53 protein-coding genes and 1 pseudogene (1 of these 54 only partly in view) are annotated in these 56016 nt (G+C 71.5%); 24 read left to right on the forward strand and 30 right to left on the reverse strand.

From position 1 onward, the window contains the following. Positions 1-997: 997 nt before the first annotated feature. The gene (locus ACIA8K_RS25845) at positions 998-1615 is read right to left on the reverse strand and encodes an NAD(P)-dependent oxidoreductase (protein ID WP_396063544.1); all 618 of its coding nucleotides are present in this window, start codon (positions 1613-1615) and stop codon (positions 998-1000) included. Positions 1616-1617: 2 nt separating this feature from the next. Then, the gene (locus ACIA8K_RS25850) at positions 1618-2397 is read right to left on the reverse strand and encodes an inositol monophosphatase family protein (protein ID WP_396063546.1); all 780 of its coding nucleotides are present in this window, start codon (positions 2395-2397) and stop codon (positions 1618-1620) included. 67 nt (positions 2398-2464) lie between these two features. On the opposite strand from ACIA8K_RS25850, the gene ACIA8K_RS25855 reads away from it, so the two are divergent. Further along, positions 2465-3394, forward strand: coding sequence for a LysR family transcriptional regulator (locus ACIA8K_RS25855; protein ID WP_396063548.1), 930 nt, complete (start codon positions 2465-2467; stop codon positions 3392-3394). Between the two features lie 211 nt (positions 3395-3605). Continuing rightward, entirely contained in the window at positions 3606-5507 is a 1902-nt protein-coding gene (gene fusA, locus ACIA8K_RS25860; RefSeq protein ID WP_396063550.1) for an elongation factor G, read from the forward strand. Positions 5508-5511: 4 nt separating this feature from the next. Here fusA and ACIA8K_RS25865 read toward each other — a convergent pair whose 3' ends face one another. Beyond that, positions 5512-6171: a TetR/AcrR family transcriptional regulator gene (locus tag ACIA8K_RS25865; RefSeq protein ID WP_396063552.1), complete on the reverse strand. Its 660-nt coding sequence runs from the start codon at positions 6169-6171 to the stop codon at positions 5512-5514. Positions 6172-6326: 155 nt separating this feature from the next. On the opposite strand from ACIA8K_RS25865, the gene ACIA8K_RS25870 reads away from it, so the two are divergent. Further along, complete coding sequence (locus ACIA8K_RS25870; RefSeq protein WP_396063554.1) at positions 6327-7031, forward strand: DUF2306 domain-containing protein; 705 nt, start codon at positions 6327-6329, stop codon at positions 7029-7031. A 10-nt stretch (positions 7032-7041) separates the two neighbouring features. Next, complete coding sequence (locus ACIA8K_RS25875; RefSeq protein WP_396063556.1) at positions 7042-7989, forward strand: FAD-dependent oxidoreductase; 948 nt, start codon at positions 7042-7044, stop codon at positions 7987-7989. Here ACIA8K_RS25875 and ACIA8K_RS25880 read toward each other — a convergent pair. From ACIA8K_RS25880 to ACIA8K_RS25895, 4 genes are all read right to left on the reverse strand, one after another. Then, positions 7957-10221, reverse strand: coding sequence for a cytochrome c oxidase assembly protein (locus tag ACIA8K_RS25880; protein WP_396063558.1), 2265 nt, complete (start codon positions 10219-10221; stop codon positions 7957-7959). The two genes, ACIA8K_RS25875 and ACIA8K_RS25880, sit on opposite strands and share 33 nt — an antisense overlap. 408 nt (positions 10222-10629) lie before the next feature. Continuing rightward, entirely contained in the window at positions 10630-11592 is a 963-nt protein-coding gene (locus ACIA8K_RS25885) for a cation diffusion facilitator family transporter (RefSeq protein WP_396063560.1), read from the reverse strand. Then, positions 11589-12299 (reverse strand): substrate-binding periplasmic protein, encoded by a 711-nt coding sequence (locus tag ACIA8K_RS25890; protein ID WP_396063562.1) that lies wholly within the window; start codon positions 12297-12299, stop codon positions 11589-11591. The genes ACIA8K_RS25885 and ACIA8K_RS25890 overlap by 4 nt, the downstream gene beginning before the upstream one ends. 65 nt (positions 12300-12364) lie before the next feature. Beyond that, complete coding sequence (locus ACIA8K_RS25895; protein WP_396063564.1) at positions 12365-13570, reverse strand: hypothetical protein; 1206 nt, start codon at positions 13568-13570, stop codon at positions 12365-12367. A gap of 286 nt (positions 13571-13856) precedes the next feature. Between ACIA8K_RS25895 and ACIA8K_RS25900 the strand changes: the two genes are divergently transcribed. After that, complete coding sequence (locus tag ACIA8K_RS25900) at positions 13857-14423, forward strand: hypothetical protein (RefSeq protein ID WP_396063566.1); 567 nt, start codon at positions 13857-13859, stop codon at positions 14421-14423. A gap of 372 nt (positions 14424-14795) precedes the next feature. Next, positions 14796-15656 (forward strand): GyrI-like domain-containing protein, encoded by an 861-nt coding sequence (locus tag ACIA8K_RS25905; RefSeq protein ID WP_396063568.1) that lies wholly within the window; start codon positions 14796-14798, stop codon positions 15654-15656. 38 nt (positions 15657-15694) lie between these two features. On the opposite strand, the gene ACIA8K_RS25910 is transcribed toward ACIA8K_RS25905, so the two are convergent. After that, entirely contained in the window at positions 15695-16201 is a 507-nt protein-coding gene (locus tag ACIA8K_RS25910; protein ID WP_396063570.1) for a YbhB/YbcL family Raf kinase inhibitor-like protein, read from the reverse strand. Between the two features lie 88 nt (positions 16202-16289). Here ACIA8K_RS25910 and ACIA8K_RS25915 point away from each other — a divergent pair, with 88 nt between their 5' ends. Beyond that, positions 16290-16961, forward strand: coding sequence for a GntR family transcriptional regulator (locus tag ACIA8K_RS25915; protein ID WP_396063572.1), 672 nt, complete (start codon positions 16290-16292; stop codon positions 16959-16961). A 19-nt stretch (positions 16962-16980) separates the two neighbouring features. Next, the gene (locus ACIA8K_RS25920; protein ID WP_396063574.1) at positions 16981-17457 is read left to right on the forward strand and encodes an SRPBCC domain-containing protein; all 477 of its coding nucleotides are present in this window, start codon (positions 16981-16983) and stop codon (positions 17455-17457) included. A 9-nt stretch (positions 17458-17466) separates the two neighbouring features. On the opposite strand, the gene ACIA8K_RS25925 is transcribed toward ACIA8K_RS25920, so the two are convergent. From ACIA8K_RS25925 to def, 5 genes are read right to left on the reverse strand one after another with little or no spacing between them, the layout of a single operon-like run. Further along, a complete protein-coding gene (locus ACIA8K_RS25925; RefSeq protein WP_396063576.1) occupies positions 17467-17859 on the reverse strand; it encodes a hypothetical protein in 393 nt (130 codons plus the stop codon). 28 nt (positions 17860-17887) lie between these two features. Beyond that, a complete protein-coding gene (locus ACIA8K_RS25930; protein WP_396063578.1) occupies positions 17888-19963 on the reverse strand; it encodes a hypothetical protein in 2076 nt (691 codons plus the stop codon). A 37-nt stretch (positions 19964-20000) separates the two neighbouring features. Then, entirely contained in the window at positions 20001-21218 is a 1218-nt protein-coding gene (locus tag ACIA8K_RS25935; protein WP_396063580.1) for a YqgE/AlgH family protein, read from the reverse strand. After that, a complete protein-coding gene (locus tag ACIA8K_RS25940; RefSeq protein ID WP_396063582.1) occupies positions 21215-21574 on the reverse strand; it encodes a hypothetical protein in 360 nt (119 codons plus the stop codon). The genes ACIA8K_RS25935 and ACIA8K_RS25940 overlap by 4 nt, the downstream gene beginning before the upstream one ends. Positions 21575-21609: 35 nt before the next feature. Then, on the reverse strand, positions 21610-22146 hold the full coding sequence (def, locus tag ACIA8K_RS25945; protein ID WP_396063584.1) for a peptide deformylase: 537 nt from the start codon (positions 22144-22146) through the stop codon (positions 21610-21612). 178 nt (positions 22147-22324) lie between these two features. Between def and ACIA8K_RS25950 the strand changes: the two genes are divergently transcribed. From ACIA8K_RS25950 to ACIA8K_RS25960, 3 genes are all read left to right on the forward strand, one after another. Continuing rightward, the gene (locus ACIA8K_RS25950) at positions 22325-23809 is read left to right on the forward strand and encodes a diguanylate cyclase (protein ID WP_396063586.1); all 1485 of its coding nucleotides are present in this window, start codon (positions 22325-22327) and stop codon (positions 23807-23809) included. 181 nt (positions 23810-23990) lie between these two features. Further along, a complete protein-coding gene (locus ACIA8K_RS25955; RefSeq protein WP_396063588.1) occupies positions 23991-24995 on the forward strand; it encodes a phosphatidylinositol-specific phospholipase C in 1005 nt (334 codons plus the stop codon). A 184-nt stretch (positions 24996-25179) separates the two neighbouring features. Then, positions 25180-25650, forward strand: a complete 471-nt coding sequence (locus ACIA8K_RS25960) for an SRPBCC family protein (protein ID WP_396063590.1) — start codon at positions 25180-25182, stop codon at positions 25648-25650. Positions 25651-26600: 950 nt separating this feature from the next. Here the strand turns inward: ACIA8K_RS25960 and ACIA8K_RS25965 are convergent. From ACIA8K_RS25965 to ACIA8K_RS26000, 8 genes are all read right to left on the reverse strand, one after another. Next, a complete protein-coding gene (locus ACIA8K_RS25965; RefSeq protein WP_396063592.1) occupies positions 26601-29804 on the reverse strand; it encodes a GH92 family glycosyl hydrolase in 3204 nt (1067 codons plus the stop codon). 309 nt (positions 29805-30113) lie between these two features. Continuing rightward, positions 30114-31310 (reverse strand): amidase family protein, encoded by a 1197-nt coding sequence (locus ACIA8K_RS25970; protein ID WP_396063594.1) that lies wholly within the window; start codon positions 31308-31310, stop codon positions 30114-30116. Between the two features lie 69 nt (positions 31311-31379). Beyond that, positions 31380-32627, reverse strand: coding sequence for an Nramp family divalent metal transporter (locus ACIA8K_RS25975; protein ID WP_396063596.1), 1248 nt, complete (start codon positions 32625-32627; stop codon positions 31380-31382). 61 nt (positions 32628-32688) lie between these two features. Beyond that, a complete protein-coding gene (locus ACIA8K_RS25980) occupies positions 32689-33615 on the reverse strand; it encodes a ferritin-like domain-containing protein (protein ID WP_396063598.1) in 927 nt (308 codons plus the stop codon). A 294-nt stretch (positions 33616-33909) separates the two neighbouring features. Then, entirely contained in the window at positions 33910-35532 is a 1623-nt protein-coding gene (locus ACIA8K_RS25985) for a methyl-accepting chemotaxis protein (RefSeq protein WP_396063600.1), read from the reverse strand. 200 nt (positions 35533-35732) lie between these two features. Beyond that, on the reverse strand, positions 35733-36029 hold the full coding sequence (locus ACIA8K_RS25990) for an acyltransferase family protein (RefSeq protein ID WP_396063602.1): 297 nt from the start codon (positions 36027-36029) through the stop codon (positions 35733-35735). 98 nt (positions 36030-36127) lie between these two features. Then, positions 36128-36301, reverse strand: coding sequence for a CsbD family protein (locus ACIA8K_RS25995; protein ID WP_396063604.1), 174 nt, complete (start codon positions 36299-36301; stop codon positions 36128-36130). Positions 36302-36473: 172 nt separating this feature from the next. After that, positions 36474-37145: a hypothetical protein gene (locus tag ACIA8K_RS26000; RefSeq protein WP_396063606.1), complete on the reverse strand. Its 672-nt coding sequence runs from the start codon at positions 37143-37145 to the stop codon at positions 36474-36476. A 184-nt stretch (positions 37146-37329) separates the two neighbouring features. Between ACIA8K_RS26000 and ACIA8K_RS26005 the strand changes: the two genes are divergently transcribed. The 3 genes from ACIA8K_RS26005 (at position 37330) to ACIA8K_RS26015 (ending at position 41590) form a co-directional block, all read left to right on the forward strand. Beyond that, on the forward strand, positions 37330-38181 hold the full coding sequence (locus ACIA8K_RS26005; RefSeq protein WP_396063608.1) for an alpha/beta fold hydrolase: 852 nt from the start codon (positions 37330-37332) through the stop codon (positions 38179-38181). 104 nt (positions 38182-38285) lie between these two features. Then, positions 38286-39872, forward strand: a complete 1587-nt coding sequence (locus tag ACIA8K_RS26010) for an ABC transporter transmembrane domain-containing protein (protein ID WP_396063949.1) — start codon at positions 38286-38288, stop codon at positions 39870-39872. Then, on the forward strand, positions 39869-41590 hold the full coding sequence (locus tag ACIA8K_RS26015; RefSeq protein WP_396063610.1) for an ABC transporter ATP-binding protein: 1722 nt from the start codon (positions 39869-39871) through the stop codon (positions 41588-41590). The genes ACIA8K_RS26010 and ACIA8K_RS26015 overlap by 4 nt, the downstream gene beginning before the upstream one ends. Here the strand turns inward: ACIA8K_RS26015 and ACIA8K_RS26020 are convergent. After that, positions 41565-41876 carry a transcriptional regulator gene (locus ACIA8K_RS26020; RefSeq protein ID WP_396063612.1) on the reverse strand — a complete coding sequence of 104 codons (312 nt, stop codon included), beginning with the start codon at positions 41874-41876 and terminating at the stop codon, positions 41565-41567. The two genes, ACIA8K_RS26015 and ACIA8K_RS26020, sit on opposite strands and share 26 nt — an antisense overlap. Beyond that, positions 41873-42571 carry a hypothetical protein gene (locus tag ACIA8K_RS26025; RefSeq protein WP_396063614.1) on the reverse strand — a complete coding sequence of 233 codons (699 nt, stop codon included), beginning with the start codon at positions 42569-42571 and terminating at the stop codon, positions 41873-41875. The genes ACIA8K_RS26020 and ACIA8K_RS26025 overlap by 4 nt, the downstream gene beginning before the upstream one ends. A gap of 89 nt (positions 42572-42660) precedes the next feature. Between ACIA8K_RS26025 and ACIA8K_RS26030 the strand changes: the two genes are divergently transcribed. Continuing rightward, positions 42661-43101 (forward strand): phosphotransferase, encoded by a 441-nt coding sequence (locus tag ACIA8K_RS26030; RefSeq protein WP_396063616.1) that lies wholly within the window; start codon positions 42661-42663, stop codon positions 43099-43101. A gap of 12 nt (positions 43102-43113) precedes the next feature. Here ACIA8K_RS26030 and ACIA8K_RS26035 read toward each other — a convergent pair whose 3' ends face one another. Next, positions 43114-44001, reverse strand: coding sequence for a hypothetical protein (locus ACIA8K_RS26035; RefSeq protein WP_396063618.1), 888 nt, complete (start codon positions 43999-44001; stop codon positions 43114-43116). 325 nt (positions 44002-44326) lie between these two features. Between ACIA8K_RS26035 and ACIA8K_RS26040 the strand changes: the two are divergent. After that, a pseudogene (locus ACIA8K_RS26040) lies at positions 44327-45256 on the forward strand (glycoside hydrolase family 5 protein); the annotation flags it as partial. Positions 45257-45363: 107 nt separating this feature from the next. On the opposite strand, the gene ACIA8K_RS26045 reads toward ACIA8K_RS26040, so the two are convergent. Next, positions 45364-45816, reverse strand: coding sequence for a MarR family winged helix-turn-helix transcriptional regulator (locus ACIA8K_RS26045; RefSeq protein WP_396063620.1), 453 nt, complete (start codon positions 45814-45816; stop codon positions 45364-45366). 74 nt (positions 45817-45890) lie between these two features. Between ACIA8K_RS26045 and ACIA8K_RS26050 the strand changes: the two genes are divergently transcribed. Beyond that, complete coding sequence (locus ACIA8K_RS26050; protein ID WP_396063622.1) at positions 45891-46916, forward strand: Atu2307/SP_0267 family LLM class monooxygenase; 1026 nt, start codon at positions 45891-45893, stop codon at positions 46914-46916. Then, positions 46916-47581, forward strand: coding sequence for an NADPH-dependent F420 reductase (locus ACIA8K_RS26055; protein WP_396063624.1), 666 nt, complete (start codon positions 46916-46918; stop codon positions 47579-47581). Before ACIA8K_RS26050 ends, ACIA8K_RS26055 begins: the two co-directional genes overlap by 1 nt. Positions 47582-47733: 152 nt before the next feature. On the opposite strand, the gene ACIA8K_RS26060 is transcribed toward ACIA8K_RS26055, so the two are convergent. Both ACIA8K_RS26060 and ACIA8K_RS26065 read right to left on the reverse strand, forming a co-directional pair. Further along, positions 47734-48474, reverse strand: coding sequence for an SIMPL domain-containing protein (locus ACIA8K_RS26060; protein WP_396063626.1), 741 nt, complete (start codon positions 48472-48474; stop codon positions 47734-47736). A 74-nt stretch (positions 48475-48548) separates the two neighbouring features. After that, positions 48549-49319 carry an SDR family NAD(P)-dependent oxidoreductase gene (locus tag ACIA8K_RS26065; protein ID WP_396063628.1) on the reverse strand — a complete coding sequence of 257 codons (771 nt, stop codon included), beginning with the start codon at positions 49317-49319 and terminating at the stop codon, positions 48549-48551. Between the two features lie 125 nt (positions 49320-49444). Here ACIA8K_RS26065 and ACIA8K_RS26070 point away from each other — a divergent pair, with 125 nt between their 5' ends. Beyond that, positions 49445-50263, forward strand: coding sequence for a helix-turn-helix domain-containing protein (locus ACIA8K_RS26070; protein WP_396063630.1), 819 nt, complete (start codon positions 49445-49447; stop codon positions 50261-50263). 66 nt (positions 50264-50329) lie between these two features. On the opposite strand, the gene ACIA8K_RS26075 is transcribed toward ACIA8K_RS26070, so the two are convergent. Continuing rightward, complete coding sequence (locus ACIA8K_RS26075; protein WP_396063632.1) at positions 50330-51415, reverse strand: Gfo/Idh/MocA family protein; 1086 nt, start codon at positions 51413-51415, stop codon at positions 50330-50332. After that, entirely contained in the window at positions 51412-52128 is a 717-nt protein-coding gene (locus ACIA8K_RS26080) for a sugar phosphate isomerase/epimerase family protein (protein ID WP_396063634.1), read from the reverse strand. The genes ACIA8K_RS26075 and ACIA8K_RS26080 overlap by 4 nt, the downstream gene beginning before the upstream one ends. A 351-nt stretch (positions 52129-52479) precedes the next feature. On the opposite strand from ACIA8K_RS26080, the gene ACIA8K_RS26085 reads away from it, so the two are divergent. The 5 genes from ACIA8K_RS26085 (at position 52480) to ACIA8K_RS26105 (ending at position 55916) form a co-directional block, all read left to right on the forward strand. Next, positions 52480-52785 carry a hypothetical protein gene (locus ACIA8K_RS26085; RefSeq protein WP_396063636.1) on the forward strand — a complete coding sequence of 102 codons (306 nt, stop codon included), beginning with the start codon at positions 52480-52482 and terminating at the stop codon, positions 52783-52785. A gap of 89 nt (positions 52786-52874) precedes the next feature. Continuing rightward, complete coding sequence (locus ACIA8K_RS26090) at positions 52875-53468, forward strand: TetR/AcrR family transcriptional regulator (RefSeq protein WP_396063638.1); 594 nt, start codon at positions 52875-52877, stop codon at positions 53466-53468. Positions 53469-53597: 129 nt separating this feature from the next. Further along, a complete protein-coding gene (locus tag ACIA8K_RS26095) occupies positions 53598-55031 on the forward strand; it encodes a hypothetical protein (protein ID WP_396063640.1) in 1434 nt (477 codons plus the stop codon). A 7-nt stretch (positions 55032-55038) separates the two neighbouring features. Then, complete coding sequence (locus ACIA8K_RS26100; RefSeq protein WP_396063642.1) at positions 55039-55740, forward strand: family 43 glycosylhydrolase; 702 nt, start codon at positions 55039-55041, stop codon at positions 55738-55740. Continuing rightward, positions 55737-55916, forward strand: coding sequence for a hypothetical protein (locus ACIA8K_RS26105; protein WP_396063644.1), 180 nt, complete (start codon positions 55737-55739; stop codon positions 55914-55916). Before ACIA8K_RS26100 ends, ACIA8K_RS26105 begins: the two co-directional genes overlap by 4 nt. Before the next feature lie 44 nt (positions 55917-55960). On the opposite strand, the gene ACIA8K_RS26110 is transcribed toward ACIA8K_RS26105, so the two are convergent. Then, on the reverse strand, positions 55961-56016 hold the 3' end of the coding sequence (locus ACIA8K_RS26110) for a TIGR03086 family metal-binding protein (RefSeq protein ID WP_396063646.1). The gene runs 511 nt beyond the window's last position; only the last 56 of its 567 coding nucleotides appear in the window; the start codon falls outside the window, past its right edge; its stop codon occupies positions 55961-55963.

Consider the following 56016-nt stretch of genomic DNA (forward strand, 5'->3'; position numbering starts at 1 on the left):
CACCGACCACACGACAATCACCGAGATCGCCGCCTAACATCATGACCAGCGGAAACGCGATGATCGCCTCTTACACCACGCCGCTGGACGTGACCCCGCCACAGTCCCGACCTGCCGGAACGACTTACGGGACCCGCGGCTTCGGTGCCGGTCTGTGTGACCGCTCAGCGGGATCGCCCCGACCGGCTGCCGCTGAGGCGGTTCCCGCGCCTCGCACGGCCTTCCGCAGCAGCCTCGGCCTACCGGAACCGCTCGCGCGACTTGCGGCTTCGGTGCCGGCCTGTGCGACCGCCGAGCGGGGACCGCCCCGACCGGCCGCCGACGCGACAGCCTGGGCGGCGGCAGTCTTGGTGGGGGCGTTCGGCAGGGTCGGATCACCCAGGGCGGGAGGCCGGCGGCTGCGGGTCTGGGCTTTTACTGACCTTCCGCGGTCAGGGTGAGCGCGCGTCGAAGGCTTCTATATAACGAAATTTCGGGCGCGGAGTGCCCACCTTGAACTTCGACCGTGAAACCTCAGTAGTTTGCGGCGGAAGTGCCGAGGACCGGACGGGAGACCCTCTTGAGGCCAACCGGCGCCCCAGGCCACTCAGCCTGAGCCGATCATCGGGTCTGGACTTGGTCCTTCCCGGAGCGCCCCTGTCCGCCTGCCACCTGACGTCCGGACCGGGTGGGAGACATCCGCGCCGGCCAGAAGCTCGCCACCCGACCCGAACCGCTTCAAAATCAAAAAAAGATGAGTGGCATTGGGCACAGGTTGGCCACGAGGGGCGCCTACCTGCCGGATTTGCTTCGCAAGATCTTGCCCACCGTGACTCGGCCGGCAGGGCTCTGATCATCGTCGCGCTGGAGCGCTGGAGCGCTGGAGTGACCTTTGAGGCGGGGGAGCCGACGCGGCACCACGGCTCGTCAGCACTGCGCTGACCAGGCCTTCGATGATCGGCTCACATCGACTGTGGCTGGCTGTGGGGTGATGTGGCCGGTAGGCATCGGGCGCCGGTCACCGGTCCAGCGGAAGTGCCACACCGCCCGGGTGGGTGCGGTTCTCCGCCTCGTCGAGCATAGCCGCGGCGACTGTCGCGCGGCTGACGCCCGCGGGGAACAACCGCTTCGGGGCCTCGGACAGCGCGAGCGTGCGGCGGTCCGGGCTCAGCGGCCCCGCGGACAGCGGCCCCGCGTGGAACACGGTGCCACCGGCCTCCAGCACCAGCGCGTCCGCGGCGACCTTGTCCGGCAGTTCCTTACCCATGACGAGCTTCAGCAGGGTACGGGTGGTCGCGCCGGCCGCCCGGGCGGACGGGCCGGTGCCGAACGCGCCGAGCCAGATGATCCGCTCCGGCCGGGCTGCGACGGCGGCGCGGGCGCCCGCGGCCAGCACGCCGGCCTCGCGGCCGATGTTGCCGAGACCGGAGATCACCACCCGGCTCCCGGCCAGCGCCGCAGTGATGGAGGCGGGGTCCCGCACGTCCGCCGCGACGCGGGTGAGCAGCGGCGAGTCCGGCACCGTGATCCGGGACGGCGTGCGGGCGACCGCGGTGACCGTGTGGCCGCGGGCGAGCGCCTGGCGGGTCAGTTCGAGCCCGGTCGCGCCGGACGCGGCGAGGATTGTCAGCTCCATGATCAGCGGACCGTGCGCAGGGCGTCGAGCGCGGCAGCGTGCACGCCGGGGGCGGCGGCCACGTACCCGCTGCTGGTGATGTCCCAGGGTTTGCCGTCGAGGTCGGTGACGGTGGCGCCGGACTCGCGGGCGATGAGCACCGGCGCGATGTGCGAGCGCAGGTTGTCGAACTGCCAGTGCACGTCCATCCGGCCCGCCGCGACCTGGGTGAGCTGGTGGCTGACCGGCACGGACACCCGGACGTAGAGCGCCCGCTCCATCATCGCGGCGACCGCGTCGCCGACCCGCCGGGCGTGCGCGGGATCGCGGCTGGGCCGGGCCTGGCCGGTGCCGGTCAGTGCGGCGGAGAGGTCGGTGGTGGTGGCGGCCGAGACCGGCACCCCGTTCAGCCAGGCCCCGGCGCCGGCGATCGCGGTGAACGTCTCGCCGGCGACCGGCGCGTGCACGACCGCGAGCACCGGCTGCCCGTCCCGGACCAGGCTGATCCCGATGTTCCAGTCCGGCATGCCGTGCACCGCGTTGAGGTTGCCGCCCATCGGGTCGATGACCCACCAGTCGCCGCCGGGCATCGGGCCCTCGCCGTGCTCGTCGGTGTTCCAGCCGGAGCCGGGCAGCGCGGCGGTCAGTGCGGGCCGGAGCACGTCGGTGACCGCGTCGTCGTTTGTGCGAAGCGCGGCCCGGAGCGCGTCCATCCCCTGCGGCCGGGTGGTGGGCCGGCGGTCGATCAGGGAGCCGGCGGTGTGTGCGGCTTCGACCACGGTGTTGAGTAGTGCGTTCGTCATGCGTCTTACTCTCGGCCGTACAGCCGGTTAAGTCCAGTGCACTCTTGTTAGGTTAGGATTTACCGCCATGCAACTGGACCTGAACCTGATCACGGTGTTGGACGCGCTGCTCGAGGAGGGGAGCGTGATGGGGGCGGCCGACCGGCTGCGGCTGTCCTCCCCGGCGGTCTCCCGCTCGCTGGGCCGGATCCGGCGGCTTACCGGCGACGACATCCTGGTCCGCACCGGGCGCACGATGACCCCGACGCCGTACGCGATCTCCGTCCGCGGGCGGGTCGCCGAGATCGTCCGCGCGTCCCAGGGCGTGCTGGCGCCGCGCCGGGAGCTTGACCTCGCCGGGCTCGATCGCGTGTTCACGCTGCAGTGCCATGACGCGATCGCCACCGCGCTCGCACCCGCGCTGCTGCGGACGATCGCGGAGCAGGCGCCGGGCGTGGGGCTGCGCTTCCTTGCCGAGTCCGCGGTGGACACCGACGATCTGCGGCACGGGCGCGTCGACCTGGAGATCGGTGCCACGGTGCCGGCGCTTCCGGAGTTCCGGTCCGAGGTGATCGCGCGCGACCGGTTCGCCGTGGTGCTGCGCCGCGGGCATCCGGGTGCGGGCGGGCTCGACCTGGCCGGGTACGCCGCACAGTCGCACGTGCTGGTCTCCCGCCGGGGCCGTCTCTCCGACCCGGTCGACGACCTGCTCGCGGAGCAGGGGCTGCGCCGCCGGGTGGTCGCGTCCGTGGCCAGCAGTGCGAGCGCGATACACGTGATCAGCGGCAGCGACGCGGTGCTCACCGCGCCGGAGCTGGCCTGGCGGCCGTTGATCGACGCGTTCGGGCTGGTCTCCGTGGACCTGCCGCTCACCCTGCCGGAGCCGCGGATGATCTGCGCGTGGCATCAGCGGTACGACTCGGACGCGGCCCACGCCTGGCTTCGCGCCCAGGTCCGGGTGACGCTCGGTAAACCTGTCGACCGGAGTGGCGCGCACGTCGTACCCTCGTCGCAGTAGGTTCCTGATCTTGTCTTGAGGGGGTGGACGCCGTGCGCTATCGCACCGCGGTCACCATCCCCGTGTCTCGCTTCGAGCTGATCCTCGTGTCCCAGGTGCCCGGCCCCGGCTGCGCCACCGGGGCTGGACGTGCCTGCCCGCCTGCCTTCTGAGCAGCGCGGACGGCCTGGCGCCGTCCCAGTTGGATCTTCCCTGAAAGACGAGACTCATCATGCGCGTCCGCAATCTCGGCATCCTCGCCCACGTCGACGCCGGCAAGACCACGCTCACCGAACGGGTGCTGTTCACCACGGGTGTCACCTACAAGCAGGGCGAGGTGCACGACGGTACGACCGTCACCGACAGTGACCCGCAGGAGCGCAGCCGTGGCATCACCATCTTCGCGGCCGCGGTGAGCGCGGAGTGGAACGGCCATCGGCTCAACCTGATCGACACGCCCGGCCACGTCGACTTCTCCGATGAGGTCGAGCGGTCGCTTCGCGTGCTGGACGGCGCGGTGGTGGTCTTCGACGGCGTGGCCGGCGTGGAGCCGCAGACCGAGTCCGTCTGGCGCACGGCCGACCGGTACGGCGTGCCCCGCATCGTGTTCGTCAACAAGCTCGATCGGGCCGGCGCGTCGCTGTCCCGGGTCGTCGAGTCCATCGTGGACCGGCTGGGAGCGACGCCGCTTGTGGTGCAGCTGCCGATCGGGCGCGAGGACGGCTTCGAGGGCGTCGTCGACCTGGTCGGGATGCGGCGGCTGACCTGGTCCTCGGCCGGCCTGCTGATCGAGCCGGCGCTGGACCCGGACTCGCTGCTCGCCCGCAAGGCGCTTGAGGAGGCCGTCGCGGAACGGCATGCGGGCGCGCTTGACGAGCTGGGCGACATGTCGGACACGACGCTGCGCGGTGCACTGCGCGACCTGAGCGTCTCCGGTGACGCGGTCGTGGTGCTGTGCGGCTCCGCCTACCGGGACAAGGGAATCGAACCGCTGCTTGACGCCGTGGTCGACTACCTGCCCGCGCCGGGCGGCTCGGCCACCGGCGACCTGGTCGCGCTGGCGTTCAAGGTGCACTCCGCCCGCACCGGCCGAATCACCTATGTACGGATTTATCAGGGCACGCTCCGGAAGGGGGACGTCGTGTGGGACGCGGGCGCGCAGCGCACCGAACGCGTTGCCAGGATCCTGCGCCTGCACGCGGACCGGCACACCGACCTGGACGTCGCGGTCGCCGGCGACATCGTCGGGCTGGCCGGCCTCAAGGCGGCCCGAGCCGGCACCACACTCTCCACGCGTGCGCACCCGGTGCTGCTCGAAGCGCCGCGCACCGCGGAGCCGCTGGTCTCGGTGGCGGTCGAGGCGCACACCCGCGCGGACGCGCTACGGCTGCCGGTGGCGCTCGCCGCGCTTGTCGACGAGGACCCGTCGCTGACCATGCACACCGACCCGCAGACCGGGCAGACGCTCCTGTCCGGCCTCGGCGAACTGCACCTGGAGGTGGCGGTGGAGACGCTGCGCCGGCACACCGGCCTGGCCGTGCGGACCGGCCGGCCGCAGGTGGCGTACCGGGAGACAGTGGTGCGCGGCGCGCGTGACGTCATCTACCGGCACGTCAAACAGGACGGTGGCTCCGGCCAGTTCGCCCACGTGGTGCTGTCGGTGGCGCCGGCCGACGACGGGTTCACCTTCGAGTCCACCGTGACCGGCGGGCGGGTGCCGGCCGAGTACGTGCGGGCGGTCGAGGCCGGCTGCCGGGACGCTCTTTTGCTTGGGGAGCACCAGGTGACCGGGCTGACGGTCACGCTCAGCGACGGCGCCACGCACGTCAAGGACTCGTCCGAGATGGCATTCCGCACCGCCGGGCGGCTCGGACTCCGGGACGCGCTGGCCGCGTGCGAGCTGGCGCTGCTGGAACCGGTCGCCGAGGTCACGGTGAACGCGCCGGCCGACACGCTCGGCGGCGTGCTCGGCGACCTCGCGGCCCGGCGTGGCCAGGTGACCGGCACGACCGAGCACACGGTCACCGCTGTCGTGCCGCTTGCCGCGCTGTTCGGCTACGCGACGGCGCTGCGCAGCCGGACCAGCGGCCGGGCGACGTTCAGCAGCCGCCCGGCCGGTTACCGCCCGGCCTGACGCTCTAGGGGCGCGGGTCCTGCACGGCAGGGCCCGCGCTCAGTCCCGCGATCAGCACGTCGTGCGCGTCGTTGATGGCCTGTTCCCTGGCCTCCGCGGACATCGGCGCCAGCAGGTCCAGGAGCAGGACCGACAGGCCGTGCGTGGTGGACCAGCAGGCCATCACCGCCCGGCCCCGGTCCTCCGCGCGCAGGCACCCGGTCTCGATCAGCCGGGCGAGCGCGCGCAGCAGGAACGTGTCCGGCTCGTGCCGGTCGTCGGGTTCCTGCGAGGGCACGCCCATCCGGCTCGGCATGCCGCCCATCGCGGTCCGGAACAGGCCCGGCTCGTCAAGCGCGAAGTGCACATAGGCCCGGCCCACCTCGCGCAGGTACGCCTTCGCCGCCTCCCGCGGATCGCCGGGCTCGTCCCCGGCCACGGCGTCGAGGTGCACGCCCATCGCCGCGCCCATCTCGGTCTGCGCCTGGACCGCGACCGCCTGCCGCAGCGCCGCGAGCGTGGCGAAGTGGCCGTAGGCGGAGTTCGGCGCGACGCCCACCGCGCGGGCGACCTCGCGCAGCACGACCGCCTGCGGGCCGCCCTCCCGGGCGAGCGCGATTCCGGCCGTGATCAGGGCGGCACGTAGATCACCGTGGTGGTAGGTGCTGCGACGTCGCTCGGCCATTGACAGATCTTTACATGCGCCCGTCCGGTGTTGACACGTGGAGATCCTTTATCCAATACTCACACTGTCCAGATCCATGGTTGTGAAAGTTGGTCCCCGTGACGTCCACGTCCGCCGTACGCCCGCCCGCACCCCGGCGACAACGCAAAGGCCGCGTGAGCTGGACCGTCGTGACCCTGCTGTCGCTTGCGATCTCCGGCTACTTCGTCAGCCAGTACGCGACCGGGACACTTGAGGAGCTGGCCGCGAAGGAGGTCGGACTCGCGTCGACGTACGCGTACCGGCCGTTCCTGGTCCAGGCGGTCTTCTACATCCACATCGTCTCCGCGGGGCTCGCGCTTGTGCTCGGGCCGTTCCAGTTCCTCAAGGCGGCCCGCCGCCGCTACCCCGCAGTGCACCGCTGGACCGGGCGCACCTACGCGGTCGCGATCGCGTTCGCCGCGCCGTCCGGCCTGGTCATGGCGTTCTACAGCTCGGCCGCGTTCGTCGGGCTGTTCGGCTTCGGCACGCTCTCGGTGCTCTGGGCGTGGACTACCTACCGCGGCTACCGGGCGATCCGCGAGCGGGACATCGCCAGCCACCAGGCGTGGATGATCCGCAGCTTCGCCCTGACGTTCGCCGCACCCACGCTGCGACTGTGGTTCGGCACGCTTATCGGCGTGCAACTGCTGCTGGGCCGGACCGCGGAGATGAGCGTCGACGAGATCACCGCTGTCGCGTACGCCGCCGTGCCGTTCCTGTGCTGGATGCCGAACATCGTGGTCGCCGAGATCATGATCCGGCGGCGCAACCTCCCAGGCCTCCGCTTCTCGCCGTCACCGTCCTCGCGCCGGGCGGCCGCGGCGACAGCTGCCGCTTAAGCTCGACCGTGTGGGACACATAGCGGTGATCGGGGCCGGCGTCATCGGCCTGACGATCGCGTACGAGCTGGCCGAGGCCGGGCACGACGTCACAGTGCTTGCCGAGCGGGACCACACCGGCGCGGTCTCATCAGTCGCGGCCGCGATCTGGTTCCCGCACGCGGTCGACACCGCGCCGCGCGTGCTTGAGTCCGCCGAGCTGACCCGGCAACGGCTCACCGCGCTGGCCCAGGCCGATCCGCGGACCGGCGTGCGGCTGCGCACCGGGACCGTCCTCACCCGGCACGCGGGCCCCGACCTGTCCTGGACCGCCGCGGTGCCCGGCCACCGGCCCGCCACCGCGGCCGAACTCCCGCCGGGCGCGGACGGCGTCACCTGTGAGCTGCCGGTCGTGGTCACCGGGCCGTACCTGACCTGGCTGCGCACCGCGCTGGACGCCAAGGGCGTGCGCTTCCGGGCCGCCGCGCTCACCTCGCCCGCGGACGTGGACCCCGGCTTCGACGCGATCGTCGTCGCGGCCGGGCTCCGGTCCGGCGCGCTGCTCGGCGGCGACGACCAGGTCTTCCCGATCCGCGGCCAGATCGTGCGCCTCGCCAACCCGGGCCTGACCCGCTGGCTGCTCGACGATGACAACCCGGGCGGCCTCACCTACGTGGTCCCGCGCGACGACGACGTGGTCTGCGGCGGCACCGGCGACACCGGCGCCTGGGACGAGACCGCGGACCCGGCCACCGAGGCCGCCATCCTGCGCCGCGCGATCGCGCTGGTCCCGGCGCTCGCCGGTGCGCCTGTCGTCTCACGCGCGGTCGGCCTCCGCCCCGCCCGCACCGCCGTGCGCCTGGAGGCCATCAGCGGGTACGCCGTGCCGGTCATCTGCTGCTACGGGCACGGCGGCGCCGGGTTCACGCTCTCCTGGGGCGAGGCGTCAGCGGTCCGCGCGCTCGTCGACGCGCTGTGACGCCGCCGCCAGAAACTCGTTGTAGCGCGCGTGCGCCTCGTCGCCGGTCCGGTCGACCCGGCGCTGCTCCCGCTCGTCCGCGCTGATCCACTGCCGGACCAGCACGAGCATCACCGCCGCAGCCGGCAGCTCCCCGAACGCCCACGCGATCGCCGCCCCCAGCTGCTGGTCCTCAAGCAGCGGCGCCGCCCACGGCGGATGCACCGCCAGATACCACTCCGGCGCGATCACAGTGGTGCTCTGCAGCAGCGTCAGCCCGAAGAACGCGTGCACCACCATCGACGCGAAGTGGACAAGCACCAGAATCGGCGGCGCGACCCTCCGGCGGCCCGGATCAACCCCGATCAACACCCAGAACAGCAGAAATCCGGCGAGTACGAAGTGGGCAAGCATCGCCAGGTGCCCGAGGTGATAGCGCATCAGCCAGCCGAGGACACCGCCGAAATACAGGCCGTAGAGGCTGACGGTGTAGATCGCGAGCGCGGCCAGCGGGTGAGTGACGAACCGGGCGACCCGGCTGTGCACCACGATCAGCAGCCAATCGCGCGGGCCGCGTACCCGCGGATCGGTGGGCTTCCTCAAGGCACGCAGCGCGAGCGTGACCGGCGCGCCGAGGACGAGCAGAATCGGCACCACCATCGACAGCAGCATGTGCTGGACCATGTGCACGCTGAACATCACGTACGCGTAGCGGCTGATCCCGAGGCTTGTCACGGCCGCGAGCAGCAGCATCCCGGCGATCCAGGAGACGGTGCGGGTGACCGGCCAGTCCGCGCGCAGGCGCCGGACGCCGACCAGGTAGGCGCCGATCCCGGCGACCGCGACAGTGAGGAAGAACAGGTCGGGGAGCGGGTCGCCGAGCAGGGTGGCGGCGCTGAGCGGGCCCGGCATCGGGAAGCCGACGGTCTCGATGATCGGGTCGGCGCTCACCGTGTCGTCGGGGATCGGGGCAGGGCTGCGCGACAGTGCGGCCGCCAGCCCGAACGCGGCCCCGAACAGCACCACCTCACCGGCGGCAAGGCGAAGGAACGGTCGCCGGTCGCCCGTCACGACACGGTCCTTCGTGAGGGCGTGGTCCTTCGTGGCGGTGTGGTCCTTCGTGAGGGCGTGGTCCTTCGCGAGGGCACGGTCCTTCGTGAGGACGCGATCCTCCGCCAGGATGCGGCCGTCCTTTGCCGAGAGTTGGCCGCCCTCTTTGGGGCTGCGGGCGCTCTCCGCCGGGGCGCGGCTGTTCTTTGTCGAGATGCGGTCGCCCTCTTCTGGCTCGCGGTCGCCCTCTTCTCGCCTGCGGTCGCCCGCTTCTGGCCTGCGGCCGTTCCCTTCTGGCCCGCGGCCGTTCTCCGCCGGAACCCGGGTGTTCTCCGTGGCCGCGCGCAGCAGTGGCAGCGTGCGGGTGCGGTGGATCGCACCGACGACGCCGATCGCGAGCAGCGCGAGTACCTTGCCCGCGAGCAGCGCGCCGTAGGCCGTCCGCCAGTCGCCGCCCAGCCGCACCACCCCGTTGATCACCCCGCTGGCCGCGACCGCGCCGAAGCAGACGAGCGCCAGCCGGCTGTAGCGCCCCGCCACGTCCGGAAGCGCCTTTGCCCGGTGCAGCGTGAGCAGCGCGATCAGCCCGCCGGTCCACAACGACGCGGCAAGCACGTGCATCGCCAGGCTTGTCACCGCGATCTGATGGTTCCCCGCCCCGGCCGCGTGCCCGGTGAACGCGGGTGGCAGCACCCCGGCCAGCGCCAGCCCGGCCGCCCACGCCGCGGTCGACCGGGACAACGCCAGGTGGCAGACGACCGCGACCGCCGCCGCAAGCACGGCCTGGATCAGCAGCGCCTGACCCTGCGAGATCGACCACGCGAAGCTCGCCACGGCCGCGAACGGCAGCGCGGACACCGGCCTGCCGAGCACGTCGGAGAGCGTGAAGACGATCAGCGCGAGTGCGGTCGACCCCCACGCCAGCGCGACCAGGCGTGCGCGCCGCAGCATCCGGAACGCGAGGGCGGACACCGAGCGCGCATCGCCCGGCACCAGGAACGCGCCGGTCACCACCAGTCCGACGGTGACTGTGGCGAGCACATCGGAGAGCAGCCGCAGCACCGGCAGGCCCCAGGTCGTGACCGGCCCCGGCTGTGCCAGTCCCACGATCTCCACCGTGTCCACGCCGCCGCCCAGCAGCAACGCCAGAACTAGCGCGGACACGGCCACCCCACCGGCCACGGCCGGCACACTCCTGCTCACGCTCACCGCTGGTAGTCGTCGCAGGTGGTGGCCGAGTTCCCGATGTGGCCTGCCTTACCCGCCGGCCCGGTTGCTCGCTGGCCCGGCCCCCGTCGGTCCGGTCATCCGCTGGCCCGCTGGCCCGCCGCCCGGTTGCCCGCTGGCACGGTCGTCCGCTGGCACGGTCGTCCGCTGGCACGGTCGTCCGCCGGTCCGGTCGTCCGCCGGTCCGGTCGCCCGACGGGCCACGTCTCCCGGCCGGATGACGGTTCGCGCGCTCCGGGTGGAGGGTGCGAACCGTGGGGTGGAGTCGACCCCGGCGGGTCGTGCAAGGAGGAGCGCCAGCGACGACTGGAGCCCGCGGGAGCGTGCGGGCCGCAACCACCCGCAGAGCGGGAAAATGAATTGTGGCCTTGGCTTGTGCGGGCGTCAGCCGGTGCGGGCGATGGTGATGTGGGAGACTGGGGCGACCACGATGTCCTGGATCCGCCAGTCGAATCCGCGTGCGAACGTCTGCAGCTTCTCCAGCCGGGTGACCAGGTCGTCAGTTCCCTGGCGCGGCACGACAAGCAGCTCGCCGGCGAACACGTGCCCGTCCTCGCGGAGGCGCACCCAGGCGTCGGCGATCCACTCGTGGTCGAGGACTGCGGTGCGGAGCGCCTCCGGGAGTGCGTGCGGCCGGGTGCCGTCCACCACGCGGGGGCGCTCGTCCATCAGGTCCGAGACCGCGCTCCGGGTGGTCCGGAAGCCGTCCCGGCAGATGTCCGCGCCGATGATCAGCGCGGCGACCGCGTCGGCCCACCAGAGGCCGGCGCCGATGCCGATGATGCCGAGGATCGCTGCGGCGGCGGTGAGCCAGTCGGCGCGGTTCATCTCCGCGTCCGCGTAGAGGCCCTTGTCGTGCAGGTCGCGGGCGATGCCCTGCTTCAGGTGGCCGAGCAGGATCGCGGGCGCCATCGTGGCCAGCAGGACGGCGATCATGAGCCAGCCGAGCCAGATCTGCACGCCGAACAGCTCGACCAGGCCGATCGGCGGGCGCTCGCCGGCCACCAGGCGGATCAGCGAGTCGTAGACGACGTACGCGCCGAGGCCGAGCAGCGCGACCGCGCCGGCCAGGAACGCGACGCTTACCGAGCGGTGGTAGCCGTACGGGAAGCGCTCGTTCGGCGGGCGGGTGCGGAACCGGGCCGCGATCAGGAACGCGGCCGGCGGCACCAGGCCCAGCATGTCCTCGATCCAGGCCGCCTTCATCGCCTGCGACTGACCGAGCGTGACCGCGAGTGCCGCGATCGCGCAGATGAAGAACGCGACGGTCCACCACTCCAGGCGGACCGCCCGCCGGTGCAGCGCGGCCTTGTCCGGCGGCAGTTCGAACGCGTCGTAGACGTTCACCGGCCGGCCTCCTTGAGCAGTTCGAGCACCTCGGCGTCGGACTGGTCCAGCAGGAAGCCCTCGACCTCGACCTGCCAGCCGTTCTCGCCGGGCGGGGTGGCCCACACGTGCGCCTCGGTCGCGATCTCGTGATCCGACTCCGCGAGACCGAGCGCGGCGAGCTCCCACTCGCCGACCGCGGCCGGCATCCCGGTCGTGCCGGTCACCTCAGCGACCGTGACGACCTCGGCGCCGGTGCCGTCGAGCGCGGCGACGTCCGGCGTGCCACCGCGGACCGCCACCCGTACCCCGTCGAGCTCCTCCGGCACGGCGACGCCGGGCGGTGCGGCCACGACCGTGCGCGTGGTGATGTACGGCGTGGACAGCGACGCCTCCGCGGTCCACGGCGCGGTCGCGTTCAGGCCGCCGATCACCAGGTCAAGCGTGCGGTCCCTGACGGCGGGCATCAGCGTGGACTCGGTGCCGCTGCTCCACTCGACGCGCGCGCCGAGCTGCTCGGCCAGCCGCCGGACCAGCTCGGGCTCCACACCGGCCGGCTCGGCGCCGTCCTGCACCACGGTCCAGGGTGGATTAGCTGTGACGCCGACCCGCAGCACACCGTTTCGTACGTGCTCCAATGTGCCGCCCGGGTCCCGGGGCCATTGACAGCCCGCGGTTCCGGTGACAAGCAGCAGCGAGGCCGTCAGCCCCGCCAGTTCTCGACGCATGTGCCACCGGTACCCGGTCCGGCGGTCCGGCATGTGTGCGATGTTGCCCCACCCGGTGCGCCGTGTCAGCTGCTCTTGGTGACGACGACGGCGCTGACCGGGGTCGGGTTGAGGCGGTCGATCGGGGTGGAGACGCCGTTGCCCCACTTGCCGCTGTCGGTGGCGGACTGCTTCTGCGCCGCGAGGAAGTCGAAGTCGGCGTTGGAGAGGCGGTCGACCCGGACGGTCCACTTCTCGCCGATGCCCTCGCCCTCCTTGGACCCGAGCAGGACCGGGTAGTCGCGCGCCCGGCCGTTCTCGATGGTGAGCGGGCCCTCCAGGAAGCACCACTCCTTCACGCAGACGGTGAGCGCCAGGCGGGTGCCGATCGCGGACGCGTCCGCGGCCGAGGTGGTGAACGTGACAGTGAACGAACGGCCGACGCCCACGCCGTTCCTGGGCGCGGAGATGCCGGTCGCGACAGTGGACCGGGGAGCGCCGGTGGTGGCCGCGGACTTGGCCGGGGCGGTGGTGGCCGGGGCGCCGGAGGAGGGGGCGGCGCGCGACGGGGACGGGCTGGGGGAGCCGTCCGGGCTGATCGTGGCGAACGCGCCGGCACCAGGGGCCGCGGTGGTCACGGCCGGGGTGGCGGTGCTTCCGGCCGCGACGGTCTCAGGGCCGGGGTCGGTGCCCGGGCGGACGAGCACGGCGACGACCGCGACGACCGCGACGACCGCGACGACGGCGGCGACCGCGGCGGCGATCACCCACGGGGCGCGGGACCGCTCCGGGCCGGCCGGCTCACCGAACGGCGACGGCGAGCCGGGCGTGCCGGAGACGGGGATGGTCTGCCCGAAATCCGGCGGGCCCGACACCGGCTGCCCAGCCGCGCCGTACTCCCTCGCATGCGCCACCGCCGGATGATCCGGGCCGAGCGCCGCCGGGCCGTACTGCGCGACCAGCTCGAAGTTCTTCCTGGCCACCAGCCGGTTGGCGAGCTCGTCCGCGACCACGGCCAGGTCGTAGGCAAGCAGCACCATCAGCGGCTCGCCCGGGCCGCCGCGCCCGGCCGCGTACGCCTCCTCGAGCAGCCGCCGCGCCGCCGTCGGATCGCCGAGCTTCGCGTGCAGGCCGGCCAGCTGCCGCATCGTCTCCAGCAGCTCCGGATCGCCGGACGTGAGCGCGGGCCGGCCGGCCTCGACGACCGGTTCGAGGAGTGCCTTCGCGGCGGAGAGGTCTCCGCCGTCCGCGATCTGCTGGGCCTGCTGGCGAGCGTGAGGATACGAATGCACCCGGCCATGGTTCCCGACGACGCCCCGCGGCGCCACCCTGGCCCCACTGTTCACAGCCCGTCCAGCCGCCCGAACGCCCGCTGAGCAGCGGGTGCACCCCGTCCGGCGCCAGCACCGGCAGGGCGGGGTCACCCCCGATCGCGAGCGCGTCCGGAAACAGCGCACCGAGCGGCCGGGTCGGCAGCAGGTCACCTGCGGGCGTGACGTCATCGACGGCGAACGTGGTCACGGCGCGATCCATAGCGTTCCACCTCGAACGTCCGATCCGGTCGGGCAGAATGACGACGTGGAGTGGGAGGAGTTCGAGGCGGTCGTCTACGACGCACTCGTGGAGTCCGTGGGCTCGGCGATCCGGGAGCGCCCGGAGGTCCGTTTCCACGCCGCGGCCCTCGGCCGCATCCACCGCAAGCCCGGCGGCGTGATCGCGCTGCCCTCGCTCGCGCTGACCACCGAGCCGCTCGAGGCGCGCGCCCCCGTCAACTGGACCTACACCTCCACCCCGTGGCTGAGCGCCGACACGGTGAAGCGCTGGCAGGCCACCCTCTTCGCCGAGGCCTGCGGTGGCTCCCCCCGCCGTTGGGAGACAGCCCTCGAGCGCTACCTGGCCACCCTCGCCCGCGCCTGCAAGGGCGCCCGCCACACCTTGCGCGCGCACCGCGTCACCGGCCGCGACTTTGTCGTCCTGCTCCTCGACGACCAGTTCCGCGAGTCGCTCATCCGCCAGGTTCTGCCCGTCTCCGACGTCCGCCGCCTCTTCCCGGACCTCGACCCACGGCCCACCGCCCTGACCGCCCCCGGCCGCCCCACCCACGCCGAACGCGCCTCCATGTGGCGCCCGAACTCGACCCCGTAAGCCCTCCTGCGTGGTCCGCAAGGGCCTGCTGATCTTTCGGCGTCAGGATGGACGAGCCAGGCGGTACCACGCCTGCGCCTTCGGTGCCGGCCCTTACGGCCGTCCGGACCGCAGCATCACGCCGGCGGCGTGGGCCCGGTCCGACCGGGTGACCAGCACGGGTTTGTCCCGACCCCGGCGGAACAGACAGGGAGGAGCCCTGGCGACGACCGGTGCCCGCGGGAGCATGCGGGCCGCCACCACCGCGAAAGCGGGAAAGCGGCTTTGTGCCCTTCAAAGAGGGGAGTGCCGGTCGCCTGATCGGATCGGGCAGGGATGGTCGGGTCGGGGTGTGGGGTGGGGCGGCAGGGTTGAGGGGGAAGGGAGGTCGTCATGATCTCGATGCTCAACCGGCTTGTGGAACTCGTGGAGGGGGAGGAGTTCGACCTTGCGCGGTTCGCGCGGCGGCAAGGTACGACCGAGTACCACCTGCGGCGGATGTTCTCGTCGTTGAGTGGGATGCCGCTGTCCGAGTATGTGCGGCGGCGCCGGATGACAGTCGCGGCGGCGGAGGTCGTGCGCGGCGGGACGGATCTGCTCACCATCGCGGTACGGCACGGGTACGGCTCGGCCGAGGCGTTCGGGCGGGCGTTCCGGGCGGTGCACGGCGCCGGGCCGGGTGAGGTACGCCGGGACGGCGGCCCCCTTCGTTCACAACCGCAGCTCAGGTTCCGCCTGACAGTCGAAGGGAGCAACCCCATGGACACCCGCATCACCGAACGGCCCGCGTTCCGGCTCGCCGGGCACGCCACCCGCGTGCCGCTGATCCACGAGGGCGTCAATCCGCGCATCCAGCAGCACATCGCATCGTTGCCGGTGGAGGAGCATGCCCGGCTGAAGGCGCTCGGCAACACGGACCCGGCCGGCATTCTCGCGGTCACCGACGACGCGGCGCCGGACGCGGTGGAGGGCAGCGAGCTGACCTACCTGCACGGTGTGGCGGTCACCGCGGCGACGCCGGTGCCGGACGATCTCGACGTCATCGACGTGCCGGCCGGCACCTGGGTGGTGTTCCGGTCCAGCGGCCCGCATCCGCGGGCGCTGCAGACGATGTGGGCCGCGACCGCGACCGAGTGGTTCCCGAGCAATCCGTGGCGGTTGCGGCCGGGGCCGTCGATCACGGTGACGCTTGAGCATGCGGCCGACTTCAGCACCGCGACCTGCGAGCTGTGGATGGCCGTCGAGCCGGCGTGACGTGCGGGTGGGGGCCCGTGTCCGGGCCCCCACCCGTCTCAGTTCTCCGCGGTGGCGGTGAGGACCGCGCGGCCGAGGATGTGTCCGGCGATGGTGAAGCCCAGGTAGGCGGGCGTCGCCTCCGCCGGCACGCCGATCTTCTCGACGTCGAGCGCGTGCACGACGATCACGTACCGGTGCGGGCCGTGCCCGGCCGGCGGGGCCGCGCCGATGTAGCGGGCCAGCCGCGCGTCGTTGGGCAGCTGGAACGCGCCCTCCGGCAGGCGCACGCCGGTGTCGTCGCCCACGCCCTCGTCGAGGCTTGTGACTGTGGCGGGGAGGTCCGCGACCGCCCAGTGCCAGAAGCCGGAGCCGGTGGGCGCGTCCGGGTCGTACACGGTGACCGCGTAGCTCTTCGTGCCTTCCGGCGCACCGGACCAGGTCAGCTGCGGCGACAGGTCCTTGCCGGAGCGCTGCGCGTCCGCGAACGGCGCGCCGTCCTCGACCGAGGTGCTGGTGACTGTGAAGGCCGCGGCCTCGGGGAGGCGGGCGAATGGGTCGTTCATGGGGTCCTCACTTCTGCGCGGTCCTGCTGTCGAGATCGACGATAGCACCGAAAATCGATTATCTGTCAAATGGTCTACGATGCTGCGCATGGTCGAGACCAAGCAGATGCTGTCCGGGCGGATCTACATGGTGCTCCGGGAGGCGATCCTGCGCGGCGACTTCGCCCCTGGAGAACCGCTGAAACCCCAGGAACTCGCGGGTACGCACGGCGTCAGCCTCGCCGTCGTCCGGGAGGCCCTGGTCCGCCTGGTCGGTGACGGCCTCGCAGACCGGCTCCCCAACCGCGGCTTCGCCGTCCCCACCCAGTCCGACAAGCGCTGGCAGGACCTGGCGGAGGCCCGTTGCCTGATCGAGTCGGCCGCCCTCCGCCTCGCCATCGCCCGTGGCGACCTGGACTGGGAGTCCCGCGTCCGCGCTGCCCATCACCGGCTGGCGCGCACGCCGCCGTTCACGCAGGGACGTGGGATCAGCCCGGAGTGGTCCCGCGCCCACCACGACTTCCACCGCGCGCTGCTCGACGGCTGCGGCAACACCGTCCTGCTGGAGACGTTCGACCGTCTGTGGCTCGGCGCCGAACTCACCCGCCGCTGGTCCGCCGACCGCAACCCGTCCCGCGACTACCTCGGCGAACACCGCGCCCTGGAGGAGGCGGCCCTCGCCCGCGACGCTGACCTGGCCGCTGCGCTGCTCGAAGCACACCTGTCACTGACCGCGGAGGATCTGGTCAGGCCGGACGCATCCGCCGGTGAGGACGGCTAACCGAGATTATGATCGTCCGATGTATACGACACGGGTTTCCCGGCACTCCGGGGCGGCGCCGGCGGCGGTGTACCGGGCGTTGCTGGACCCCGGGGCGATCGCCCGCTGGCGGGTGCCGGACGGGATGAGCAGCCGGGTGCACGAGTTCGAGGCGCGCGAAGGTGGAGCGTTCCGGGTGTCGCTCAGTTACGACGCGGGGGACGGGGCCGGGAAGTCCGGGGAGCACACGGACACGTACCGCGGGCGGTTCGTGCGGCTGGTGCCGGACGCGCTTGTGGTGGAGGAGCTTGAGTTCGAGACGGACGATCCGGCCATGCGCGGCACGATGACGATGACCACGACGCTTACCGCCTCGGCCGACGGTGGCACGGAGGTCGCCATGGTGCATGAGGGCGTTCCGGACGCGGTCTCACCCGCCGACAACGAGATCGGCGCCCGAATGGCCCTGGACAACCTCTGCCGGTACGCCGAGACCGATCTGCCCGGCGGGCGGTGACGACGAGCGTCAGGCGGCCAGCCGGGTGAAGCGCTGCACGGTCACCCAGATGTGGGCGGCCTCGAGCACGGTCTTGATCGGCTGCACGTCCGCGCCCGCGGAGCGGATCGACCGGGCGGGGACGACAGGGCCGTTCTCCGTGGCGGTCATCTCGCGCAGCCAGTGCGGCAGGCGGGACAGCAGGTTGTCGGCCGCGAACGTGCGGATCAGCTCGGCGCCTGCGGCGAGCCGGGTCAGCGTGTGCTCGGGCGCCGGGGTGCCGGCACGCCAGGCGTCGAACTCGGCGACGGTGTCGGCGCCGGCCAGGTAGGCGGTCAGCTCCTTGCCGAGCGCCGCCGCACACCGGTCCGCGAGACCGGGCAGCTCCGTCGTGGAGGGACTCAGCGCCGTGATAGGGGCCATGCCGAGAAGGATACCCACCGATGCGTCATCAGAACACCACCCGTGTGTCCGGCAGCCACGGCCCCGACTCGCCGTGGTACCAGAGTGAGGCCTGCTCGGCGAGCGCGTCCAGCGCGGGCGCGCCCCCGTCAAGCGCGGCCATGAAGTCGGCCCAGGAGTCCAGCACGTACCCGTCGAGTTCCGGTGGTGCGGTTCCGGTCAGGTAGTTCGGCAGCAGCACCGCGTTCTGCAGCAGCCAGGGCACGTAGCGGCCGTCGCCGTCCCAGCCGGGCACCGCGCACGTCTCGGCCAGGTGCTCGCGCACCTCGGCGACCGTGTCCCAGCGCAGCATCTCGGATTTGTGCGTGAGGCTCGTGATGTGCGGGTTGTAGAGCTGCGCGATGCCGAACCGGTACATCTCGCGCCACTGCTCCCAGAACAGCGCCTCGTCCCGCCCGCCGAGCGTCATGATCGAGCCGGCCGGGCGGTCGAGCAGCAGGTGGTGCAGGAACGCCCACATGGTCATCGGTGTGAGCAGGCGGTTCGTGTTGCGCCGCAGCAGGGACTGGACGATCTCCCAGGATCGCGGCTCCAGCTCGTGCGGGGCCACGTTCGGCACGGCCTTAATCGCGGCGAGCACGCTGTAGAGCGACGGGTTGTGCTCGCCGTAGAAGTCGCGCGCCACAGTCCACGGGTCGGTCGGGCGCAGCAGCTGCTCCGGCGACGGCGACTCGCGCTGCTCCCGGATGAACTCGGACAGCGACACGAACTCGACGTCCAGGCCGGGCGCGGTCGCGGCGATCCACCGGCGCAGGTCCGCCTCGAACGCCAGGCCGGTGAGCCGTGGCTCGGGGATGCCGAAGTCGTCGAGGCAGACCACCAGGCGCGCGCCGCGTGCGGCCAGCGCGCCCGCGACAAGCGCCTGCGCCATGTGGATCACGGAGGTGCGCTCGCGCAGCCGCACCGGCCAGAAGATCAGCGACGGCGTGCCGGACTCCGGCGCCTTGAACTGCCAGCCGAACCGGCGTTCCAGCTGCCGGACCAGGCCGAGGAAGCTCTCCGGCGGTGTGCCGGCCGGGTGCGAGACGATCTCCCGCTCCCAGATCGGGTGGCGGTGGCGGTGCCGGGGCCCGGCCGAGCGCGGCACCACCGTGACGCCGAGCCGGGCGGCCAGGCCGGACAGCAGCCGCTCGCCGTCCACGCCGGGGAACGACTCCACCCGCTGCACGCCCTCGCCGCGCAGCTGCTCGGTGCGCCTGACGGCGCCGTCCACGTCGTTCGTGTGCAGTGCCCACAGCACGGTGATCGGCCGCTGTTTGGCCACCTCCACGAGCGCGGACGTGATCGTGCCGGCCCAGTCGCTGCTGCCCAGCACAAGCACGATGTCACCGGTGATCAGATCCGCGACCGGGCCGATCCGCGGGCTCCGGACGTACCGTGCCGGATCGTGCACCAGCGGGGTGCGGTCGCCGGACACCACCGGGCGCCAGAAGCCGTGCAGGTGGAAGACGCGCACGGCACCGTCGTACGCGGTGCTGCGGTCCCACCGGCCGTCGATGTCGAGCGGCGTGGTGATCGCCCGGCCGCTGGCGGTCCGGATCGCAACCTCCAGCTGCGGGTCGAAGTTCGTGGTCAGGACGCGGTTGTCGAACGCGCCGGGCAGCCCGGCCAGCACCGCGCCGAGCGCCTCCACCGAGGGCGACAGCATCCACGAGCCGAGGTCGTTCTCCAGGTCCTCGCCGAGGTCCGCGGTGACCCGCTGCCAGATGCCGTGCGTGGCCAGCGGGCCGGCCAGCCGGTCCGGCGGGCGGTACTTCTCAAGCACCGCCTGCTGGGCGATCACGTCGAAGCCGTCGCCGCCGACCCAGTTCGCGAAGATCCGCCGGTACTCGGTGTAGAGGTCGGTGTGCGCGCCCTCGCCGCGGCGCGCGCGGGCCAGCTGCAGCATGCGGGTGAGGTCGCCGCCGTCGCTGCGGCCGACCGCGTACTGCTCGGCGAGTCGCAGCACGTCACCGACGCCGGGGGTGGCGTCCCTGCCGATGCCGGAGCCGAGGATGAGCGTGATCTGCTCCTCGCGCTGAAAGGAGTCGAAGAGCCGGTCGGCGAGGAGCTGCTCGGAAGTCATGATCTTCAAGAACCTTCGTGGGTACGGACGGGGGCGGTTACAGTTCTCCCCTCGGATCGTCCGCGGCGGCGCGCACCAGGACTCCACTGTCGAGATAGGACTCCAACTCGCCGGGCGACCAGCCGAAGTACCCGCTGAACACCCGGATCCACGCGAACGTGTGCCGCACCTCCTCCGGCGACGCGGCCAGCGACAGCACGCCCAGCCGGTCCCGGACCGGCGTGAACCGCGGTGGTGGCGTGGCCGCCGGGCGCATCATCGCCAGCGCGATGTAGCCGTCCCGGGCGACCGGGCCGCCGTACCTGACGCCGGCCTCGGCCAGCCGGTCCCGCCAGGCGGGCGCGAACTCGTCCGGCAGGGTGCTGCGCCGCCCGTCCAGGTCGATGCCGACCGCGCCGGTCTCGTCGTGCCGGAGCACCAGGATCCGGCCGCCGGCCAGGTCCCGGTCGGCGACGCCACGGCCGCCGCGCAGGATCACGCCGGCCAGGTCCTCCTTGCTCAGCGCCGCGTTGCGGACCAGGCCGACACTGCCGCCCGCGTTACGTTCCCGCAGCTCCGGGCGCTCGAAGCCGCGGGCGGTGAGCGCGGTGCGGACCCGGCGCCAGATCGCGGCCATCGTGAGCACCGGATCGCCGCCCGGGATGCCGTCGCGCAGCACCCGCAGCAACTCGCCGGTGAACGCGGTGTACGGCTCGCCCTCCGGTGCGGCGGCCCTCCGGTTCGCCGAAGCGGACACGAACAGGCAGGTCCGGTCCAGCTCGGCGACGTCCGCGACCTCGTCGGTGCCACCGGTGCCTGCCGACATCAGGCCGTCCGCCCGGCCGGCGTAACAGCAGTCCAGGATGACCACGCGGCGGGTCGCGGCGGCGCCGGCCATCGAACGGCCGATCCAGTCGTACGGCAGACCCGCCTCGTCCGGGACCTCGGGTTCGCACTCGGCAAGCGCCAGGATCAGCTGCCCGTTGACCGGGTCGATCAGCCCGTGCCCGGCGTAGTAGACCAGCAGCAGCCCGCCCTCGGTGACCGACGCCGCGGCCGTCCGGATCGCGCGCCCCACCTCGCGGGGACTCGCCTCGTCGAGCACCACGTGACAGTTCTCCGGCGGCAGGCCCCACAGTTGCGGGTCGCGCAGCGCCTCGGCGAGCGAGGCCACGTTGCCCGCGACCGCGGGCAGCGGCGGCAGTCGTGTGTAGGTGGTGGCGCCGATCAGCACCACCTGAGACGCGGCCGGATCGGCCAGGTCAGACCGGGTCATGACCCGCCGAGCTCACGTATGGCGCGCGCGACCTCGCCCGGGTCCGACGTCTCGATCGTGACGGTCCGGCCGTCGCCGGTCTCCTGGGTGATCGTCACTGTCGGCGCGGGATGCCGGGTGTCCCGCCACTGGGCGACGGCGAGTCCGATCTGGATCAGCGTCAGGCCGCTGCCCGCGAGCAGGCTCAGCAGCTCGACGCCGGGACCCATGTCCTCATTGCCTGTGGTGTCCGCGTACCGAAGATCGCCGTGTGCCCGCACGTCACGCTCCTGCTGCAACCAGGACCGCAGATTTCTCACGTCGTCGGGGTTGTCCCCCTGCACCCGGAGTCGTACCCGCACCGCGTCGTTCTCCATCCGGCAACTGTATGGAACAGCGACAATAGCTGATGTCAGTGGGGGCTGACCTTCACCACCGCGTCCTCCCACCAGGCCGCCGCGCGCATCGTCTCGACCAGTCGGGCCCGGCCTTCCACGTCCTGCCGGTCGATGAAGAGCACGCCGTCCAGGTGGTCTGTCTCGTGCTGGATGCACCTGGCCAGCAGCCCCGCGCCCACCACCTGCACCGGGTCGCCGAGCTTCGTGTAGCCCTTGGCCGCCACGTTCATCCGGCGACGTGTGTCCAGGTAGATGCCCGGGATGGACAGGCAGCCCTCCGGCCCGTGCTGCTCCTCCTCATCCGGGAAATCAAGCACCGGGTTGACCAGGTGATCCAGCCGCAGATCGTTGCCGGGCAGGTCGGGGTTGAGCGCGAACACCCGCAGGCTCACGCCCAGCTGCGGCGCGGCCAGCCCCGCGCCACCGGACGCGGTAAGCGTCTCGTTGAGATCCTTGACCAGGCGGTCAAGCTCCGCGTCGAAGGAGATGACCGGCTCCGCGACCACCCGCAACACCGGATCCTCGACGGTACGAATCGGAAGTACGCTCACCGGACGATCTCCTCAGTGCCGTGTTGCCCCATCACGTTCGACGGCACAGTACTGCGCCTCGCACGCGACCGCGATCCATGCGTGTCCTTTCGGTCGCGGTTCGGTCTCCCGCACGGTCCCGCGCTGATAAGGTTCGAAAAGTCCGCACTAACAGTCCAGAACGGTCGGGTCAGCAGGCATGACGCCGTCCCCCTCCCTCGACGGGCCCTTCGCCGACCAGGTCGGGCAGCTGATCGCGGACCTCTACCGCTCCCACGACGGGCTCGACGCACGGGCCCATGCCGTCGCGGTCGCGGCCGACCAGGCGGGTGATCTCCGGTGGGCCGACCTCGCACGGCTCGTCGTCGCGGACATCCACAACCGCAACGGGCGCGCGGACGAGGGCGTCACCGTGGCCCGCCGGATCCTGGCCGGCAGCCGGGACCGGGTGGTCCGCGCGCACGCCCACGCGGTCATCGCCGGCGGGCTGTGGCGGGTCGGCGACAACGACCGTGCCGTCCGGCAGGCGCTGCAGGCCATGCGCATGCTCGACGACGGCGACCCGCTGTCGTTGCGCGCCGACCACGCGCTGGTCCTGGCCGCGATGGTCAACGCGCAGCGACCGGGGGCGATCTCGACCGAGGAGTTCGAGGTCGCGCAGGCGCTCGCCGAGGCCTCCGGCCACCCCTCGATGATCATCGCGAACCTCAACAACTGGGCCTGGTGCGCCTGCTCCGTCCGTGACCTGCCCACCGCCCGCGCGCTTGTGAACCGGCTCCGGGCCTGCGCGGACGCCAGCGCCATGCCGTTGAGCACCTCGGTCGCGGACACCGTCGCGCGGGTGCTGCTGGAGAGCGGCGAGTTCGAGGAGGCGGAGCGGGTCATCACGTACGCGGCCGAGGCGGCCCCCGCCACGGACTCGGACGCGATCCCGACCGCGCTGATCACGCTCGCCGAGATCCAGTACCGGGACGGCGACTGGGCCGGTGGCCTGCGCACGCTTGACCGCTGCCGGGCGATCGCGGCCCGCAACGGCGTGGCGGACACCGCCGTCGCCGCGCTGCGCCAGATCGCCGTCGGGCAGGCCGGGCTCGGGGACTTCGAGGCCGCGTACCACACCATGGTCGAGTTCCACGACGCGTGGACCGAGCGCCGCTCCCAGCAGAGCGAACTGGTGGCCCGGTTCGCACACGCGCAGTTCGCCGTCGAGGAATTCCGCGCGCTCGCCGAACGCGACCCGCTGACCGGCCTGCCGAACCGGCGCGGCTTCGACGCGGGCCTGCAGGCCGCGCTCGCCGCCGCCGAGCCGGTCTGCGTGGCGTTGCTCGACCTCGACCATTTCAAGCAGGTCAACGACACCTACTCGCACGCGGTCGGGGACGACGTGCTGCGCAGCGTCGCCGACCTGCTCGGCGCGATCCCGGGTGTCGCCGGCCGACAGGGCGGCGAGGAATTCGTGCTGATGCTCCGCTCCGGCCTGGACGACGCGGTGCGGGCCTGCGAGACGCTGCGGCACACGGTCGAGGCGCACGCCTGGGCCGGGATCGCGGCCGGCCTGACCGTGACCGCAAGCATCGGTGTGACCGAGCTCCGGCCGGGCGAGGAGCCGGCCGAGGCGATCGGCCGCGCGGACGCGCTCCTTTACGCGGCCAAACGCGAGGGCCGCAACCGGGTTCGCGCCTGATCACCGGAATCGCCGCCACACCTGGCCGAACGTGCGGACTGTGGAGATTTCCCTCATGCGCCGTCACTGTTTTCTCTACTGTGTCAACGGCGTGCGCATTCCATTCACCTGACAGGCAGTCCGGCCGAGGGGACAAGACGTGAAAATCAGTTCGGTAAACACTCGCATCGGGATCGCGGCGGTGGCATTCTCCGCCCTGGGCATGGCTGTCGCGGCACCCGCCTCCGCCCACACCAGCGAGGGCTATTCGCACGATTCCACGATCGGCCTGACGAACACCGACTGGATGAGCGCGCTGCCCGGCACCAGGCCGCTCAGCGAACTGTCAGTGCCCGCGACCCACGACACCGGCGCGTCCAGAGCCGGCGGCGACATCGCGCTCACGCAGAGCATGAGCCTGTCTGAGCAGCTGAAATCCGGCATCCGTGGCTGGGACGTCCGACTCGGCATGCACGAGGGCCGGCTGAAGATCTATCACGGGATCGCGTTGCAGGGTCAGGATTTCGACACCGACGTCCTCGCCACCGCCACCACGTTCCTCGCGGCGCACCCGCGCGAGACCGTGCTGATGCGCATCGCCCACGAGACCGGCAACGAGACGAACTTCGGTGATCTCGTCAAGGCCCAGACCGACAAGTACCCGCGGATCTACACCGGTGCGAGCGACAATCCGGCACTCGACGCTATCCGCGGCAAAATTGTCATTCTGCAGAGCTTCTCGTCGAGCCGCGACTTCGGCATCCCGTGGAGCAGCCTGGCCATCCAGGACAACTATCAGGTGAACGACAACTGGGGCCTGGCCAAGAAGTGGAGTGCGATCAAGGGCCAGCTGGACGCCAGCCGCAATGGTCCGAAGAGTAAGACATACGTCAATTTCCTCAGCGGTTCCGGCGGATCGTTCCCGTACTTCGTCGCCAGCGGCCACTCCAGCCCCGGCACCGACGCGCCCAACCTGCTGACCGGCCTCACCCGCGGCATCATCAACACCTGCGGCGGCAACGCCTCCTGCATCGCGGAGTTCCCGAGCGTCAACTGCTTCTGGGGCACCTGCTCCGTCGCCTTCGAGGGCACCAACGTCCTGACCATGAACGAGCTGCGGGCCCGCGGCCACGGCAGCCGCGCCGGCCTCGTCTACGCCGACTTCCCCGGCCGCGGCCTCATCCAGGCCGTCATCGACGCGAATTAGGCGCTGTATGACGTGGGGGCCGCGGTTCTGATGTCGTCCGGGTGCGCGCCCCTCATGCCTTCTGCGGCGCATGGGTCTCGCCGCAGCCCGCATCCCACGTCTATACAGCGCTTGGTCCTGCGCGGGGCGGCCCGGATTTCCGGCCCGCCCCGCGACCGCCTTGGGGCGGGGGCACAATGCAGCCATGACCGAACTCGTGACCACCGTGGACGGCGGCCCGCAGCAGGTGTCCCGCCGCGTGCTTGTGAACGCCCCCGCCGCCGAACTGTTCGCGCTGGTAGCGGACCCACACCGGCATCCGGAACTGGACGGCTCCGGGACCGTGCGCCCCGCGCCCGTCGACGGCCCCCATCAGCTGTCGGAGGGCGCGCGCTTCACCGTCGGCATGCGCCAGCTCGGCCTGCCCTACAAGATCACCTCGGTGGTGACCGGCTACCAGCAGGACCGCCTGATCGAATGGCAGCACCCGCTCGGCCACCGCTGGCGCTGGGAGTTCGCCGAGACCACGCCGGGCCGCACCGAGGTGACGGAGACGTTCGACTACACGACCGCGAAGGCCCCGTGGATGGCCCCGCTCCTCGGCTTCCCCACCCAGAACGCCAAGGGCATCACCGCCACCCTCACCGCCCTCGCCGCCCGCTACGCCACCCCATAGATCCACAACCACAGCAGTTCTTCCCGCTCTCGCGGTGGTCCGGTCCGTTTGCTCCCTTGGGCGCTTGAGTTTGCCTGGGGGCGACCCCAAATCCCGACCCAGATCTTCCCGCTCTCGCGGTGGTCCGGCCCGCATGCTCCCGCGGGCCAACCTCGCCGCCCACCAAGACTCCGCTGGCGCTCCGCTTGCCGGGCGGCTCGGAGGCGGTTCCGCGCGGGGCGGGGAAGAGCACGCGGCCGCCGCCGTGCAGCTGGAAGTGGCGCGCCGGCGGCCGTTTCCGGGGGCGCGCCGGTGTCGCGTCAGTGGGAGTCGTCGCCGGTCCAGAGGTGTCCAGCCAGGGTCCGGCGCTGGGGCGTCACGGCTGCGGTCACCCTGCACGCGCAAAGGTGGGCGTCCAGGCCGGAGACAGCCTCTCCGACCTATTCCGATATCGCTGTCCCGCAGCGGTAGTCCGCTGTCTCTGACGAAGATCCTTGCGGCTCTGGTGGCCCTTAAAGTGCCGTTTTAAGGGCCACCAGAGCCGCAAGGATCTTCAATCCCGCCTGGCTCCCGCATGTTGGGGGCGGCTGGCTCCGCCCGTGGTGTCGGCGCCGTTCGCCGAGCCGGTTCGGTGGTCCTCCGTCCCCGGAAGAGCCGAGATTGACCGGATCGGCGCGGCACTCCGGCTTCGCTGCCCGTCCCTGCGATCGTCTGAGTCACAGCGGTATCGCCCATCTGCCGCTGTCGCCGCCCATCTGCCGCCCCGGCCGTCGCCGCCCGCCGCCCGCCCCCGCCCCGGCTGCTGCTGCCGCCCCGGCCGCGAGCCCATGTCGACCCAGGACCGACGCTGCCCTCGCCAGCCGGCCTCCCTGGTGAAACCGGGCTTCGCTGCTGCCCCCGCGGTCATCCACGCCGTGGCTGCGGTGGCCGGCCGCTGACGCGAATCCCGCGCCAGCGGCTGCATTACCGGGTCAGCGGAGCGTCATGGCGTAGATCTGGAGGCGGGGGTCGTTGGGCAGGGTGACGGATCGGATCTGTTTGCCGGTGGCCAGGGGCACGCTTGTGCCGAACAGGCTGACCGGCGGGCCGTCGACGCCCTGACCCGCCTTGATCCGGTGGGGCATGGCCAGGACCGTGGACGTGCCGGTGGAGGCGGTGCCGCACCAGTCGGCGATGGTGATCGTGCGGGTGTCGGTGCTGCCATCGGCGTACCCGATGGTCAGCGCGCCGGTGACCGGGCCGTTATGGGTGGTGGCGACGACCTCGAGAGCGGTGTGCGCGCCCTGCGGCAACACCATCGACTGCCCGGTGGCGGTCACGAAGTTCCGTGCGGTGCCGGACGGGTCGGGTGCCTGGTAGGTGACGCCGTTCCAGGTGACGGGGCCGGCGGCGGGCAGCAGTGCGGCGTCGTAGCTCCAGCCGGCCGTGTCGAAGTTGCCCTCGTCCGTCGTGGCCACCGTGGCGGTGCCGTCCCGGGTCAGTTCCGGTGTGAGGTCGACGGCGCAAGACGTGCCGGCGGCGCAGGACAGCGCGGGCCGGACCACGACGGAGGCGGTACGCGTCACCGTGTTCGCCCCACCGGCCGTGACCGTGATCGGGTAACTGCCGTCCGGCACGCCGGCCGGCGCGGTCACCGTGACCGTCGCGGTGGTGGCCACCGGCTGGTGCGACGATCGCAGCTCCGGCAGCCGTGCGGGGGTGACGGTGACCGTCCAGCCGGCCGGGCCGGTGGCGGTGACGGTCGGCCGGATCGAGCCCGGCGCCTGCGCCACGATGTCCGCCGTGAACGTGGTCGTGCCGCCCGAGGGCAGCGCGGCGGACGCGGGGCGAAGCGACAGGTCGACGTGCTTGCGGTCGTCAGGCGCGGCCTTGTTCACCGACGGCGGCTCGGACGTGGGCGAGGTCCCCCACGCGGAGGGCCGCGATCCGACGGTGTGCCGCAGTGACCCGCCGTCGGCAATTGACGACCAGGTCACCCAGTTGTTGGTGACCCGCTTCCCATCGGCCTGCAGGCTTTGGATGTAGCGGTTGGTGTCGGTGACGCCGGGCGCGGTGATCTGCAGCGTGCCCGCGCCGGTCTTCACTGTCGCGCCAGGGAAGAGCGGGGTGGAGACGGCCAGTACGTCGGCGCCGCTCATCGTCGGGTAGAGGCCCAGCGCGGAGAAGACGTACCAGGCGCTCATCGTGCCCAGGTCGTCGTTGCCTGTCATGCCGTCCGGGCCGGTGGTGAAGAGCGTCATCGCGGCCCGGACCACTGTCGCGGCCTTCGCGGGCGCGCCGGCCCAGTGGTACATGTACGGCGCCAGCAGGTCCGGCTCGTTGTTCGGGTTGTAGGTGGGCTTGGCGTAGTAGTCGTACGGCGCCGCGATCCAGTCCGTGCGTGCGGTGCCGGCCGGGTCGGTAAGCAGCTTGTCGTAGACGAAGAAGTCGTCCAGCCGGTCCTGCGTGCTCGCCCGGCCGCCCATCAGCGACACCAGCCCGGCCGGGTCCTGCGGGACGAGCCACTGGTACTGGTAGGCGCCGCCCTCGTGGAACTGGTGCGCGGCCTCCACCGGGTCGTACGGCGTGAGCCAGGTGCCGTCCACTGTGCGCGGCCGGAACTGCGAGGTGCCCTTGTCCCACAGGTTGCGGTACCACTGGCCGCGGGCGGCGAACGTCCGTGCGTCCGCCTGCTTGCCGAGCCCTTTCGCCATCAGCGCAAGCGACGCGTCCGCGAGCGAGTACTCAAGCGTGGCCGAGGCCGGGTGTACGCAGTCGTTGTCGCCGCCCTTGTGCACGCAGTCAGTGCCCAGCTGCAGCCCGGACGGGATGTAGCCGCGGTCGGAGTAGTACCGCACGCCGGTGCGCCCGTTGTAGGGGGAGTCGGCCGGCGGTTCGGTGAGCGCGTTCGCCCGCAGCAGCGCGTACGCCTCCTCCTCGTGCCCCTTGAGCAGCCCTTTCGACCACGCCTCGACCAGGAACGGTGTCACCGGGTCGCCGGTCATGATGTTGGTCTCGCTGTTGGCGAGCGCCCATCGGGGCAGCCAGCCGCCGTCCCGCCCGATCGCGACCACCGACAGTGCCACGTCCCGGGCGACGTCCGGCGCGACCAGCTCCAGCAGCTGGTTCTGCGGCCGGTACGTGTCCCACAGCGAGAAGTTCTGGTAGGGCACGTAGTCGGCGGCCACGTGGGTCCGGCGGTCGAAGCCCACGTACGAGCCGTCGACGTCTCCGGCCAGGTTGGGATGCAGCAGCGAGTGGTAGAGCGCGGTGTAGAAGACCGCGCGCCTCTCGTCCGTACCCCCGTCGATGGTGATTCTGTTGAGCTCTGAGATCCACCGTGTGCGAAGGGCGGTGCGGGCCGCGTCGAAGTCGTAGCCGTCCGCCGTCTCGGCTGCCAGGTTCTTCCGCGCGCCGTCGGGCCCGGTGTAGGAGAGCCCGACCTTGACCACCACGTCCCGGTCCGTGCGCGCGTCGAACGTGACGTAGGCGCCGTTGCCGCCCGCGCCCGCGGCCTCCCGGCTGTCGGCGGTGATCGACGACCCGCGCCAGGTGCCGAACGCGGTGAACGGGCGGTCGAAACTGGCGGTGAAGTAGACGGTGTGGTCGTCCTTGCCGGCGCAGAAGTTGCCCGCGTTGACCCGGCCCTCGATCGTGCGGTCGCCGACCACGTGGATCTCCGAGCCGAACACGTTCTGGTTCGCCTTACCGGTGTTGAACAGCACGTTCGCCTGGGCGGTCGCCGGGAACGTGTAGCGCTGCCAGCCGGTGCGCGCGGTAGCGGTCAGCTCCGCGTCGATGTCGTAGGTGCTCAGCCCGACCCGGTAGTAGCCGGGACTCGCCTGCTCGTCCTCGTGGGAGAAGGCCGACTTGTACACATTGTGGTCGGTGCTTGTCACCGCGCCGGTGGTCGGCATGATCGGCAGCTCACCGGCCACGCCGCAGCCCACACCGGACAGGTGCGTCTGGCTGAACCCGTAGATCGAGTCCGCCAGGTAGTCGTAGCCACCCTGGCCGCCGGTGTCCGGGCTGACCTGCACCATCCCGAACGGCGCGGCGGCGCCGGGGAACGTGTTGCCGAAGTTCTGCGTGCCCACGAAGGGCCGGACCAGATCGACCGGCTGCGGTGCGGGCGCCGGGGCGGCATGTGCCGCGGGCGCCACGAGCGTCGCCACCACGATCAGATGTCGGAACATCGACATACCTCCATCACGACTGTGTGACGATCTTGCTACCGCCGGATGACGAAAGTCAATGATCACCGTGTTTTCCCGGTGCCGAGCCCCGGACCCCACGGTGCGGTGGTCGCGTCGGCCTCGCGGGCGACGATGCAAGGCCGTGAAATTCTTCAATAAAACGATATTCCCACTCACGCCGCACCAACTGCCCGCACGCTCCCGCGGGCTCCCCGCCCGTGGGCGGCCGGGGAGAGCCGCGATCCACGCGCCGGTCCGGCTGAGCGGGGCCGTCACTCATCAGAACCGGGGCGCCCCGGCCGCCGGAGCTCAGGGCGGGGCGCCCGCCGAGGCGAACACCGGAGGTGACGGCAGCGCGATTGTCAGGTGGTCCGCAACCGCTGTCGCCACATCGTCGCGTCCCCATGCGGCCACCACCTGCAGTCCGGCCGGAAGCCCCGACACCAGCCCCGCCGGAACGCTCACCGCGGGATTGCCTGTCACGTTGAGGTGCCAGCAGGGATCACCGAGGAACGGCCCCTGATCCGGCCCGGCGAACCCGGGCGCGACGGTGAGCGTCGTCGGCGTGATCAGCGCGTCCACCTCAGCGAACAGGTCCGCGAGCGCGGTCGCGTTGTGGTTGCGTACCGCGGACGCGGCCCGCAGCGCCGCCCCGGACACCTCCCGCCCGTGGTCCGCCGCATACAGCGCCTCCCACGTCTCCGCGACCGGCAGCAGTTCCGGCGCCACCTCGACCACCTCGATCCCTGGCGCGTCGAGAGCCGCCCGGACCAGCGCGTCGATCTCGGCATCGGCGTGCACCCCGCCGAGCCCGGCCCGGTAGGCGACCCGCCACGACTCACCGGACACGGTCGGCACCGGCCACGGCGGCAGCGCGGCCGGATCGAGCCGGTGCGGGCCAGAGGCCAGCGCGGTCACCGCCACCACGTCAGCGAGGTCCGCACCGATGACGCCCGGCGTGACAAGCCCGCTCAGATCCGGCCGGAAGCGCGGCACCCGCCCCGCCGTCCCTTTGAACCCCACCACGCCGCAGAACGAGGCCGGGATGCGCAGCGAGCCGCCGCTGTCTCCGCCGGTCGCGATCGGCACCACCCCGGCGGCCACTGCGGCGGCCGCCCCGGCCGACGACCCGCCCGGCGAGCGCTGCACATCCCACGGATTGCGGGTGAACTCGGTCCCGTTCCACCCGTGCGTCTGCGCGCTCGACCCCGGACGCGACCGCGTCGAGAACCCGATCGGAATCGCCCCTGCCGCGCACAGCCGCGTCACGATCGGCGCGGACACCGGCGTCCCCGACTTGATCAGGAATGGCACTCCGGTCAGTGGCCCGTCCATAGGGGAGCGTGCGGCCGTCCGGGCCCCGTCCACGTCAAGCGAGTCCAGGAAGTGCAGCACCGGATCCAGTGCGGCGGCGGCCGCCAACGCCTGCTCGACCACGTCGGAGGCGCTCAGCGTGCCCAGGCGCACCCGCGCCGCGATCTCCAGTGCGGTCAGCCGCTGCGCCACGCACCCACCCCCACGATGACTACAGGCGACAGTCGCCACCTGTAGTGAATCATCGTTGGCGCACAGCTTCTAGATCAGTTGCTGACCGAGGAGCAGGACGTTCAGGCCGCTGAGCACTGCTACGACCGCGGACATGCAGACGATGGTGAGCCGGCTGTTGACGTGCTCGCCCATCAGGCTGCGCCGGCTGGTCAGCACCAGCAGCCCGACCAGCGCGAACGGGATGCCGAAGGAGAGCACGACCTGGCTGAGCACAAGCGCCTGGGTGGGGTCGACGCCGGAGCAGAGCAGCGCGACCGCGGGCGTCATGGTCACCAGCCGGCGTACGGTAAGCGGGATCCGGGCCCTGAGAAAGCCGTCCATCACCATCTGCCCGGCCGCGGTGCCCACACTCGACGACGCGATCCCGGATGCGAGCAGCGCGGCCGCGAACGCCAGCGCGGCCCCGCCGCCGACCAGCCGGCCGAGCCCGGTGTGCACCTCGTCGAGCGTGATCGCCGGGCCGTTGCCGCCGGTGTGGAAGAGCTTGGCCGCGATCGCAAGCATGCTGAGGTTCACCAGACCGGCGAGCGACATGGCGATGGCGATGTCCACCTTCTCCAGCCGGAGCAGGCGCCGCTTCTCGTCGGCCGTACGCCCGGCCGCGCGCCCGCACATCAGCCCGGAGTGCAGGTAGATCGCGTGCGGCATCACTGTCGCGCCGATGATGCCGACCGCGAGCAGCAGCATGTTGTCCCCGCCGATGCTGGGGAGCAGCCCGGTGAGGCTCGCCGACGCCGAGGGCGGTACGCGCACCGTGAGGTAGAGGAAGCCGGCGCAGATCAGCGCCAGCAGCGACCCGATCGCCAGCTCGAACGGCCGGTATCCCTGACGCTGCAACGTGAGCACCGCGAACGCGACCACTGCGGTGATCGCGGCGGCCAGCGGCATCGGGATGCCGAACAGCAGGTTCAGCCCGATCGCGGCGCCGACGAACTCGGCCAGATCGGTGGCCATCGCGACGATCTCCGCCTGCCCCCACATCACCCAGGACCGGGGACCGGGGAACGTGTCCCGGAACACGTGCGGGAGGCTCTGGCCGGTGGCCACGCCGAGCTTCGCGGACATGAACTGGATGGGCATCGCGACCAGGTTGGCGAGGACCACCACCCAGATCAGCCGGTATCCGGTGCTGGCGCCGCCGGCGAAGTTCGTGGCGAAGTTGCCCGGGTCGACGTAGGCGATGGCCGCGACGAACGCCGGGCCCAGCGCGGTGGCCGCCCGGAGCCGGGTCAGCCGGGGGGTGGTGGGGCGCCGGAGCGCGGGTGCGGCGTACAACTGGCTTTTCCTCCCGGGATCCCGGGCCCGCCGTGGAAGGCGGGCCCGGCGACGGCGTACGTCAGGAACTGCTGGTGTTGAGTGATCCGTTGACGCCCGCGGGGTAGAAGCCACCCTTGGTGACCTTGCCCGGGTTGAGGTACACGATGTTGAGCACCCGGTCGTACGAGCGGCTGAAGTTGATGCCGTTCTTGTCCGTGGGATTGATGTTGGCGTTGTGGTCGCGGATGATCCCCTGGTCCTCGTCGCCGTACCCGTCGAGGATGTTCCGGGCGCCGGACAGCTTCGCCGCGTGCGCGCCCAGGTTCTTCTCGAACAGCTGGGACCTGATCGTCGCCGCGTGGTAGGCCTCCGCCGAGAGGATGCCGGCCGCCGCCTCCAGGTAGGTCTTGTTGGTGATCAGCGGCGCCGCACCCTTGTAGGCGGTCACGCCGACGTCCTCGAACAGGAACGCGGCAAGCAGGAAGTTGTTCTCGTTCTTGTACGGGTCGAAGAACTCCTTCGGACCGATCAGCTTGGCCGCCCGGGCCGCCGAGGTGAAGCTGTCCCGGATGTTGATCGCCGGCCGGGACACCGCCGCCGACCCGAGCGCGCTGCGCAGGAACTTCACGTGCGCGAGTTCGTCCGCCGCGATCTCGGTGGCGTACTGGCGGATCCGGGCGGTCTGGAACGGCACCTTCTTGCCGCCGGTGACCGCGCCGTGCGTGCCGGTGCCGGTGGTCAGGCTGTCGGCGAGTCCGTGCCCGTGCACGGCGTACGAGTAGAACTCGCCCTCCAGGTATTCGAGGTTGAGCGCGAAGTTCAGGACCGCGCCGTCACTGGGCCCTTCGGCCGCGATGGGTGCGGCAGCGGCCGCCCCGGCGCCGAGCACGCCGCCTCCGACGATGCCGAGCCCGAGCGCTCCGGCGCTCTGCAGGAACCGGCGGCGGTCGTTCGCGTTCTCCGAACTACGGCTGATCATCTGCCGGACGAGCTTCTTTCCGAACACGTGGTGCTCCTCAGTGCTGATGTCGGTCCACCGGCCTCGTCCGGGCATGGCTGCGCCACGAGTGGTCCCGGTGGGACGAGCGGAGGACCGACGGGAAAAGAGCGCCGAAACCGTGGCGCCCTTCCGGTCGTGAGAATCGGCGCGATGGCACTCGCGCCCAGATCGAACGTACGAGGGAGACGGAGGACCTGTCAGCCGGAAAGCGAATCTTCCTCCGCAGAACCGGCGCGCCGCGTCTCCGCACACACAAAAAAGCGGCGTGACCCGGAGTGGGTCACGCCGCGCGGTGCTGCTTCAGTAGCGGAAGCCCGCCACAAGCGTGTTCAGGTCGCTTGACATCCGGGCCAGTTCGCCGGTGGCCTGCTGGGTCTCGGCCACGCCGCGGCTTGTGGTCTCCGCCGCCTGCGCGACCATTGTGATGTTCTGCGCGATCTCGTTGGTGCCGCTTGATGCCTCGCTGACGCTGCGGTTCATCTCCGCGGTCGTCGCGGTCTGCTCCTCGACGGCCGAGGCGATAGTGGTCTGGAAGTCGCTGATCCGGCCGATGACCGAGGTGATCTCCTCGATCGCTGTCACCGCACCGACCGTGTCCGCCTGAATCGCCTGGACCCGCCGGGAGATGTCCTCGGTGGCCCGCGCGGTCTCCTGCGCCAGATCCTTCACCTCGGACGCGACCACTGCGAAGCCCTTACCGGCGTCTCCGGCACGCGCGGCCTCGATCGTCGCGTTCAACGCCAGCAGATTCGTCTGCTCCGCGATCGCGGTGATCACCTTGATCACGTTGCCGATCTCCGCTGACGACTCGTTGAGCTTGTTCATCGTCGCGGACGTGGCGGACGTGATGGTGACCGCCTCGGAAGCGACCCGCGCCGCCTCCGCCGCGTTCTGCGAGATCTCCCGGATCGACGCGCCCATCTCCTCGCCGCCGGCCGCGACGGTCTCGACGCTTCGCGAAACGTCCTCGGCAGCTGCCGTGACCGCCTGCGCCTGGGTCGCCGCCTCCTGCGCGGACGCGGCGATCTGGGACGAGGTGCTTGTCATCTCCTCGGCCGCGCTGGCAAGCGAGGCCGCGGAGCCGTCGATGGTCTGCACGGTACGGCGCAGGTTGCCGACCGCGGTGTCGAGCGCCTGCGCCATCTGGCCGGTCTCGTCGCGCGACGAGACGCCGCTGCTGCGGGTCAGGTCGCCGGTGGCCATCGCCTCCGCGACCTCCTTGACGCGGACGAGCGAGGCCACGATCCGGCGGGCGACAACGATGCCGAGCGCGAGCGCTATCACCGCGCCGACGACCATGACGATGATCGAGGTGAGGCGGCCGGACTCGTACCCGGTGACCGCCGCCTCCGCGTTGCGCTGGGCGTCCGCGGTCTCGGCCGCGTCCAGCTCCGCGAGCGTGGCGTCCACCGTCTTCATGATCGGGCCGACCTTCGCCGAGCGCACCGACGCCCAGGTGGCCGCGTCGCCGCGTTCCGCCGCGGGCAGCAGCTCGTCCTCCGCGATCGTCAGGTACTGCTGCCAGGACGCGTCCAGGTCCTCGATCAGCTTCTCGTCGCCGGCCGGGTCGCTGGCCCGGTAACCGGCCAACGCCTCGGCATAGGCCTCCGCGTGCGAGGCGAACTGGTCGCCGTACGTCTTCCGGTCCGCCTCGTTCTGCGACACCGCCTGGTTCGCCGCTGCCAGCCGCGCCTTGTAGATCTCCGCCTTGACCTCGCCGACGCCCTTGATGCTTGTCACGTTGCTGCTGTAGATCGTGTTCGCCGAGTTCGCCGCATCGCGCAGCTTGAGCAGCCCGACCACGCCCACCACGACCGCCACCGCCACCGCCGCACACACCGCGGTCAAGATCTTCGCATTGACCCGCAGATCATCGAACCGGTTCCGCCGCAGCTGCGGCTCACCGCCTGTCACCGTGCTCATAAGTGGCCTCCGGGCCGCGCCGCGAGTGGGGGAGTAGTGGCATCGCTCCCATCGCCCCTCCCCACCCAGATCCGAGGGGAACGCCCGAGATCCCGGCCACAGAGTCCCCTAAACACCCATAAAAACCGACAACCATCGGGGGTACGGTGAGCACGCCCGGCACCGGCCGCGGCGACCGGCCCCGGGCGGGTCACCGGCCGTCAGCAGCCGATGAACCTTCTGTCCGCTGACCAGCCGGTGTTCGCCCAGGTCTCGGGTGCGGCCGGGGTGAAACCGGTCCACAGCGCCGCCACCGCACCGAGGTCGGCCTGCGCCGATGGCGACACCGTGCCGGTGGTGGCCAGCTCGCGTAGCAGCAGCGCGGTGATCAGATAGCCGGAGAGGGCGAAGAACAGATCCACACCGAGGAAGCCGCCGGGCAGGTGACCGGTGTGGAAGAGCAGCACGCCGGCGACGGCCAGGCCGCGCAGCCCGTCCAGCGAGGAGATGTGAGGCATGCCCGGGACGATTCACGGGCTGTGTCCCGGCCTCGTGGGGCCGAGGTCGCAGAAAGGTCGCGGGCGGCCGGCAGGTCGCCGGCCGCCCACGTCGGCATTCAGGACTTGAAGGCGTCCTTGACGTGCTCGACAGCCTGCTTGACGTGCGAGCTCGACTGGTCCGCCTTGCCTTCGGCCTCCAGCTGCTCGTCGTCGGTCGCCCGGCCGACGTGCTCCTTGGCCTTGCCGCCGACCTCTTCGACCTTGTTCTCAATCTTGTCATCGGCACCCATGGGGACCTCCGCGTTGCCGGGCCCGGGGGATCGAGCCGCTCATCATCCGGATGCCCCGGCCCTGGGGTGCGGAAACATCGCTGTCACAGAAGAAAGTCGGCGAACGTCGCGTCACCGAAGACGTCCGCACGCTCCGCGCGGCCGGTGGAAAGACGCGTGCGAACCGGCACGGTCAGTTCGCGGAGGTGCTGGGCGAGGCGCTCTGGGCCTCCTCGTGCCGCTGGCCGCCGCCGGGGCCCTGGCGATCCCCGCCGCCGGGCCGGGCGGTCCGCTGCGTGACCGTGCCGAGGTCGGCGGAGACCTCGAACATGACAGTCGCGCCGTCCTTCGTGCCGAGCACCCGGTAGCTGCCGTCCTCCGCCTTGATCACGTGTTCGACGGTGACCGCGGAGTCCTTCGCCGTGACCGCGGCGCCGACCGTGGTCGCCTCGTCGCCGGTGACCTCGGTGCCCTTCGGCCCGCCGTGACCACCCCGCCCCCTGCCCTCGCTCACCGTCGCCAGGTCGGCCGAGACGTGGAACATCACCCGCTTGCCGTTCTTCGTGCCGGCTACCCGGTAGCTGCCGTCCTCGGCCTTCAGCACGCGTTCGACGGTGACCGCGGAGTCCTTCGCCGTGACCGCGGCGCCGGCCTTCGCCGCCTCGTCGCCGGTGACCTCGGTGCCGCGCGGGCCGTGCCCGCCGTCCGGGCCGTCCCCGCCGTCCGGGCCGTGGCCGCCGTCCGGGCCGGGCACGCTGCTGGAAGAGGGGGCGGGCGCCGCGCTGGCGAGCGTGGACCCGCCGAAGACCAGGAGGCCCGCGGTGACGGTGGTGGCGGCGACGAGGCCGATCTTCGTGAGCTTCACAGGTGCCTGCTTTCCTCTGCACGGGGCCGGCATCGTGCTGGCCGGGCTTACTTCGAGGTTGCGGGCCGAACCTGTGCGGAGGCTGTCACGACCATGGCACGGAGCTGGAAGAACTGGTGCGGATCCGTACCCCCGGGAAGCCCTTGATCTGGGTTTCGATCGATCATGGGTAGGGTTGGCGCGTATGGACACCCTCAGCCCGGGCACGCACAGTCTCGCCGTGGACGGCATCCGGCAGGTCTACCACGTGGCCGGTGACGGGCCGGTGCTCGTCGCGCATGCGGGCGGCCCCGGCATCGACCACGGCTATCTGCGCTCCGGCGACCTCGAGAAGCGTTTCACGGTGGTCTACCTGGAGCCGGTCGGCACCGGCGGTTCGGGGCCGTACCCGGAGGGTGCGACCTACGTCGGCACCTACGTGGAGCTGCTCACCGCGGTGATCGACCACCTCGGTGTGCCGCGCGTGCACCTGCTCGGTCACTCGCACGGCGGCTTCGTGGTGCTGCGGTACGCGCTCGACCACCCGGACCGCGTCGCCGGGCTGGCGCTCTACAGCACGTCGCCGACAACCGCCGACGAGTTCTGGACCGCGATGCGGGCGAACGCGATGGAGTTCCCCGACCAGCATCCGGACCGGCCGGAGGCGGCGGAGGTGCTGGACTGGTTCTCGTTCGAGACGACGACTGACGAGGAGCACACGACCGCACTGCGCGGCCTGATGCCGCTCTACTTCGCGGACTTCTGGGGCGAGCGGCACGCCGAGTACGCGGGTTTGCAGGCGGCCGTGCGGGCGTGGCGGGTGGACAACGACGGTGAACCGTTCGACTGCCGTGCGGAGCTGCCCGACATCACCGCCCGTACCGTGATCATCTGTGGCCGGCACGACTTCATCTGCGGGCCGGTCTGGGCCGCGATGCTGCACAACGGGATTCCCGGCTCCGAGCTGGTCATGCTCGAGAACAGCGGGCACTTCGGGCAGATCGAGGAGCCGGAGGCGTTCACCGAGGCAGTGACCCGCCTCATTTCGGTGGAATAGAGCAGCCTCGGTACTGAAAGATGCCGTCTGTGGACACCCGCGGACCCTGGCGATACCTGTGGTGGCTGGCCCGGCGGTTCAAGGGCCGGGTGGCGCGCGGCGCGATGTTCGGGTCGCTGTGGTTCCTGGGCCTGGCCCTCACGCCGTACCTCATCTCCCGGGCGATCGACAGTGGGCTCGCGGCGCGCGACCCGGCCGCGCTGCTCACCTGGGCCGCGCTGCTGCTGGCCCTCGGCGTGACCACCGCGGTGCTCGGCATCATGCGGCACCGCAGCATGTCCCGGATGCGGCTGTTCGCGGCGCTGCACACCGCGGAGCTGGTGATGGCGCACGCGACCCGGCTCGGCGCCGCGCTGCCCCGCCGGATCAGCGCGGGCGAGGTCGTCACGATCGGCATCTCGGACGTGTGGACGATCGGCAGGGCGCTCAACGTCGGCGGCGTCGGCGTCGCGTCCACGGTGGCCTGCGCGGCCATCGCGGCGCTGCTCTTCGGCATTTCGCCGCTGCTGGCCGCGGTCGTGCTGGCCGGCGTGCCGGTACTGGCGCTGCTGATCACACCGCTGCTCGCCCGTACCAGCGCGGCAGGCAACCGCTACCGCGAGCGCCAGGGCGCGCTCAACACCCGGCTGGCCGACATCATCGGCGGCCTGCGCGTCCTCAACGGACTCGGGGGCAAGGACACACACCAGCGGGGGTACGAACGGGAGTCCGCGCTGCTCCGCACGCAGGGCTACCGGGTCGGCGGCCCGTCCAGCTGGATCGGCGCGCTCGGCAGCGGACTGCCGATCGTGTTCCTCGCGGTGGTGATCTGGCTGGCAGCCAGGCTCGCGGTCGCCGGTGAGCTCACCCCGGGGCAGCTGATCGCGGTCTACGGCTACACGGCGATGCTCGTCATCCCGGTGGACGTGCTGATCTTCTGCGGCCGTGATCTCACCCAGGGCGTGGTCGCGGCCCGGCGGGTCGTGGCGTTCCTCAGCCTCCCGGTCGAGGATCCGGCAGGCGTGCCCGCCCCGCCCGGCCCGGCCGTGCTTCACGATCCCGACTCAGGTGTGACAGCGGAACCGGGGCGGCTCACCGCGCTTGCCGGCGCCCGGCCGGCGGACGCGGCCGAGATCATCGACCGGCTCGGCCGGTACCGGCCGTCCGAGGCGACCTGGGGTGGGGTGCCACTGGCCTCGATCGACAGGGACGCGGTCCGGGAGCGGATCCTGGTCGCGGACAACGACGCGGACCTGTTCGCCGGCCCGCTCCGCGACGTGATCGCCGGCCGTTTCGACGCGCCCGACGACAGGCGGATCCGGGAGGCGATCGAGGCGGCCGTGGCGGACGACGTCGCGGACGACCTGGGCCGGCCGGTGGACTGGGGTGGGCGGAACCTCTCCGGCGGGCAGCGACAGCGGGTACGGCTCGCCCGCGCGGTGTTCGCCGACCCGGAGATGCTGCTCGCGGTGGAGCCGACCTCGGCGGTGGACGCGCACACCGAGGCCACGATCGCGGAACGGCTTGCGGCGGCGCGGGACGGCCGCGGCACGGTGGTCGCGACCACCTCGCCGGTGCTGCTTGATCGCGCGGACGTCGTGTACTACCTGGTGGACGGCCGGGTGGCGGGCACCGGGACGCATCGTTCGCTGCTTGGCGAGTCGCCCGGATACCTGTCGCTTGTCACGCGCGCGTTCGGGGAGCCGGCATGATCGCCGAGCCGCGTCAGGTGCTTCGTGCCGCCGGGCGCCTGATCGCGGCCGACCGAGGAACCGCCGCCGGCATGCTCACGCTCGGCTCGCTCGCCGCGCTCGCCGGGCTCGGTGCGCCGTACCTGCTGGGCCGGGTCGTCGACACGGTCGCCGCAGGCGGGGGCGTGCGCGCGGTGGACGTGCTCGCGCTCGCGGTCATCTGCTGTGCGGTCGCACAGACGCTGCTGTCGCGGTTCGCGCTCGGCGTCGCGTACCGGTTCGGGGAACGCGCCGCGGCCCGGATCCGCGAGACGTTCCTGCGCCGGGTGCTCGCGCTGCCCGCCGCCGTCGCCGAGCGCGTGCCCACCGGCGATCTCGTCGCCCGTGGCACCACGGACGTGGACCAGGTCGCCTCCGCGCTCCGCGACATCCTGCCCGGCTCGTTCATCGGCATCGTGCAGATGCTCTTCATCGTGGCCGCGGTGGTCGTGCTCGACCCGGTGCTCGGCGTCGTCGGCGTGCTTGGCCTCTCCGGCATCTGGTTCGCCACCCGCTGGTACCTGCGCCGCGCCCGTGACGTCTACCTGACCGAGGGCCGGGCGAACTCCCGCCTCGCGGAGGAACTGGCGGCCACGACCGCGGGCGCGCGCACGATCGAGGCGTTCGGCCTGCACCGGCGCCGCCTGGATGCCGGCCACGCCGCGATCGAGGAGACCCGCCGGACCCGGCTGGTCTCGCTCGGCCTGCGCAGCCACTTCTTCCCGGTCGTCGAGACGATCTACGCCGTACCCGGCGTCCTGGTGCTCCTGCTCGGCGGGTGGCTCTTCATGAAAGACCAGGTCAGCCTGGGTACGGTGGCCGCCGCAGTGCTCTACCTGCGGCAGCTCGTCGGCCCGCTTGACGGTCTCATGATCGACGTCGAGCAGATGCAGAGCAGCGGTGCCGCGTTCGCCCGGATCGAGGGCGTCGCCACCATTCCCTCCTCCGGTTCGGTGACGTCGGAGACCCCGGACGGCGACCGGATCGAGGTGCGCGGCGTCCGGTACGCCTACGCCGCCGGCCGTGACGTGCTTCACGACGTCGACCTGACCGTCCGCCCCGGTGAGCGGCTCGCCGTGGTCGGCCTCTCCGGCGCCGGGAAGTCGACGCTCGGCCGCCTCATCGCCGGCGTGGACCGACCGTCCACCGGGACCGTCACCGTCGGCGGCGTCCCGATCGCGGACCTGCCCGCGGACCGCCTGCGCCGCCAGGTCGTCCTGGTCACCCAGGAACATCACGTCTTCCGCGACTCGCTGCGCGCCAACCTGATGTCCCCGGCCCCCGACGACGAGCTGCACCGCGCGTTGCGGACGGTCGGCGCGGACTGGGCCTCCGACCTGGACCGCGACCTCGGCGCCCGGCCGCTCGACGGCGCCCAGGCCCAGCAGCTCGCGCTGGCCCGGGTGCTGCTGGCCGACCCGCACACGATCATCCTCGACGAGGCCACCGCGCTGCTCGACCCGACCGCCGCCCGTACCGCCGAACGTGCTCTGGCCGCCGTCCTTCACGAACGCACGGTCATCGCGATCGCGCATCGCCTACAGACCGCCCATGACGCCGACCGGGTGGCCGTCATGCACGCCGGCCGGATCATCGAGCTCGGCACCCACGACGACCTGCTGGCCGCCGCCGGGCCCTACGCCGCGCTCTGGCACTCCTGGCACGGGGACAGCACTACGTCTTCTCCACCCGGGCGATGAGTTGTTTCAGCCGCCCGATCTCCTCGGTGAGCGCGGTCGTGCCGGCCACGGTGAGCGTGATCCAGGTACGGCCGCGGCGGCCCTCGTAACCCTTCTCGACCTCGATCAGCCCGGCCGCCTCAAGCACGCTCAGGTGCTTGGAGAGGTTGCCGGCCGTCAGGTCCAGGTGGGTGCGCAGGTAGCTGAACTCGACGCGCCGCGCCTCGTGGGCGATGGTGAGGATGCCGAGCCGGACGCGCTGGTGCACCACGTCGTCCAGCCCGAGGACGGGGTGGGCCTCGGTCACGGCGTCGTCCGGTGGCGCCGGCCCGTAGGGGCGAAGCCTGCCGCGCCGAGCAGCAGCACGACGCCGACGATGAGCTGGGGCGCCGCCATCGCCGCCCGCAGTCCGAACTGAGGTGCGCTGAAGCCGTCGCTCATCGGCAGCACCAGCAGCACAAGCGCCAGGTAGCCGAGCGTGAAGAGCAGCAGCGCGGTGTTGCGCTCAAGCCAGGCCAGCACGAGCAACGCCACCCCGATCATGCCCCACGGCATGACCAGCCGGTCCAGCACGAAGTACCAGTAGGGGAGCGGGCCGTCCGGGTATGGGTGGCTGCGGAAGTACAGGTTCACGGCGAGCCAGGCGGCGGGGAACACGACAGTCGTCACGGCGCCGGTGATCGCGTACGGCAGCACCCGGGCGCCGAGCCCTCGCTCCCGGGCGGCGCGCACGTAACAGACCGTGATGGCCGCGTATGCCAGCACCATCGCGGGCGGCCAGTACCAGAGCATGCCGCGCCGCGCGAACGTGCACCCGTCCGCCTGGCAGTCCACCACCATGCCGAACCAGTCGAACGGGATCGCGAGCAGTGTCGTCACGGCCAGCACAAGCAGTGCGGCCCAGGTCATCCGCTGGTCGACGCGGACCCGGTGGGCGAGCGCGCGGACCTCGGCCAGTAGCCGGTGCGGATCTCCACCGGCGGGTACCGAATCAGTTGTCATGCCAATAGGTTTCCATAACAAACCTGTCGGCGCTAGTGGAGCCGATAAATCGGGTGCCACCGACGACCGTCCTGGCGAAGATGTGCGACGTGACGGAGATCGAGGTCGTCGTGGCCGCCGAACTCGACGCCGAGTGCGAGTGGCTCGCCGTCGCAGGCGTCCTCCCCGCCGGCCTGATCGCCCGCAACCGCGAGGTGGCCGAGGCCGCGCTCCGCCCCTGGACCCCGGCCTTCATCCACGGCGACCTGCAGATCACCCACGTCTTCACCGAGGCCGACGAGGTCACCGGCATCATCGACTGGTCCGAGGCGGCCCAGGGCGATCCCCTCTTCGACCTCGCCATCCTCACCCTCGGCCACGAGGACCGCCTGGCCGACGTCCTCGCCGGTTACGGCACCGGCGTCGACCTCGACGTCATTCGCGCCTGGTGGTCCCTGCGAAGCCTGACCGCGATCCACTGGCTGGTCGACCACGGCTTCGACCCGTCCGCGCCCGGCTGCGAGATCGACGTGCTGAAAGCGCGCATGTGAGGCACGGGCGCGTCAGCCCTTCTCGGTGAAAGAACCTCTGCAGGAGGTAAACGTTCCGGGGGTGCCGGTACCCACCTCGACGCCGTCGACTGTGATGACGCAGGTCAGGATCGGATAGGCGGCCGAGGTCGGCAGGGTGTTCGAGGAGGCGGTCAGGGTGACCGACGTTCCCTGAGTGCCGAACGTGGGGAACGGGAACGTCTTCGTCCAGGGCAGGCCGACCGTCTCCTGGGTCACCTGGGTGTCGAGCGGGCCGTGGTAGATGATCGTCGCGTCCGGGCTGTTCTTGCCGGTCACGGTCATGACCATCTGGTGTGGGCCGCCGGTGGCGGTGCGGCCGACGTCGGGCAGGCGTTCCAGGGCCTGGCCGATCAGGGTGGCCGCGGACTTCGCCGGGTCGAAGTCCTTGTCGTCGTGCAGGAAGCCCACGGCCAGATTGATGATCAGCGCGCCGCGCCGGACCAGCAGATCGACGCCGTCGCCACCTGTGGTGAGCCAGCTTTCGTCGGCGCCCGGAACGGCCGTCTCCGCGGTGCCGACGCCGCCGTTCCGGGTGTTCTGGCCGACGAGCCAGGTGAAGTACAGCTCGGCCGACTCGGGGTTCGGCTGCAGGTTGAACGTGAGAAAGTGGCCGCCGAGTGCGTGGCAGGTGACGGCGTTGGGGCTCAGGTGCGGCGCCGGCTTCCGATCCTCCCACCGCATGGCATGGACGCCGACTGCCAGGAAGTCGTCAGTGGTCAGCACGTCGCAGATCGCCTCGGTGACCTTGCCGTCGACCGGCTGCGGCCAGGCCGTCGGCGTCGTCGCGCCCTCCGCGCCACCGCCGTCGCCGCCACCGCAGGCCGTGAGGCAGAGCGCCGTGGCGAGCGCGGCGAGGAGTCGCCGTGGTCGGGTGGGCATGTTCATGGTTCTCCTTCGCCGGGCCTGAAGCAGGGGCACGGAGAAGGAGAACCCGTCACGGAGTCGGATCGCCGCGTTCCCGGACGACATCGGACGAGTCGGTGCATCCGGCCTGCTTGTCACGGCACCGCAGATACTCCGCACCGGACAATGCCGGAGTCCTGGTTGTCGCTTATAGCCGGACAAGTACGAAATTCCCGCCGACGGCTCAGGTCGCTTCGCGTCGAAGAGGCCAAAGCGCCACGGTGCGCCACCGCTGCCGGCACGTCTTCCGGTCGCGGCGCTCGTTGCCAGCGGCATGACACTCTTTGTGGGAACCGGCGGCATAGCGACGACCCCGGTCGGGCGGAACGGGCGGCTTCGGGTCCGCGGGCGGCAGCTGTGCAACAGCGCGGGAACGCCGATCCAGCTGCGCGGGATGAGCACGCACGGCCTGCAGTGGTATTCCCACTGCGTGACAGCCGGCTCGCTTGACGTGCTTGCGAACGAGTGGAGCGCCGACGTGCTGCGCATCTCCCTGTACGTGCAGGAGGGCGGCTACGAGACCGATCCGGCAGGTTTCACGGCGCGGGTGAACGAGATCGTCGAGCTGGCCACGGCGCGTGGGCTCTACGCGATCATCGACTGGCATCTGCTCGACCCGGGCGACCCGCACGCGAACCTCGACCGTGCGCGCACGTTCTTCCAGCAGGTCGCGGCGCGGCACCGGGACAAGCCGAACGTGCTCTACGAGATCGCGAACGAGCCGAGCGGCGTGCACTGGGACACGATCAAGTCCTACGCAGATCAGATCGTCCCGGTCATCCGCGCGCAGGATCCGGACGGCATCGTACTTGTCGGCACGGAGGACTGGTCGTCGCTCGGCGCGTCCGGTGACGGCGAGGGCGTCGCGCGCATCCTGGCCAACCCGGTCGACGCGGCCAACGTCATGTACACGTTCCACTTCTATGCGGCGTCACACGACGACCACTACCTGAACACGCTTCGGGATGCGGTCGGCCGGCTGCCGATGTTCGTCACCGAGTTCGGCACGCAGGAGCACACGGGCGACGGGCCGAACGACTTCGCGCAGGCCCAGCGCTACCTGGACCTACTGGCACAGCACGGCGTCAGCTGGGTCAACTGGAACTACTCCGACGACCTGCGCACCGGCGCGGTCTTCGCCGAAGGCACCTCCGCGGCCGGCGCCTACTCCGGCACCGCGCGGCTGAAGGAGGCCGGCCGCTGGGTCCGCGACCGGATCCGCGCATCCTGACCGGACCACCCCGAAGATCAAGAGCCTAAGGTCGATCTTCCCGCTCACGCGGTGGTCCGGCCCGCACGCTCCCGCGGGCTCCAGTCCCGCGGTGGCCGGGCGAAGACCTAGCGGGTGAGATGCTTCCGCAGCGCCTCGGCGATCTCCTTGGCGGCGGCGAGCTGTTCCGGGGTGAGCGCGTCCACGAACAGCTCGCGGACCGCCCGCAGGTGCGGCACGGTCGCCGCGTGGAAGGCCGTGTCGCCGGCGGCGGTCAGCACGACGAGCGCGCCGCGGTTGTCGCCGGGCGTCTCCTCGCGGCGGATCAGGTCGCGCCGCTCCATCCGGCCGAGGTGGTGGGAGAGGCGGCTGCGCTCCCACTCGATGTGCGCGGCCAGCTCGGACGAGCGCATCCGGTGGCCCTCGGCCTCGCTGAGTGCGAGCAGGACCGCGTAGTCGCCGGGGGAGAGCGCCGCGTCGTCGTGCAGGCGGGCGGCGAGGCGGGTGCGCAACACGTTCGTCGTCTCGGTGAACTCGCGCCAGACGGCCAGCTCGTCGCGGGTGGGGAGCTTCCGGGGCATAACCGCGCACCTCCTGTTGTTGACGCGTCCATCATACTGTCGATTGACACGTCAATTATCTTGGAGGTGACGTCATGTTGCTGGGCCTGAACACCTTCGGTGACCTGCCCACCGGCGACGACGGCGCGCTGATGTCCCACCCGGCCGCGATCCGGCAGGTTCTGGACGAGGCCGTGCTCGCGGACCAGCTCGGCATCGACGCGATCGGGCTCGGTGAGCACCACCGGCCGGAGTACGCGATCTCCACGCCGGAGACCGTGCTGGCCGGCATCGCCACCCGCACCGAGCGGATCACGCTCGGCTCGGCCGTCACTGTGCTCAGCACTGACGACCCTGTCCGCGTGCACCAGCGGTTCGCGACAGTCGACGCGCTCTCCCACGGGCGGGCCGAGGCGATCCTCGGGCGCGGGTCGTTCACCGAGTCGTACCCCCTCTTCGGCTTTGATCTGAGCCGTTACGACCTGCTGTTCGAGGAGAAGCTCGACCTGTTCGTGAAGCTCCTCGACGAGAAGCCGGTGACCTGGTCCGGCGCTACCCGGCCCGCGCTCACGGACGTGGACGTGTTCCCGAAGACCGAGTCGGGGCGGCTGCGCACCTGGGTCGGCGTGGGCGGGTCGCCGCAGTCAGTGGTCCGCACCGCCCGGCATGGCCTCAGGCTCATGCTCGCGGTGATCGGCGGGCGCCCGGATCGGTTCCGTGGCCACGTCGACCTCTACCGCCGGGCCGCGGAGCAGCTGGGCACGGTCGCCTACCCGGTCGGCCTGCACTCGCCCGGCTTCGTCGCGGACACCGACGCGGAGGCGCACGAGCTGTTCTACCCGCACTACAAGAAGCTGCGCGACACGCTCGCCCCACTGCGCGGCTTCCCGCCGCTGCACCGCGAGGAGTACAACGCGGAGGTGGAGCACGGGTCGCTCTACATCGGATCGCCGGAGACCGTGGCGCGGAAGATGGCCCGGGCCGCGAAGGCGCTCGATGTGGGACGCTTCGACCTCATCTACTCGATCGGCGCGGTCCCGGCCTCGGCCCGCACGCGCGCTGTCGAACTGCTCGGCACGAAGGTGTTCCCCATGGTCCGCGACATGATGACGGAGAACTGATGTCCACGCTCGGCATTCTCGGCGCCGGCAAGGTCGGCACCGTCCTGGCCCGGCTCGCGGTCGCGGCCGGCTACGACGTGCTGATCGCCGGCTCCGGAGACCCCGCGAAGATCCGGCTGATCGTGGAGATCCTGACGCCGGGCGCGGTGGCCGTGACCGGCGCGGAGGCCGTCTCCCGCGCGGACGTGGTGGTGCTGGCGCTGCCGCTCGGGAAGTACCGCACGGTGCCGCCGCTCGACGGCAAGCTCGTGATCGACGCGATGAACTACTGGTGGGAGGTCGACGGCATCCGCGACGACCTCACCGACCCGCGCACCTCGTCGAGCGAGACAGTGGCCGCGTCGATGCCGGGCGCGCGCGTGGTGAAGGCGTTCAACCACATGGGGTACCACGACCTGGAGGAGGGGGCGCGTCCGGCCGGTGCACCCGGCCGCCGGGCCATCGCGATCGCGGGTGATCCCGAGCCGGCCGCCGAGGTGGCGACGCTTGTCGACGCGCTCGGCTTCGACCCGGTGCTCGCCGGGCCGCTCGCGGAGGGCGTGCGGATGGAACCGGGCACGGAGCTGTTCGGCGCGAACACTGACGCGGACGAGGTGCGCGCGATCCTGGCCCGCTTCGAGTCCTCCGAGCGGGGCCGCGTCGTGCAGGCGGCCCGCGCGTCCTGACGCAGGCCCGCAGCACTCAGGCCCGCAGCCCGTCCAGGGTCAGCGCCGGCAGGGGCTCGGCCCGGCGCCCCACGCCAGAACGCGCCGCTGAGCTGCCCGACGCCTGGCCGGTCCGGTGATGCCCGATCCCACCGGATCGGGCATCACAGGTTCTAGAGCCGCGGCGCGGCGAAGGACCACTCGACTGTGACTGTCGCGGTCAGCTGCTGGCGGCCCGGCTCGATCGGCACCGCCGCGCCTGCCGCATCCGCCGCCAGGCTGTAGTTGGCGGACGCCCCGTGGTAGACCGCGTTGTCCTCGCTCACCCGGACGACCCGGCCGAGGGACCTGCCGGCCTGGCGGGCATAGAGCTCGGCCTTGTCCCGGGCGTCGGCGAACGCCCGCTTGCGTGCTTCGGCGAGCAGTCCGGCCGAGTCCTCGATCGAGAACGACACCCCTGTCAGCCGTGCCGCGTCACCGCCCGCCGCGACGGCCGTGGACAGGAGCGCCCCGGCGCCGGGCAGGTCCCGGATCGTGGCGGTGAGGCCCTGGCTCGCGGTGTAGCCGACGACCTTCTTGTCATCGTTCTCCGTCGCACCCACGGCGACGTTCGACGTCTGGAGGTCGGCTCTGGTCAGGCCGGCCTTGATGAGCGCGTCCCGCATCCGGATCGCCGCGGCGCTGGCGCCGTCAAGCGCCTCCGTGACGGTGGCCGCCCTGGTCTCGACCGCGAAGCTCGCCGAGAGGGTGTCGGGCTCCCCGAACACCTCGCCGGTCCCGGTCACCAGCACGCTCTCCCGAGGCTGGCCGGCGGGGTCCGCCACGGCCGGCGAGCCGCAGACCAGCCCGGTCAGGCTGACCAGGGACGTCATCAGCACGACGCGTACCGGAAGCGCGATATGGGACATTCTCATTTTCCTACCTTCCCCAGTATGTTTTCCTCCCCATTTAACGCTCTTTACACCCATATTTCCGTTATAACGGCCTGTTACGAGCGGTAGCGGGTGGCCAGTGTCGGGCTCTGGGCGGTGAACGCGGCCACGTCCGCCTGGAAGATCGCGTCCAGGAGGGTGCGGTCCTCCAGGCCGGGAGCGCTGACCACCTCACCGAGTGCGATCCCCGCCAGCGCGCCTGTCACCACGTCCGAGGCGGACATCCGCGGGACCGCGGACAGGTCCATCCCCTGCACCGAGTGGAACTCCGTCGCCACGATCCCCGGGCACACGACATGCACCGTCACGCCGGTGCCGGCCAGCTCGCCGTGCAGCGTCTGCGTCCAGGCGACCAGGTGCGCAAGCGTGCCGGTGTAGATCGCGCGGGCCAGCGGGGAGGCCGGTGCCGGTCCGCCGAATGCGAGCATCCCGGCCACGGTGATGATCGTGCCTTCCCCGCGGTCACGCATGCCGGGCAGGGCCGCCCGGGTCAGCATGGTCGGCGCGACCACCTTCACGCCGACCAGCTCGCGGGCCTTCGCGGCCGGCAACGACGCCATCGGCCCGTAGTGCGCCACGCCCGCGCTGTTGACGAGCACGGCCGGCGACCGGTCCGCGGCGACGGCGGCGACCGCGTCGATGCCCTCATCCGTGGACAGGTCCGCCACGACGACCTCGACCGTCACCGACGGCAACGACGACGCGAGCGCCTCCAGGCGGTCCTTCCGCCGGCCGACGACGATCAGGTCGTGACCGTCCGCGGCCAGTCGTTCCGCGAAGGCCTGCCCGATGCCGGAGGACGCGCCGGTGACGAGTGCTGTGGACATGTGTTCGCTCCCTTGAACAGGAAACCCGCGATTGAGTGGACCCCACGATCCGCCGGCCCGGGAACGCGATCCAGAGCCCTGACGGGACCCCCTCTCCCACGACATGCGCGGCCTACGCTCGGAGCATGACCGACGAGCCGAACCTGCTGGGCGCGTTCCTCCGGGCCCGCCGTGAGCTCGTCACCCCGGACGAGGCGGGCATCCCGGTGCTCGGCGTACGGCGGGTGCCGGGTCTGCGCCGGGAGGAGGTCGCGATGCTGGCCGGGATCAGCGCCGACTACTACCTGCGCCTGGAGCGCGGCCGGGACCGGCACCCGTCCGTGCAGGTGCTGAGCTCGCTGGCCCGGGTGCTGCGCCTGGACGACGACTCGCGCGAGTACCTGCTCGGGCTGGGGGCGGACACGCCGCGCCGGATCCGCAGGCGGCGCCAGGAGAGCGTGCCGGCCAGCACGGCGAAGCTTGTCGCGATGCTGCCGCTGCCCGCGTTCGTGGAGGGGCGGTGCATGGACGTGCTCGTGGCGAACCCGCTTGCGACCGCGCTGTCACCGCGTCTGGCGCCGGGCGGGAACCGGATCCGGGACGTGCTGCTCGACCCGGCGGAGCAGGCGCTGCTGCCGTACTGGGAGGAGGCGGCGGTGACGCTCGTGGCGCATCTGCGGGAGGCGATCGGCACTGACGTCGACGACGCGCGGGCGGTCGAGCTGGTCGGGGAGATGTCGCTTGCCAGCCCGCTGTTCCGGCGGTTGTGGGCGCGGCACGACGTGCGGTCCCGGCTCGGCGCGACCATGTCGTTCGTCCACCCGCAGGTCGGCGAGATCACGCTGAACCGGGAGAAGCTGCACGTCAGCGGCACGGACGGCATCATGCTCGTGGTCTACCACCCGGACGCCGGGTCGGCGGACGAGGAGAAGCTGGCCATGCTCGGCACGCTCGCGGCGGTCTGAACCCCAGGCGCTGTGGCGCCTGGGCCTCGCCGCAGCCCGGCATCCCACGTCGACACAGCGCCTAGATCAAGAGCCGCCGGGGGTACGGGTGAACGTGCTGTAGACCTCGACATAGGCGCCGCTGTCCACCGACTCCTGGATCGACAGCATCAGGTCGAGCACGTGCAGCGCCCGCTCACCGGAGGCCGCGTGCGGCACACCGGCCCGGATCGCCCGCGCCATCTCGGTGACGCCGAAACCGCGCCCGACGTGTGGATCGTCGTACCCGGCCGGCACCGTCAGCTCGGACCAGTCCGGCTCGCCACGGCGCAGGATCCGGCCGGTCGCCCGATGCGCGTTCGGGTCGGGGAGCGCGACGGTCGCCTCGGTACCGGTGATCTCCAGTAGGCCGGTCCGTACGAGCGGCGAGTCGAAGCTCATCACAAGCGTCGCCACCGGCCCGGAGGCGAACTCGATAAGCGCGGTCACGTGCGTCGGCACCTCGACCGGGAAGTCCGTCCCGGCCTTCGGGCCGCTGCCGATGGTCCTGGCCGGGAACGCCTGCCGCCCCTGTGCCACCACCCGCCGGGCCGGGCCGAATGCGGCGGTCAGCGCGGTCAGGTAGTACGGACCGATGTCGAACAGCGGGCCGGCCCCATGCTGGTAGAGGAACTCGGGGGAGGGGTGCCAGGACTCCGGGCCCGGGCTCTGCATGATCAGCAGCGCGCTCTGCGGCGTGCCGATCCGGCCCTCCGTCGCGGCGCGCAGCGCGGTCGCCATGCCGGGGGCGAGGAACGTGTCCGGCGCGCCGCCGACCCGCACACCGGCCGCGGCGGCGGACGCGAGCATCAGGGCGCCGGACGCGCGGTCGAGCGACAGCGGCTTCTCGTTGTAGACGTGCCGCCCGGCCGCGATCACATCCGCCGCCACCTGGTCGTGCGCGGCCGGGATGGTCAGGTTGACGACCAGCTCCACGTCCGGGTGGGCGATAGCGGTGGCGACGTCTGTCGCGTCAGGAACGCCGTACTTCTCCGCCACCTCGGCCGCGCGGGCCGGGTCCAGGTCGGCGCAGGCGAGCACGCGCACGTCCTCGGGGTAGCCGGCGAGCGTCTGCAGATACTGGTGGCTGACCGTGCCGCAGCCGACGATCGCGAGACCGACCGGGCCGCTCATCGCAGCGCCGCCGCGCTCGTGACCAGCGCCTCGAGCACGTCGCCGGCGCACCGGTCCAGCTCCACGATCCGCTGCGCGCCAGGGGCGGCCGCGAGGGAGGCGGCGATCGGCACCACGCCCTCGCCGACCGCGGTCATCGGCCCCTCGACCGTGGCCGGGCCGTCCTTGACGTGCAGAAACTGCACCCGTTCGCCGAGTCGGCCGAGCAGCGCGGGGACGTCGGCCCCGCCGGTGGCGGCCCAGTAGAGGTCCACCTCGAGCAGCACCTCCGGGGAGAGCAGGTCGGCCAGCACCTCGAGCGCGGTGGTGCCGTCGATAAGCGTGCCGACCTCCCAGTGGTGGTTGTGGTAGCCGAGGCGCAGCCCGGTACCGGCGGCCCGGATCGCGGCGGCGTTGAGCTGCTTCGCGGTGTCCGCGACGGTCTCGCGGGCGGCGAACCTGTCCGGCGGTAGGTAGGCCTGGATCAGCGTGTCCGTGCCGAGCACCGGCGCGGCGGCGAACGCGGCATCCGCATCCGCGCCGAGCAGGTCGGCGTGCGCGCTGCAGACGGTCAGGCCGGCCGCGTCGAGGTCGGCGCGTAACGCGTGCGGGTCGAGGTGCGCACGGAAGGGTTCGACCGCGTCGTAACCGGCGTCGGCGAGGGCCCGCAGCGTGCCGGGGCGGTCCTCGATGAGGCGGTCCCGGACGGTGAAGAGCTGGACGGCCAATGTCATGGTCAATGCTCCCTACCAAGAGTCGGTGGCGGTTCTTGACGGGTGCCATATCGCATCGAGTCTTGTCGAATCCGGGCCACACGTCCAGATCAATTCGTGGCGAGCGATCATTACTTTGAGTAATTGAAGGGTCACGTGCCGTTGTGAGGGCGCATCCGCCGTTCGGCTCGTCGTGCCTCAACCCTTTATCCCAATATTTCGGGCTATCTGCGTGCAAAAGCCTCAAAGCCGGACGGTCTCGTGCGAACGCATGGGCCACTGTCCGCTGTCAAGACCGTGCGTCGACGGCCGCCGCTGACCTACCTTTCAGCTCCCGGACGTATCCCGGCCGGTGCATCGAGAGGGAGAGCCATGCGGACGAGCGTGCTGACCGGACTGCGCGAGTTCCCACCGGCCCTGCGCGCGCTGACCGCCGTTGCGGTCACCGCGGCCGCCGCCGTGATCGCGGTGGTCCTGCTTGCCAACGCGCTCTCGTTCTGGCTCGACGCCGACCGCGTCCTGGCCAACCTCCTGCTCGGCGCCGCGATCATGCTGGTGGCCGCGGCCGGCACTGTGTGGTTCCGGATGGTCCCCGCGGCCCGCTGGCTCGGCGTCCCGGTCGCGCTCGGCCTGGCGGTGCTCTTCTGGGACCTTCTGATCGCGTTTCTCCCGGCCTGAGCGTTCGGAAGCGCATCCCGTACCCACAAAGGGTTTCGGGCTCTTTTCGTCAGAGCCTCGCTCTGATCATGGGATGTTAGCGTGATCGGGTGCAGACCAGTCGGCGGGCGGAATATGCCGAGGCCACGCGCCAGGCGATCATCGCGGCTTCGCGTGAGCTCTTCGTGGCCAAGGGGTACGTGAAGACCACCGTCAACGAGATCGCGAAGAGCGCACGGGTGGCGCCGGCCACTGTCTACGCGGTCGGCGGCGGCAAGCAGGACCTGCTCAAGACCGTCATCCGGGGCAGTGCCGAGGAGTGCGCGATCAGCCCGGCGATGACCGCGATCGTGGAGGCCACCGACCCGGACGAGGTGCTCCGGCGCACCGTGCGCGCCACCCGCGAGTCGTTCGCCGGCTGGGCCGACCTGATGCGCGTGGTCGCGGACACCGCACCGCACGAACCGGCCGCGGCGGAGAGCCTGAGTCTCGTCCAGGCGAGTCAGCGGGCCAGTCTGACGTCCGCCGCGCGCCGCCTGGAGTCGCTCGGTGTGCTGCGGATGAGCGTGCCGGAGGCGACGGACGTGCTCTTCTACTACCTCGGCAACGCGTCCTACTTCACGCTCACCGGCGACAACGGCTGGTCGCTGGACTCTGCGGAGCGCTGGCTGCTGGAGTCGGTGCGGCGCGCGCTGCTCCGCTGACGCGTCTCACCATCCAGCCGGCCTGCCTGGGGGTCACGCGAAGACCGTCATGCTGCTGCAATGGGCCGCTTTGCAGGTGTTCCGGGCGGACGCATAGACGTTGACGAATCGAGATGTGTCATTGAGGCTGTGGGCGCGCTCTACGACTTCTCGGTCTGGGCGCGGGTGGACGCGGGCGGCACGCCGCTGACTGTCACGCTTCACGACGCGGCGGGGCAGGCGCTCGGCAGGCCGCTGACGATCACAGCGACGGGCGGCGGCTGGGCGAAGTACACAGGCACGCTCCGGGCGGACCGGACCACCGACGCCGGGCGGCTGACCGTGCGGGCGGGAGGTGCGGTCGCGCTCGACGAGATCTCGCTGTTCCCGCGGGACACGTTCAAGAACCACGGGCTGCGGAAGGATCTCGCGGAGAAGGTGGCGGCGCTCGCCCCGGGCTTCGTGCGCTTCCCCGGCGGCTGTCTGGTCAACACCGGAAGTCATCAGGGGTACGACGCGGCCTCGAACTACGAGCGCGCCCGCTCGTACCAGTGGAAGGACACGGTCGGGCCGGTCGAGGAGCGGGCGGCGAACAAGAACTTCTGGGGCTACAACCAGTCGTACGGGCTGGGCTACTTCGAGTACTTCCAGTTCTCCGAGGACATCGGCGCGATGCCGCTTCCGGTGGTGCCCGCGCTGGTGACCGGCTGCGGCCAGAACCGCGCGACCGAGGACGAGGCGCTGCTGCAACGGCACATCCAGGACACGCTTGATCTCATCGAGTTTGCCAACGGGCCGGCCACCTCGACGTGGGGCGGGTTGCGGGCGCGGATGGGCCACCCGGCGCCGTTCCGTCTGACGCACGTCGCGGTCGACTTCTCGGCAGGCGCGGACGCCTGGTCGCCGTTCACCGGCCGGGGCGCGTGGTCCGTCGTGGACGGTGCCTACGTCCAGTCGGACACGGCGGCGCAGGACACCATGGTGCGTGGCGCGGACATCACCGCGACCGACTACGACTACTCGGTCAAGGCCACCAAGATCTCCGGCGCGGAGGGCTTCCTGGTCGGCTTCGGGCTGAAGGAGACCGGCGCGTTCTACTGGTGGAACCTGGGCGGCTGGAACAACACCCAGGGCGCTGTCGAGAAGGGCGTCGGCGGGGCCAAGGAGCAGATCCTCACCAAGCCGAACACTGTCGAGACCGGGCGTACCTACGACCTCACCGTCCAGGTCCGCGGCAACGTGGTGAAGCTGCTGCTGGACGGCGTGGAGTGGGGCGGATTCACGGACGATGTGGCGACGTCACCCGTGGCGCAGGTCGTGACACGTGACGAGCGCGCCGGTGAGCTGATCGTGAAGGTGGTCAACGCGCAGGACACGCCCGCGGTGACGCGACTGGATCTCGGCGGCGTCCGGGTCAGGGACCGTGCGCGGATGACCGTGATCACCGGCGACCCGGCCGAGCAGAACACCCGTTCCGCCGAGCCGATCCAGCCGGTCACCAGCACCGTCACCGGCATCTCGTCCGACTTCACCCGGACATTTCCCGCCAACTCGGTGACGTTCCTGCGCCTGAGGATCAAGTGAGGATCTGATGAATCGACGCACCCTCATTCGCGGCGGGCTCGGCCTCGGCGCGGTCGCCGGACTCGGGGCCGCCGCCGTGCCCGCCGCCGCGAAGGACGACCGCACGGACGCGCAGATCTACGGCGTACCCACGAATGATCCGTTGATTCTGCAGCGTGCCGACCCGTTCATCACCCGGCCGGTCGGCGGGAAGTACTACTTCACCGGCTCGGTCCCGGAGTACGACCGGATCATCGTCCGGGGCGCCACCACGATCGCCGGGCTCGGCACCGCGGCCGAGTCGGTGATCTGGCGGCGACCCGCCACCGGCGCCATGGCCGGGCACATCTGGGCGCCGGAGCTGCACCGGATCGACAACCGCTGGTACATCTACGTCGCGGCCGGCGACTCCGACGACGTGTTCCGGATCCGGACCTATGTGCTGGAGTCGTCGCGCGCCGACCCGGCCGACCCGGACGGCTGGAGCCTGCGCGGCAAGCTGATCACCGAGTGGGAGGGCTTCACGCTCGACGCCACCACGTTCGCGCACCGGGGCCGCCGCTACCTCATCTGGGCGGAGTCCGAGCCGGAGATCGCGGTCAACACCAGCCTCTACATCGCGCCGATGGCGAACCCGTGGACGCTCGGCGGCAAGCCGACCCGGATCGCCACGCCCACGCGGGAGCCCTCCAGGCGGTCAGCCATCCGGACCGGTACCTGCGCGTGGTGAACGGCGCCGTCCGCGTCGTGCCCGGAACGGCGGAACCGGAACGCGCCTCCTTCACCCGGACCGCACGGCCCGCCGGTGGAGTGACGTTACGGCTGGCGGCAGATCCCGCGGTCTATCTGCGGCATGAGCGCGGCACGCTTGTCACCGGCGGCGCGTCGGCGTTCCTGCTCAGCTGAGCGGGTGACGGCCGGGACGTCACGGGGTCCCGGCCTCGCCCGGCTCAGACCGCCGGGGCCCAGTCGGGCCTGCGGCCGGTGAAGGCGACCAGGCGGTCGA

Source organism: Catenuloplanes sp. NPDC051500, from assembly GCF_044454585.1.
In the GTDB taxonomy this organism is placed as follows: Bacteria; Actinomycetota; Actinomycetes; order Mycobacteriales; family Micromonosporaceae; genus Catenuloplanes.

Bases quoted from the DNA above. Each gene is read 5' to 3' on its own strand.
- ACIA8K_RS25845 (WP_396063544.1), bottom strand. From the start codon at position 1,615: ATGGAGCTGACAATCCTCGCCGCGTCCGGCGCGACCGGGCTCGAACTG.
- ACIA8K_RS25850 (WP_396063546.1), bottom strand. From the start codon at position 2,397: ATGACGAACGCACTACTCAACACCGTGGTCGAAGCCGCACACACCGCC.
- ACIA8K_RS25855 (WP_396063548.1), top strand. From the start codon at position 2,465: ATGCAACTGGACCTGAACCTGATCACGGTGTTGGACGCGCTGCTCGAG.
- fusA (WP_396063550.1), top strand. From the start codon at position 3,606: ATGCGCGTCCGCAATCTCGGCATCCTCGCCCACGTCGACGCCGGCAAG.
- ACIA8K_RS25865 (WP_396063552.1), bottom strand. From the start codon at position 6,171: ATGGCCGAGCGACGTCGCAGCACCTACCACCACGGTGATCTACGTGCC.
- ACIA8K_RS25890 (WP_396063562.1), bottom strand. From the start codon at position 12,299: ATGCGTCGAGAACTGGCGGGGCTGACGGCCTCGCTGCTGCTTGTCACC.
- ACIA8K_RS25905 (WP_396063568.1), top strand. From the start codon at position 14,796: ATGATCTCGATGCTCAACCGGCTTGTGGAACTCGTGGAGGGGGAGGAG.
- ACIA8K_RS25910 (WP_396063570.1), bottom strand. From the start codon at position 16,201: ATGAACGACCCATTCGCCCGCCTCCCCGAGGCCGCGGCCTTCACAGTC.
- ACIA8K_RS25915 (WP_396063572.1), top strand. From the start codon at position 16,290: ATGGTCGAGACCAAGCAGATGCTGTCCGGGCGGATCTACATGGTGCTC.
- ACIA8K_RS25920 (WP_396063574.1), top strand. From the start codon at position 16,981: ATGTATACGACACGGGTTTCCCGGCACTCCGGGGCGGCGCCGGCGGCG.
- ACIA8K_RS25925 (WP_396063576.1), bottom strand. From the start codon at position 17,859: ATGGCCCCTATCACGGCGCTGAGTCCCTCCACGACGGAGCTGCCCGGT.
- ACIA8K_RS25930 (WP_396063578.1), bottom strand. From the start codon at position 19,963: ATGACTTCCGAGCAGCTCCTCGCCGACCGGCTCTTCGACTCCTTTCAG.
- ACIA8K_RS25935 (WP_396063580.1), bottom strand. From the start codon at position 21,218: ATGACCCGGTCTGACCTGGCCGATCCGGCCGCGTCTCAGGTGGTGCTG.
- ACIA8K_RS25940 (WP_396063582.1), bottom strand. From the start codon at position 21,574: ATGGAGAACGACGCGGTGCGGGTACGACTCCGGGTGCAGGGGGACAAC.
- ACIA8K_RS25950 (WP_396063586.1), top strand. From the start codon at position 22,325: ATGACGCCGTCCCCCTCCCTCGACGGGCCCTTCGCCGACCAGGTCGGG.
- ACIA8K_RS25960 (WP_396063590.1), top strand. From the start codon at position 25,180: ATGACCGAACTCGTGACCACCGTGGACGGCGGCCCGCAGCAGGTGTCC.
- ACIA8K_RS25965 (WP_396063592.1), bottom strand. From the start codon at position 29,804: ATGTTCCGACATCTGATCGTGGTGGCGACGCTCGTGGCGCCCGCGGCA.
- ACIA8K_RS25985 (WP_396063600.1), bottom strand. From the start codon at position 35,532: ATGAGCACGGTGACAGGCGGTGAGCCGCAGCTGCGGCGGAACCGGTTC.
- ACIA8K_RS25990 (WP_396063602.1), bottom strand. From the start codon at position 36,029: ATGCCTCACATCTCCTCGCTGGACGGGCTGCGCGGCCTGGCCGTCGCC.
- ACIA8K_RS25995 (WP_396063604.1), bottom strand. From the start codon at position 36,301: ATGGGTGCCGATGACAAGATTGAGAACAAGGTCGAAGAGGTCGGCGGC.
- ACIA8K_RS26005 (WP_396063608.1), top strand. From the start codon at position 37,330: ATGGACACCCTCAGCCCGGGCACGCACAGTCTCGCCGTGGACGGCATC.
- ACIA8K_RS26010 (WP_396063949.1), top strand. From the start codon at position 38,286: ATGTTCGGGTCGCTGTGGTTCCTGGGCCTGGCCCTCACGCCGTACCTC.
- ACIA8K_RS26015 (WP_396063610.1), top strand. From the start codon at position 39,869: ATGATCGCCGAGCCGCGTCAGGTGCTTCGTGCCGCCGGGCGCCTGATC.
- ACIA8K_RS26025 (WP_396063614.1), bottom strand. From the start codon at position 42,571: ATGACAACTGATTCGGTACCCGCCGGTGGAGATCCGCACCGGCTACTG.
- ACIA8K_RS26035 (WP_396063618.1), bottom strand. From the start codon at position 44,001: ATGCCCACCCGACCACGGCGACTCCTCGCCGCGCTCGCCACGGCGCTC.
- ACIA8K_RS26045 (WP_396063620.1), bottom strand. From the start codon at position 45,816: ATGCCCCGGAAGCTCCCCACCCGCGACGAGCTGGCCGTCTGGCGCGAG.
- ACIA8K_RS26050 (WP_396063622.1), top strand. From the start codon at position 45,891: ATGTTGCTGGGCCTGAACACCTTCGGTGACCTGCCCACCGGCGACGAC.
- ACIA8K_RS26055 (WP_396063624.1), top strand. From the start codon at position 46,916: ATGTCCACGCTCGGCATTCTCGGCGCCGGCAAGGTCGGCACCGTCCTG.
- ACIA8K_RS26060 (WP_396063626.1), bottom strand. From the start codon at position 48,474: ATGAGAATGTCCCATATCGCGCTTCCGGTACGCGTCGTGCTGATGACG.
- ACIA8K_RS26065 (WP_396063628.1), bottom strand. From the start codon at position 49,319: ATGTCCACAGCACTCGTCACCGGCGCGTCCTCCGGCATCGGGCAGGCC.
- ACIA8K_RS26070 (WP_396063630.1), top strand. From the start codon at position 49,445: ATGACCGACGAGCCGAACCTGCTGGGCGCGTTCCTCCGGGCCCGCCGT.
- ACIA8K_RS26075 (WP_396063632.1), bottom strand. From the start codon at position 51,415: ATGAGCGGCCCGGTCGGTCTCGCGATCGTCGGCTGCGGCACGGTCAGC.
- ACIA8K_RS26080 (WP_396063634.1), bottom strand. From the start codon at position 52,128: ATGACATTGGCCGTCCAGCTCTTCACCGTCCGGGACCGCCTCATCGAG.
- ACIA8K_RS26085 (WP_396063636.1), top strand. From the start codon at position 52,480: ATGCGGACGAGCGTGCTGACCGGACTGCGCGAGTTCCCACCGGCCCTG.
- ACIA8K_RS26100 (WP_396063642.1), top strand. From the start codon at position 55,039: ATGAATCGACGCACCCTCATTCGCGGCGGGCTCGGCCTCGGCGCGGTC.